Origin of the sequence: Streptomyces mutabilis, from assembly GCF_046628145.1 — a bacterium.
GTDB lineage: Bacteria > Actinomycetota > Actinomycetes > Streptomycetales > Streptomycetaceae > Streptomyces > Streptomyces mutabilis.
This window is the reverse complement of sequence record NZ_CP176874.1, coordinates 7,303,910-7,360,367: the sequence shown is the minus strand read 5'-3', so window position 1 is coordinate 7,360,367 and position 56,458 is coordinate 7,303,910. Positions and strand designations below refer to the sequence as shown.

At 72.8% G+C, this 56,458-nt stretch carries 51 protein-coding genes (2 of these 51 cut by a window edge); 18 read left to right on the top strand and 33 right to left on the bottom strand.

The window, feature by feature from the left end; translation table 11 throughout:
- The 9 genes from ACLIN4_RS33055 to ACLIN4_RS33015 all read left to right on the top strand — a co-directional run.
- Positions 1–379 carry the final stretch of a hypothetical protein gene (locus tag ACLIN4_RS33055; protein WP_411576505.1) on the top strand. Its footprint begins 1,760 nt before the window's first position, so 379 of the gene's 2,139 nt are visible here — the last part of the coding sequence; its start codon lies beyond the left edge, outside the window; it ends in the stop codon at positions 377–379.
- Positions 380–452: 73 nt separating this feature from the next.
- Positions 453–1,976 carry a GT4 family glycosyltransferase PelF gene (gene pelF / locus ACLIN4_RS33050; RefSeq protein WP_107480134.1) on the top strand — a complete coding sequence of 508 codons (1,524 nt, stop codon included), beginning with the start codon at positions 453–455 and terminating at the stop codon, positions 1,974–1,976.
- Positions 1,973–3,382 (top strand): hypothetical protein, encoded by a 1,410-nt coding sequence (locus ACLIN4_RS33045; protein WP_411576504.1) that lies wholly within the window; start codon positions 1,973–1,975, stop codon positions 3,380–3,382. The genes pelF and ACLIN4_RS33045 overlap by 4 nt, the downstream gene beginning before the upstream one ends.
- Positions 3,383–3,534: 152 nt before the next feature.
- Complete coding sequence (locus ACLIN4_RS33040; protein ID WP_107480133.1) at positions 3,535–4,536, top strand: GDP-mannose 4,6-dehydratase; 1,002 nt, start codon at positions 3,535–3,537, stop codon at positions 4,534–4,536.
- Between the two features lie 46 nt (positions 4,537–4,582).
- Positions 4,583–5,296 (top strand): nucleotidyltransferase family protein, encoded by a 714-nt coding sequence (locus ACLIN4_RS33035; protein WP_107480132.1) that lies wholly within the window; start codon positions 4,583–4,585, stop codon positions 5,294–5,296.
- A gap of 7 nt (positions 5,297–5,303) precedes the next feature.
- Entirely contained in the window at positions 5,304–6,230 is a 927-nt protein-coding gene (locus ACLIN4_RS33030; RefSeq protein WP_411576503.1) for an NAD-dependent epimerase/dehydratase family protein, read from the top strand.
- Positions 6,227–6,889 carry a spherulation-specific family 4 protein gene (locus tag ACLIN4_RS33025; protein WP_100047886.1) on the top strand — a complete coding sequence of 221 codons (663 nt, stop codon included), beginning with the start codon at positions 6,227–6,229 and terminating at the stop codon, positions 6,887–6,889. Before ACLIN4_RS33030 ends, ACLIN4_RS33025 begins: the two co-directional genes overlap by 4 nt.
- Before the next feature lie 92 nt (positions 6,890–6,981).
- Positions 6,982–7,734, top strand: a complete 753-nt coding sequence (locus tag ACLIN4_RS33020; RefSeq protein ID WP_411576799.1) for an endo alpha-1,4 polygalactosaminidase — start codon at positions 6,982–6,984, stop codon at positions 7,732–7,734.
- Positions 7,735–7,768: 34 nt separating this feature from the next.
- Positions 7,769–8,098 carry an antibiotic biosynthesis monooxygenase family protein gene (locus ACLIN4_RS33015; RefSeq protein ID WP_043383968.1) on the top strand — a complete coding sequence of 110 codons (330 nt, stop codon included), beginning with the start codon at positions 7,769–7,771 and terminating at the stop codon, positions 8,096–8,098.
- A gap of 44 nt (positions 8,099–8,142) precedes the next feature.
- Here ACLIN4_RS33015 and ACLIN4_RS33010 read toward each other — a convergent pair whose 3' ends face one another.
- Positions 8,143–11,523, bottom strand: a complete 3,381-nt coding sequence (locus tag ACLIN4_RS33010) for a pyruvate carboxylase (protein WP_290014042.1) — start codon at positions 11,521–11,523, stop codon at positions 8,143–8,145.
- A gap of 288 nt (positions 11,524–11,811) precedes the next feature.
- Here ACLIN4_RS33010 and ACLIN4_RS33005 point away from each other — a divergent pair, with 288 nt between their 5' ends.
- Positions 11,812–12,675, top strand: a complete 864-nt coding sequence (locus ACLIN4_RS33005; RefSeq protein ID WP_289909986.1) for a CAP domain-containing protein — start codon at positions 11,812–11,814, stop codon at positions 12,673–12,675.
- Between the two features lie 6 nt (positions 12,676–12,681).
- Here ACLIN4_RS33005 and ACLIN4_RS33000 read toward each other — a convergent pair whose 3' ends face one another.
- The 9 genes from ACLIN4_RS33000 to ACLIN4_RS32960 all read right to left on the bottom strand — a co-directional run bounded on the left by ACLIN4_RS33000 (position 12,682) and on the right by ACLIN4_RS32960 (position 25,616).
- Positions 12,682–14,010 (bottom strand): sensor histidine kinase, encoded by a 1,329-nt coding sequence (locus ACLIN4_RS33000; RefSeq protein ID WP_289909987.1) that lies wholly within the window; start codon positions 14,008–14,010, stop codon positions 12,682–12,684.
- Entirely contained in the window at positions 14,007–14,696 is a 690-nt protein-coding gene (locus tag ACLIN4_RS32995; protein ID WP_269956135.1) for a response regulator transcription factor, read from the bottom strand. Before ACLIN4_RS32995 ends, ACLIN4_RS33000 begins: the two co-directional genes overlap by 4 nt.
- Before the next feature lie 53 nt (positions 14,697–14,749).
- The gene (locus ACLIN4_RS32990) at positions 14,750–15,055 is read right to left on the bottom strand and encodes a hypothetical protein (protein WP_257101933.1); all 306 of its coding nucleotides are present in this window, start codon (positions 15,053–15,055) and stop codon (positions 14,750–14,752) included.
- 27 nt (positions 15,056–15,082) lie between these two features.
- Positions 15,083–15,325 (bottom strand): hypothetical protein, encoded by a 243-nt coding sequence (locus ACLIN4_RS32985; RefSeq protein ID WP_289909994.1) that lies wholly within the window; start codon positions 15,323–15,325, stop codon positions 15,083–15,085.
- Complete coding sequence (locus ACLIN4_RS32980) at positions 15,322–16,992, bottom strand: cellulase family glycosylhydrolase (protein ID WP_411576502.1); 1,671 nt, start codon at positions 16,990–16,992, stop codon at positions 15,322–15,324. The genes ACLIN4_RS32985 and ACLIN4_RS32980 overlap by 4 nt, the downstream gene beginning before the upstream one ends.
- Before the next feature lie 167 nt (positions 16,993–17,159).
- Positions 17,160–18,938, bottom strand: a complete 1,779-nt coding sequence (locus tag ACLIN4_RS32975; protein ID WP_307651659.1) for a ThuA domain-containing protein — start codon at positions 18,936–18,938, stop codon at positions 17,160–17,162.
- Positions 18,939–18,955: 17 nt separating this feature from the next.
- Entirely contained in the window at positions 18,956–21,808 is a 2,853-nt protein-coding gene (locus tag ACLIN4_RS32970; RefSeq protein ID WP_307651660.1) for a PQQ-dependent sugar dehydrogenase, read from the bottom strand.
- Between the two features lie 324 nt (positions 21,809–22,132).
- Positions 22,133–23,746 (bottom strand): sulfite oxidase, encoded by a 1,614-nt coding sequence (locus ACLIN4_RS32965; RefSeq protein WP_289910001.1) that lies wholly within the window; start codon positions 23,744–23,746, stop codon positions 22,133–22,135.
- 337 nt (positions 23,747–24,083) lie between these two features.
- Positions 24,084–25,616, bottom strand: a complete 1,533-nt coding sequence (locus tag ACLIN4_RS32960; protein ID WP_382022652.1) for an alpha/beta hydrolase — start codon at positions 25,614–25,616, stop codon at positions 24,084–24,086.
- Positions 25,617–25,702: 86 nt separating this feature from the next.
- On the opposite strand from ACLIN4_RS32960, the gene ACLIN4_RS32955 reads away from it, so the two are divergent.
- The gene (locus ACLIN4_RS32955) at positions 25,703–26,680 is read left to right on the top strand and encodes a MerR family transcriptional regulator (protein ID WP_107479223.1); all 978 of its coding nucleotides are present in this window, start codon (positions 25,703–25,705) and stop codon (positions 26,678–26,680) included.
- Between the two features lie 2 nt (positions 26,681–26,682).
- Here ACLIN4_RS32955 and ACLIN4_RS32950 read toward each other — a convergent pair whose 3' ends face one another.
- From ACLIN4_RS32950 to ACLIN4_RS32935, 4 genes are all read right to left on the bottom strand, one after another.
- Positions 26,683–26,949, bottom strand: a complete 267-nt coding sequence (locus tag ACLIN4_RS32950) for a hypothetical protein (RefSeq protein ID WP_269958148.1) — start codon at positions 26,947–26,949, stop codon at positions 26,683–26,685.
- 86 nt (positions 26,950–27,035) lie between these two features.
- Entirely contained in the window at positions 27,036–28,034 is a 999-nt protein-coding gene (locus ACLIN4_RS32945) for a phosphotransferase (RefSeq protein ID WP_289910009.1), read from the bottom strand.
- 155 nt (positions 28,035–28,189) lie between these two features.
- Entirely contained in the window at positions 28,190–30,412 is a 2,223-nt protein-coding gene (gene katG, locus ACLIN4_RS32940) for a catalase/peroxidase HPI (RefSeq protein ID WP_289910010.1), read from the bottom strand.
- Positions 30,413–30,436: 24 nt separating this feature from the next.
- Positions 30,437–30,883 (bottom strand): Fur family transcriptional regulator, encoded by a 447-nt coding sequence (locus ACLIN4_RS32935; RefSeq protein ID WP_100048594.1) that lies wholly within the window; start codon positions 30,881–30,883, stop codon positions 30,437–30,439.
- 218 nt (positions 30,884–31,101) lie between these two features.
- On the opposite strand from ACLIN4_RS32935, the gene ACLIN4_RS32930 reads away from it, so the two are divergent.
- Both ACLIN4_RS32930 and ACLIN4_RS32925 read left to right on the top strand, forming a co-directional pair.
- A complete protein-coding gene (locus ACLIN4_RS32930; protein WP_290014052.1) occupies positions 31,102–32,202 on the top strand; it encodes a DUF475 domain-containing protein in 1,101 nt (366 codons plus the stop codon).
- 128 nt (positions 32,203–32,330) lie between these two features.
- On the top strand, positions 32,331–32,753 hold the full coding sequence (locus ACLIN4_RS32925; protein ID WP_055421381.1) for a DUF350 domain-containing protein: 423 nt from the start codon (positions 32,331–32,333) through the stop codon (positions 32,751–32,753).
- A 22-nt stretch (positions 32,754–32,775) separates the two neighbouring features.
- On the opposite strand, the gene ACLIN4_RS32920 is transcribed toward ACLIN4_RS32925, so the two are convergent.
- From ACLIN4_RS32920 to ACLIN4_RS32885, 8 genes are all read right to left on the bottom strand, one after another.
- Positions 32,776–33,936 (bottom strand): oxygenase MpaB family protein, encoded by a 1,161-nt coding sequence (locus tag ACLIN4_RS32920; protein WP_107479219.1) that lies wholly within the window; start codon positions 33,934–33,936, stop codon positions 32,776–32,778.
- Positions 33,937–33,949: 13 nt separating this feature from the next.
- Positions 33,950–35,008, bottom strand: coding sequence for a polyprenyl synthetase family protein (locus tag ACLIN4_RS32915; protein WP_107479218.1), 1,059 nt, complete (start codon positions 35,006–35,008; stop codon positions 33,950–33,952).
- Complete coding sequence (locus ACLIN4_RS32910) at positions 35,001–35,285, bottom strand: polyprenyl synthetase (protein ID WP_107479217.1); 285 nt, start codon at positions 35,283–35,285, stop codon at positions 35,001–35,003. Before ACLIN4_RS32910 ends, ACLIN4_RS32915 begins: the two co-directional genes overlap by 8 nt.
- 196 nt (positions 35,286–35,481) lie before the next feature.
- A complete protein-coding gene (locus ACLIN4_RS32905) occupies positions 35,482–36,558 on the bottom strand; it encodes a polyprenyl synthetase family protein (RefSeq protein WP_381939386.1) in 1,077 nt (358 codons plus the stop codon).
- Between the two features lie 234 nt (positions 36,559–36,792).
- The gene (gene rpmG, locus ACLIN4_RS32900) at positions 36,793–36,957 is read right to left on the bottom strand and encodes a 50S ribosomal protein L33 (RefSeq protein WP_019330754.1); all 165 of its coding nucleotides are present in this window, start codon (positions 36,955–36,957) and stop codon (positions 36,793–36,795) included.
- 104 nt (positions 36,958–37,061) lie between these two features.
- A complete protein-coding gene (locus ACLIN4_RS32895) occupies positions 37,062–38,393 on the bottom strand; it encodes a M20/M25/M40 family metallo-hydrolase (RefSeq protein ID WP_107480094.1) in 1,332 nt (443 codons plus the stop codon).
- A complete protein-coding gene (locus ACLIN4_RS32890; RefSeq protein ID WP_107480093.1) occupies positions 38,390–39,784 on the bottom strand; it encodes a cytosine permease in 1,395 nt (464 codons plus the stop codon). Before ACLIN4_RS32890 ends, ACLIN4_RS32895 begins: the two co-directional genes overlap by 4 nt.
- Positions 39,785–39,786: 2 nt before the next feature.
- Positions 39,787–40,740 carry a DUF1177 domain-containing protein gene (locus ACLIN4_RS32885; protein WP_100048602.1) on the bottom strand — a complete coding sequence of 318 codons (954 nt, stop codon included), beginning with the start codon at positions 40,738–40,740 and terminating at the stop codon, positions 39,787–39,789.
- Between the two features lie 149 nt (positions 40,741–40,889).
- Between ACLIN4_RS32885 and ACLIN4_RS32880 the strand changes: the two genes are divergently transcribed.
- Positions 40,890–41,723, top strand: coding sequence for an IclR family transcriptional regulator (locus ACLIN4_RS32880; RefSeq protein ID WP_382023071.1), 834 nt, complete (start codon positions 40,890–40,892; stop codon positions 41,721–41,723).
- Between the two features lie 44 nt (positions 41,724–41,767).
- The gene (gene pepE / locus ACLIN4_RS32875) at positions 41,768–42,493 is read left to right on the top strand and encodes a dipeptidase PepE (RefSeq protein WP_382023068.1); all 726 of its coding nucleotides are present in this window, start codon (positions 41,768–41,770) and stop codon (positions 42,491–42,493) included.
- A 57-nt stretch (positions 42,494–42,550) separates the two neighbouring features.
- On the opposite strand, the gene ACLIN4_RS32870 is transcribed toward pepE, so the two are convergent.
- From ACLIN4_RS32870 to ACLIN4_RS32845, 6 genes are read right to left on the bottom strand one after another with little or no spacing between them, the layout of a single operon-like run.
- Complete coding sequence (locus tag ACLIN4_RS32870) at positions 42,551–43,426, bottom strand: phosphogluconate dehydrogenase C-terminal domain-containing protein (RefSeq protein ID WP_107480091.1); 876 nt, start codon at positions 43,424–43,426, stop codon at positions 42,551–42,553.
- The gene (locus ACLIN4_RS32865) at positions 43,426–44,226 is read right to left on the bottom strand and encodes a sugar phosphate isomerase/epimerase family protein (protein WP_107480090.1); all 801 of its coding nucleotides are present in this window, start codon (positions 44,224–44,226) and stop codon (positions 43,426–43,428) included. Before ACLIN4_RS32865 ends, ACLIN4_RS32870 begins: the two co-directional genes overlap by 1 nt.
- A complete protein-coding gene (locus ACLIN4_RS32860; protein ID WP_411576501.1) occupies positions 44,226–45,008 on the bottom strand; it encodes a triose-phosphate isomerase in 783 nt (260 codons plus the stop codon). Before ACLIN4_RS32860 ends, ACLIN4_RS32865 begins: the two co-directional genes overlap by 1 nt.
- Positions 45,008–45,490 (bottom strand): ribose-5-phosphate isomerase, encoded by a 483-nt coding sequence (locus tag ACLIN4_RS32855; RefSeq protein ID WP_100048607.1) that lies wholly within the window; start codon positions 45,488–45,490, stop codon positions 45,008–45,010. Before ACLIN4_RS32855 ends, ACLIN4_RS32860 begins: the two co-directional genes overlap by 1 nt.
- A gap of 11 nt (positions 45,491–45,501) precedes the next feature.
- Positions 45,502–47,289, bottom strand: a complete 1,788-nt coding sequence (locus tag ACLIN4_RS32850) for a dihydroxyacetone kinase family protein (protein WP_290014059.1) — start codon at positions 47,287–47,289, stop codon at positions 45,502–45,504.
- Entirely contained in the window at positions 47,286–48,653 is a 1,368-nt protein-coding gene (locus ACLIN4_RS32845; protein ID WP_289910043.1) for an MFS transporter, read from the bottom strand. The genes ACLIN4_RS32850 and ACLIN4_RS32845 overlap by 4 nt, the downstream gene beginning before the upstream one ends.
- A 239-nt stretch (positions 48,654–48,892) precedes the next feature.
- Here ACLIN4_RS32845 and ACLIN4_RS32840 point away from each other — a divergent pair, with 239 nt between their 5' ends.
- The 3 genes from ACLIN4_RS32840 (at position 48,893) to ACLIN4_RS32830 (ending at position 53,010) form a co-directional block, all read left to right on the top strand.
- Entirely contained in the window at positions 48,893–49,654 is a 762-nt protein-coding gene (locus ACLIN4_RS32840) for a FadR/GntR family transcriptional regulator (protein ID WP_100049267.1), read from the top strand.
- Between the two features lie 131 nt (positions 49,655–49,785).
- Positions 49,786–51,657 (top strand): LamG-like jellyroll fold domain-containing protein, encoded by a 1,872-nt coding sequence (locus tag ACLIN4_RS32835; protein ID WP_107480018.1) that lies wholly within the window; start codon positions 49,786–49,788, stop codon positions 51,655–51,657.
- Between the two features lie 126 nt (positions 51,658–51,783).
- Positions 51,784–53,010 carry a cytochrome P450 gene (locus ACLIN4_RS32830; RefSeq protein WP_107480019.1) on the top strand — a complete coding sequence of 409 codons (1,227 nt, stop codon included), beginning with the start codon at positions 51,784–51,786 and terminating at the stop codon, positions 53,008–53,010.
- An 18-nt stretch (positions 53,011–53,028) separates the two neighbouring features.
- On the opposite strand, the gene ACLIN4_RS32825 is transcribed toward ACLIN4_RS32830, so the two are convergent.
- The 5 genes from ACLIN4_RS32825 to ACLIN4_RS32805 form a co-directional block, all read right to left on the bottom strand.
- Positions 53,029–54,291, bottom strand: coding sequence for a cytochrome P450 (locus ACLIN4_RS32825; protein ID WP_289910048.1), 1,263 nt, complete (start codon positions 54,289–54,291; stop codon positions 53,029–53,031).
- On the bottom strand, positions 54,288–54,923 hold the full coding sequence (locus ACLIN4_RS32820; RefSeq protein WP_100049270.1) for a GTP-binding protein: 636 nt from the start codon (positions 54,921–54,923) through the stop codon (positions 54,288–54,290). Before ACLIN4_RS32820 ends, ACLIN4_RS32825 begins: the two co-directional genes overlap by 4 nt.
- Positions 54,904–55,260 (bottom strand): DUF742 domain-containing protein, encoded by a 357-nt coding sequence (locus ACLIN4_RS32815; RefSeq protein WP_179342745.1) that lies wholly within the window; start codon positions 55,258–55,260, stop codon positions 54,904–54,906. Before ACLIN4_RS32815 ends, ACLIN4_RS32820 begins: the two co-directional genes overlap by 20 nt.
- The gene (locus ACLIN4_RS32810; protein ID WP_257003382.1) at positions 55,257–55,676 is read right to left on the bottom strand and encodes a roadblock/LC7 domain-containing protein; all 420 of its coding nucleotides are present in this window, start codon (positions 55,674–55,676) and stop codon (positions 55,257–55,259) included. The genes ACLIN4_RS32815 and ACLIN4_RS32810 overlap by 4 nt, the downstream gene beginning before the upstream one ends.
- A 126-nt stretch (positions 55,677–55,802) precedes the next feature.
- A protein-coding gene (locus ACLIN4_RS32805; protein ID WP_381915180.1) for an ATP-binding protein crosses the window boundary here: on the bottom strand, positions 55,803–56,458 show its 3' end. The gene runs 1,054 nt beyond the window's last position; 656 of the gene's 1,710 nt are visible here — the last part of the coding sequence; its start codon lies beyond the right edge, outside the window — the gene reads right to left on this strand; its stop codon occupies positions 55,803–55,805.

Genomic DNA, 56,458 nt, shown 5'->3' with positions numbered 1-56,458 from the left:
CCTCCGCATGGCGGACATCGGCGCCGAGATGCAGCGCCGCGCCGCCTGGCGGGGCGCGGTCGACGCCGGCCGCGTCACCGCGTACCGCGTCGGTGACACCGTGACCGTGCGGGCGCCGGACGGCGTGGCCGTGACGGCGACGATGCCCGTCGGCACCCGCCAGGGCGACACGGACTTCGGCGACGCCTACGCCGGCACGCTCTCCGGCTGGACGCCCGCACCCGGCGGGACACTCGCCCTCACCCTGCCGTCCTCGGCCGCCGTTCCCGGCGCACCGGCCGGGCCCACGACCGGCACGGAACCCGTCGCGACCACCGCACCCCGCACCCGGGTACCGGCCGGCGTGAGCGAACCGGTGCCGTACGGCGCGGAACGCTGAGCGCCGCACCCCCCCTCAAGGCCAGCGCACCCACCCAAGGCCCGCACACCCACCTCGGCCGTGGAGCACATCCATGCACGTTCCCCACGGCGCCCGACGCTCCGGCGCGTCGCGCGTCACCCTGCTCACCGAAGGCACCTACCCGCACAGTCACGGCGGCGTGAGCGTCTGGTGCGACCAGCTCGTCACCGGCATGCCCGACCTCGACTTCGACGTCATCGCCGTCACCGGCACCGGCCGCGAACCACTGGTCTGGGACGTCCCCGCGCACGTCGGCCGGGTCGTCTCCGTCCCCATGTGGGGGCCCGCGCCGCAGGGAGCCGCGCCCCGCGGGCGGCGGCGCAACCGGCTCGCCGCCGACTACGAGCGATTCGTGACCGCGCTGCTCGATCCGCACGCGGAGGACGGCTTCGGCCCCGCGCTGTACCGGCTGGCGCGGGCCGCCGCGGACGGCGGGCTCGGTCCGTTCCTGCGCGGGGACCGGGCGATCGCCGTCCTCACCTCGGTATGGAACCGGCCGGGGCTGCCCGTGCGCGAGGCCCGGCCCACCCTGCACGACGCGGTGACCGCGACCGCGCTCCTGGAGCACGCCCTGCGACCGCTGGCCGCGCCGTACCCCGAACAGGGCGTGGCGCACGCGGTCAGCGGCGGCCTCGCCGTCCTGCCCGGCCTGGCCGCACTGGAGCGGCACGGGGTGCCCTTGCTGCTGACCGAGCACGGCGTCTACCTGCGCGAGCGCTACCTCGGCTACCGCACCGGCCCCTACCGCTGGCCCGTCAAGGCGCTGCTGCTCGGCTTCTTCCGGCTCCTGGCCGAGGAGACCTACCGCCGGGCGGCCCTGATCACCCCGGGCAACCGCTACAACCGCCTGTGGGAGGAGCGGGGCGGCGCCGCACCGGAGTCCATACGCACGGTCTACAACGGTGTCGACCCGGCCGCGTTCCCGCCCGCCGGCCCCGAGCCGGCGCAGCCGGTCCTCAGCTGGGCCGGACGGGTCGACCCGATCAAGGACCTGGAGACCCTGATCCGCGCCTTCGCCCTGGTGCGGGCCGAACTGCCCGATGCCCGGCTGCGGTTGTTCGGCGGCACGCCGCGCGGCGGCGAGGCCTACCGGGAGCGCTGTGAGGCGCTGGCGGCGGAACTCGGGCACGGGGACGCGGTCGCCTTCGAGGGCCGGGTCGAGGACATCAAGGACGCGTACGCCGCCGGGAACGTCGTGATGCTGTCCAGCATCAGCGAGGGATTCCCGTTCACGCTGATCGAGGCCATGTCGTGCGGGCGGGCGACCGTCTCCACGGACGTGGGCGGCGTCCGTGAGGCGGTCGGCGACACCGGGCTCGTGGTGCCGCCGCGCGATCCGGCCGCCATGGCCGCCGCGGCGCTGGAGCTGTTGCGCGACGCCGGGCGCCGCCGGGCGATGGGCGAGGCGGCCCGGCTCAGGGTGATCGAGCAGTTCACCCTCCGCCGGACCATCGACACCTTCCGGTCCATCTACCTGGAACTGTCGGCGTTCGGCGGCACCGCCCCGCGCACGGCGATCGCCGACGGACCGCTCGCGGCGGCGGCCGGGACACCGGTGAGGAGTGCGACCGGATGAGCGGTCCCATGGCCTTCGAACCGGGCGGCCCGGAACAGGACACGCTCGCCCTCCGGCTCGCCGACGAACGCGTCCCCGCCCCGCGCGGCTCCGACCGGCACACGCTCGCGCTCGTCCGTCCCGGCCACGACGTCCGGCGCGACGCGGTCGACCGGCTGGCCGCCGAGCTCGCCGACCGCGTCGCGCCCGCCGTCCACCCCTACGAGGTGGCCGCGCTGCTGGAGTCCGAGGGACTGACCGGGGAGGTGATCGCGGACCGGTACGGGCACCGCGACCTGTTCTCGCTCGCCACGGCCCTGTACGAGCGTGTGCCGCGCACCTTCCCGGACCCCCCGCGCCCCGCCGACCCCTGGCGGCCCGACCACGTGCGGTCCGCACTGCGGGGGGCGCTGTTCGCGCTGCCGGGCCTGGCCTACGCGCTCGCGGGTCGCCTGCTGCCCGCGGAGGGGACGGTGCGAGCACTGGTGGTGGCCGGCCTCCTCTCCTGGGCGTGGAACCAGGCGCTCGGCCACCGGACATACGCACGCCTGGCGACGGGGCGGCGGGAGGCCGGCCGCACCCTCGCGAAGGGAGCGCCCGTGGGTGCCGTCGCGGCGACCGCGGCCGGGCTGGCCCTCGCCGGGTCCGGGGCGTCGGCCCTGGCGGTGGCGGTCCAGTCGGGGTATCTCGCGGCGGCCGGTGTACTGCTGGTGCTGGGCCGGGAACGGCTCCTGCTGGCCGCGCTCGCACCGGTGATCGCCGGCGCGTCGGCGCTGCCGTGGTGGGAGCCCGGTGACGTCCTGCGGGCGGGGCTGCCCCTGCTGTCGCTCCTCGGCGCGGTGGCCGCGGCGGGGTGGGCGCTGCGCGGCGCCCTCGCGACCGCGCCGGCCGCGGACCCCGCCCGTCCGCACCCGCTGGATTCGCTGCCGTACGGCCTGTTCGGGCTGGCCGCCGGGTCGCTGGTGTTCCTGGCGGGGCGTCACCATCCGTGGGCGGTGGTGGTGCTGACGCTGAGCATGGGGCCGGCGGAGTGGCTGCTGTACCGGTACCGGGGCCTGTCGGTGGCGGCGCTGCGGGCCACGGCCACCCCGGCCGGCTTCCGGGTGCGGTCCGCCGCCGTCCTCGCCGGCTGCCTGCTGGCCTACCTCGGTCCGCTGCTGCCCGCCGCTCTGCTGGTGGACGCCGATCCCGTCACGCTGCTCCTGCTCGCGGCGGTGCTGTGGACCTCCCTGCTGCTCCAGGCCTTCGGCGTGGCCTGGACGCCGGCCCTCCTGTGTCTGGCGGCGGCCGCCGGCGCCGGCACGGTCGTCCTGGCCGGGCTCCCGCCGGGCCCGGCGACGGCCCTGGCCCTGTGCTGCGCAGTCGCCGCGCTCTGTCTCGCCGGGTGCGTGCTGCGGCTGCTGGGCCGGCCGGCGGCCCATGCGTGAGGCCTCGGCGGAACCGCCGTACCACCACCGCACCCGCGCGGGCGCCCCGACTCCCCTCGCCACCCACCGAACCCGCGCGAGCGACGTACCGCGCCTCGCCACCCACCGACCCACCGACCGACCCACCGACCCACCGACCGGAAGGACCCCGCGTGACCGCCACACCGCTCGCCGCCGTCACCGGAGCCGAGGGCTTCATCGGCTCCCACCTCACCGAGGCGCTCGTGGCCTCCGGGCACCGGGTGAGGGCCATGGCGCAGTACAACTCCTTCTCCTCCTACGGCTGGCTGGAGACCCTCTCCCCCGACGTCCTCGACCAGGTCGAGATCGTCCTCGGCGACGTACGCGACCCCGGCTCGGTCCGCGGTCTGGTCGAGGGCGCCGACTGCGTCTACCACCTGGCCGCCCTCATCGCGATCCCGTACTCCTACCAGGCACCGCACAGCTACGTGGACACCAACGTCACCGGCACCCTGAACGTGCTGGAGGCGGTGCGCGCCCAGGGCACGCCCCGGCTGGTGCACACCTCCACCAGCGAGACCTACGGCACCGCGCGGACCGTGCCGATCACCGAGGACCACCCGATCAACACCCAGTCGCCGTACGCCGCGTCCAAGGCGGGCGGGGACCGGCTGGCGGACAGCTACCACGCCAGTTTCGACACACCGGTGGTGACGCTGCGGCCGTTCAACACCTACGGGCCCCGGCAGTCCATGCGGGCGGTGATCCCGACCGTCATCGGCCAGGTGGCGGCCGGCGAGCGGACCATCACCCTCGGCGACCTGCGCCCCACCCGGGACTTCACCTTCGTCAAGGACACCGCGCAGGCGTTCCTCGCGGTCGGCACGGCGCCCGCCGAGCAGGTGGTGGGCCGCACCTTCAACGCCGGTACCGGCGGCGAGATCTCCGTCGGCGACCTGGTGGCGCTCATCGGCAAGGTGATGGACACCGCGCTCGACGTGCGCGAGGACGAGCGGCGACTGCGGCCCGCCAACTCCGAGGTGATGCGGCTGGTGGCGGACGCGACCCGGCTGCGGGCGGCGACCGGCTGGTCCCCGGCGCACGACCTGGTGCAGGGCCTCGCGCACACCGTGGAGTTCTTCCGCGACCCGGCCAACCTCGCCCGCTACAAGACCGGCATCTACAACATCTGACCGCGCCATCCGACTACGACCGGCACGTGACCCGAGGGGGAACCTCATGCACGCAGTGATCCTGGCCGGCGGCAAGGGCGTCCGGCTGCGCCCCTACACCACCGCGCTGCCCAAGCCGCTCGTGCCCATCGGCGACCAGCACGCCATCCTGGAGATAGTCCTGCGCCAGCTCGCCGGCGCCGGATTCACCGGCTGCACCATCGCCATAGGCCACCTCGGCGAGATCATCCGCGCCTACGTCGGCGACGGCTCGCAGTGGGGCCTGACCGTCGACTACTCCACCGAGGAGAGCCCGCTCGGGACGATGGGTCCGCTGCTCACCATGCGCGAGCGGCTGCCGGAGCACTTCCTGGTGATGAACGGCGACATCCTCACGGACCTCGACTACGCCGATGTCCTGCGCCGGCACCGTTCCTCGGACGCGCCGCTGACCATCGCCACGTACGCGAGGAAGGTGCACATCGACTTCGGCGTGCTGACCACCGACGCGAGCCGGGTCGTCGCCTTCACCGAGAAGCCGAGCATGGACTACCGCGTCTCCATGGGCGTGTACGGCCTGACCCGGTCGACCCTCGACGGCTACACCGCCGGACTGCCGCTGGGCTTCGACGAGTTGGTGCTGGACCTGCTCAAGGACGGCAACCCGCCGCATGCCTACGACTTCGACGGCTACTGGCTCGACATCGGCCGCCCCGACGACTACGACCGGGCCAACGCGGAGTTCACCAGCCGCAAGGCCCTGCTGCTCAAGGGAGCCTGAGCACCGCATGCGCATTCTCGTCCTGGGTTTCACCGGCTATCTGGGCGGCCACGTCGCCGAGCGACTGCGCGCCCTGCCCAGCGCGCGGGTCCTCGGCGGCGGCCGCTCCCCCGCCGCCGACGTGCCCGTCGACCTGGCCACCGACTCGGCCGAAGGGCTCGCGCGGGCGCTGGCCGAGGCGGACGTCGACACCGTCGTCAACTGCGCGGGCGCGACGGGCGGCGACCCCGTGGCGCTCGCCGAGCTCAACGCCCGCGGCCCCGCCGTGCTGTGCGCGGCACTGCGCCGGACGCGTCCCGCGGCCCGCCTGGTGCACCTGGGTTCCGCCGCCGAGTACGGGCCGAGCGCCGGACGGGTCGCCGTCGCGGAGTCGGCGCCCACCCGGCCCCTCACCGCGTACGGCGCCACCAAGCTGGCCGGCACCATCACCGTCGCCACCTCGGACCTGGACTCGGTGGTCCTGCGGGTCGGCAACCCGGTGGGCCCCGGCGCGCCCTCCACCGGCCTGCCGGGCCGGGTCACCGGACTGCTCCGTGCGGCCGGCCAGGACCCGGAGGCGGTGGTGCCGCTGGGCGACCTGTCGGCGTTCCGGGACTTCGTCGACGTACGCGACGTCGCGCGGGCGGCCGAGCGCGCCGTCACCGCGCCCGGCCCGCTGCCGCCCGTGCTCAACATCGGCGGCGGCGAGGCCGTGCCGGTGCGGCGGCTCGTGCGCACGCTCGCGGACATCGCCGGCTTCCGCGGCCGGATCGAGGAGCAGGGCGCCGGTTCCGCACGCTCGGAACCGGTCTCCTGGCAGTGCTCCGACATCACCGCCGCACGGGCCGCCCTCGACTGGTGGCCGTCGTACTCGCTGGACGAGTCGCTGGCCGCGCTGTGGTCGGCCGGCGCCCGGCCACCGTCCCGTGCCACGGAAGGCGACCGTCCGTCGTGAGCCTGCTGATCCCGCTGTACGTCCACCCGGCCGAGGACCCGGGCGCCTGGCACCGGCTCATCACGGCGGCCGACCGCACCTACGGCGTCGTCCTCAACCCCGCGAACGGGCCCGGCGACGCGCCCGATCCCGCCTTCGCCGCGGTGGCCGGCGCGCTGCGTACGGCGGGCGCCCGGCTGCTCGGCTACGTCGACACGGACTACGGTACGCGGGCGGCGGCCGAGGTCGCCGAGGACGCCCTGCGGCACCGCGAGTGGTACGGGGCCGACGGATGCTTTCTGGACCGGGTGAGTTCGGCGGCGACCGAACTCCCCGCGTACCGCGCCCTGGTGCGCGCGTTGCGCCGGCGGGGCTCGGCTCCCGTCGTCCTCAATCCGGGGGTTCACCCCGCACCGGGTTACGCCCGCATCGCCGATCTGGTCGTCACCTTCGAGGGCCCCTGGTCCGTCTACGTGTCCGCGTTCAGCCGGCCGGACTGGACGCTGCGGTACCGGCCGGAGCGGTTCTGCCACCTGGTGTACGGGGTCCCGGAGGCGCTGTCCCCGCTCGCCGTGCGCACCGCGCGGGAACGCGGGGCCGCGGTGTCGGGGCCGGTCACGGGCGGGCCGCCGAACCCGTGGGCGCGGCTGACACCCGTACTGACCGGGGTGGAGCCGTGAGGCACTGGGTCCGGGCGTGCGCCGCGCTGCTGCCTGAGCGGCACGGGGTACGGGCCTGCGCCGCGCTGCTGACCGCGCTGGCCGTGGCGGTGGTGGCCGGGTGTTCCGGTGCGGACGGCCCTCCGCCGCCGGGCCCCTCGGCGACCGGGGTGTGGCAGCCCCGGCCGGGCCTGGCCTGGCAGTGGCAGCTCGACGGGCGGGTGGACCCGTCCGCCGACGTCCCGGTCTACGACATCGACGGCTTCGAGAACGGTGCCGACGACGTGGCCCGGCTGCACCGGGCCGGCCGCAAGGTGATCTGCTACGTCAACGTGGGCGCCTGGGAGGACTTCCGTCCCGACCGGGACGCCTTCCCCCGCGAGGTGCTGGGCGAGCCCAACGGCTGGCGGGGCGAGCGCTGGCTGGACATCCGCCAGCTCTCCGTGCTGCGGCCGATCATGGAGCGGCGGTTCGACATGTGCCGGGACAAGGGCTTCGACGCGGTGGAGCCCGACCTGGTGGAGGGCTACGGCGACGAGACCGGCTTCCCGCTGACCGCGCGGGACCAGCTGGCGTACAACCGCATGATCGCCGCCATCGCCCACGAACGCGGCCTCGCGGTGGGCCTGAAGAACGATCTGCCGCAGATTCCGCAGCTCGTGGACGACTTCGACTTCGCCGTCAACGAGCAGTGCGCCCAGTACGGCGAGTGCGCGCGGCTCACCCCGTTCGTGGCGGCGGGCAAGGCCGTCTTCCACGTGGAGTACAGCGGGCCGACGCGGCGCTTCTGTCCCGAGTCGCGCAGGCTCGGGCTGTCCTCGATGCTGAAGCGGCCGGAGCTGGGGGTCTGGCGCGAGCCGTGCTGACGGTGGCGCGGGGGGCATGCGGCAGGATGGGGACATGAGCGTAGTCAAGATCAACGTACTGACCGTCCCGGCCGAGCAGCGCGAGACGCTGGAGAAGCGCTTCGCCTCGCGGGCGCACGCCGTCGAGAGCTCCGACGGCTTCGAGTGGTTCGAGCTGCTGCGGCCGGTGGAGGGCACCGACAACTACCTCGTCTACACCCGGTGGCGTGACGAGGCGTCGTTCCAGGCGTGGATGGAGGGCCCCATGAAGGCCGCCCACCAGGGCGGGGGCGCGGAGGGCGGCGAGCGGCCGAAGCCCGCGGCGAGCGGGTCCACGGTGTGGTCGTTCGAGGTGGTGCAGCAGGCGGCTCCGAAGGAGGCGTGAGGCGGCGGTGGCGGCCCCGGTCCGAGTCGGGGCCGCCACCGTGGTCAGCCGAGCTGCACCAGGAGGTCGCCGCCCTCGACCTGCTGGATGCGGTTGATGGCGAGCCTGCTCACCGTGCCGGACTTCGGGGCGGTGATGGTGGCCTCCATCTTCATCGCCTCGATGGTGGCGACGGTGGCGCCGGCCTCGACCTCGTCCCCCTCGGCGACCGCGAGGGTGACCACGCCCGCGAACGGCGCCGCGACGTGGCCGGGGTTCGACCGGTCGGCCTTCTCGGTGGCCGGCACGTCGGAGGCCGCCGACCGGTCGCGGACCTGGATCGGGCGGAGCTGCCCGTTGAGCGAGGACATCACGGTGCGCATTCCGCGCTCGTCGGCGTCACCGACCGCCTGGAGTTCGATGAGCAGCCGGACGCCCGGGTCGAGGTCGACCGTGTACTCCTTGCCGGGACGCAGCCCGTAGAAGAAGTCCTTGCTGTCCAGGACGCTGGTGTCGCCGTAGGAGGCACGGTGGGTGTCGAACTCGCGTGCCGGTCCGGGGAACAGCAGCCGGTTCAGGGTCGCCCGGCGCTCCTTGGCCAGCCCCGTGCGGTCGTCGGCGGACAGCTCCGGCACCGGCTTGGCGTCGGCACGGCCGCGCAGCGCCTTGGTGCGGAACGGCTCGGGCCAGCCGCCGGGCGGGGTGCCCAGCTCGCCGCGGAGGAAGCCGATGACGGAGTCGGGGATGTCGAACCGGTCCGGTTCCGCCTCGAAGTCCGCCGGGGAGACACCCGCGCCCACCAGGTGCAGGGCCAGGTCGCCGACCACCTTCGAGGAGGGCGTGACCTTCACCAGCCGGCCCAGCATCCGGTCGGCGGCGGCGTACATGGCCTCGATGTCCTCGAAGCGGTCGCCGAGACCGAGCGCGATGGCCTGGGTGCGCAGGTTGGAGAGCTGGCCGCCGGGGATCTCGTGGTGGTAGACGCGGCCGGTCGGTGCGGCGAGACCCGCCTCGAAGGGGGCGTAGACCTTGCGGACGCTCTCCCAGTACGGCTCCAGGTCGCCGACGGCCTGGAGGTCGAGGCCGGTGGGCCGCTCGGTGTGGTCGGTGGCGGCGACGATCGCCGACAGGGAGGGCTGCGAGGTGGTGCCCGCCATGGACGCCACGGCTCCGTCCACGGCGTCCGCGCCGGCCTGGATCGCGGCCAGGTAGGTGGCGAGCTGACCGCCGGTGGTGTCGTGGGTGTGCAGGTGCACCGGCAGGTCGAACTCCCGGCGCAGGGCGGACACGAGGGTCGCGGCGGCCGGCGCGCGCAGCAGCCCGGCCATGTCCTTGATCGCCAGGACGTGGGCCCCGGCGTCCACGATCCGCTCGGCGAGCCGCAGGTAGTAGTCGAGCGTGTACAGCCGCTCGTTCGGGTCGGACAGGTCGGCCGTGTAGCACAGGGCCACCTCGGCGACGGAGGTGCCGGTCCGGCGTACGGCGTCGATGGCGGGACGCATCTGGTCGACGTCGTTGAGGGCGTCGAAGATGCGGAAGACGTCGATGCCGGTGGCGGCGGCCTCCTCGACGAAGGCGTCCGTCACCTCGGTCGGGTAGGGGGTGTAGCCGACGGTGTTGCGGCCGCGCAGCAGCATCTGGAGGCAGATGTTGGGCACCGCCTCGCGCAGGGCGGCCAGCCGCTCCCACGGGTCCTCGGCGAGGAAGCGCAGCGCGACGTCGTAGGTGGCGCCGCCCCAGCACTCCAGGGACAGCAGCTGGGGCAGGGTGCGGGCGACGGCCGGGGCGACGGCGAGCATGTCCTTGGTGCGGACCCGGGTGGCGAGCAGCGACTGGTGGGCGTCGCGGAAGGTGGTGTCGGTGACGCCGATGGTGGGTGATTCGCGCAGCCACCGGGCGAAGCCCTCCGGACCGAGTTCGGCGAGCCGCTGCCGGGAGCCGGCCGGGGGTTCGCCCGCGTCGGCGGGCAGCGGCGGCAGCTTGGTCAGCGGGTCGGCGAGTTCGGGGCGTTCGCCGTGCGGCTTGTTGACCGTGACGTCGGCGAGGTAGGTGAGCAGCTTCGTGCCGCGGTCGGCGGAGTGGCGGGAGGTGAGCAGGTGCGGGCGCTGCTCGATGAAGGACGTGGTGACCCGACCGGCCTGGAAGTCCGGGTCGTCCAGCACCGCCTGGAGGAAGGGGATGTTGGTGGCGACACCGCGGATGCGGAACTCCGCCACGGCGCGCCGGGCGCGGTTGACCGCCGTCGTGAAGTCCCGGCCACGGCAGGAGAGCTTGACCAGCATCGAGTCGAAGTGGGCGCTGATCTCCGTGCCGGCGTGGGTGGTGCCGCCGTCGAGGCGGATGCCGGAGCCGCCGGGTGAGCGGTAGGCGCTGATCTGTCCCGTGTCCGGACGGAAGCCGTTGGCTGGGTCCTCGGTGGTGATGCGGCACTGGAGGGCGGCGCCGCGCAGGGTGATGTTCTCCTGGGCGAGGCCGAGGTCGGTCAGTGTCTCGCCGGCGGCGATGCGCAGCTGGGACTGGACGAGGTCGACGTCGGTGACCTCCTCGGTGACCGTGTGCTCGACCTGGATGCGCGGGTTCATCTCGATGAAGACGTGGTTGCCCTCGCGGTCGACGAGGAACTCCACGGTGCCGGCGTTGCGGTAGCCGATCTGCCGGGCGAAGTTCACGGCGTCGGCGCAGATCCGCTCGCGCAGCGCGGGGTCGAGGTTCGGGGCGGGCGCCAGCTCGATCACCTTCTGGTGGCGGCGCTGGACCGAGCAGTCCCGCTCGAAGAGGTGGATGACGTCGCCCTCGCCGTCGGCGAGGATCTGCACCTCGATGTGGCGGGGTTCGACGACCGCCTTCTCCAGGAAGACGGTGGAGTCGCCGAAGGCGGAGGCGGCCTCCCGGGACGCCGCCTCGATGGCCTCGCGCAGCTGGGCGGGCTCCTCGACGCGGCGCATGCCGCGCCCGCCGCCGCCCGCGACGGCCTTGACGAACACGGGGAAGCCGATGTCGTCGGCGGCCCGGACGAGTTCGTCCACGTCGGTGGAGGGAGCGGAGGAGCCGAGGACCGGTACCCCGGCCTCACGGGCGGCGGCCACGGCGCGGGCCTTGTTGCCGGTCAGTTCGAGGATCTGCGCGCTCGGACCGACGAAGGTGATGCCGGCCTCTTCGCAGGCGCGGGCGAGTTCGGGATTCTCGGACAGGAACCCGTAGCCCGGGTACACGGCGTCGGCTCCGGCGCGGCGGGCCGCGCGGACGATCTCCTCCACGGAGAGGTACGCGCGCACCGGGTGTCCCGGCTCCCCGATCTCGTAGGCCTCGTCGGCCTTCAGCCGGTGCAGCGAGTTGCGGTCCTCGTGCGGGAAGACGGCGACCGTGCGCGCGCCGAGCTCGTAGCCCGCACGGAACGCGCGGATCGCGATCTCCCCGCGGTTGGCGACCAGCACCTTGCGGAACATTCTTGATCCCTTCAGCCTGCCGGGTGACGAGACCATGGTGTCGGCGCCACCTCCGGTACGCCATGTGAGCCGGGCCACTCATGGCCCCGATCTCGCGCCGCTCGGCAGGGCCGGGACCTCAGCGGAGTTTGGCGGCTCTTTTAAGGCTTCTTGAAGATGACCTTCGAACGGCCTTCGGGCGCCGGACGCGTCCTAGGCTCTCGAACACCCCCCACAGTCCCGGTGGGCGCGGTCGCGTCCACCGGGCACGGGGCCGTGCCCGCCGATCGACAGACCGAGGTGTCCTGCATGGGTTCCCGCCGAGCCGCTCGCCCGTCCCGCTCCCACGCCCGTCCCCGCGGCGGGCTCAGGACACGCGGTGCCGCGCTGGCCCTGGGCGCCGTCACCGTGACGGCGGGCGTCGGCATCACCCTGGCCGTCGCGGACGGCGAGGACGGCAGGGCCGCGGACCGGGTGGCCGCGAACAGTGCCGGTCAGGCGCCGGGCGCCGAGGACGCGGCGGGCGGTGCGGCGCCGCTCGCCTCCGGCCCGGTGAGCCCGAGTGCCACGGCGAGCGGCTCGCCGAGCGCGAGCGCCCGGCCGAAGGAGAAGCCCACGAAGTCGGCCACCCCCTCCCACAGCCCGGAGAAGAAGGCCGAGCCCGCGTCGAAGGCTCCGGCGAGGACGACGGCGAAGAGCGTCGGCGACCGGCCGGCGGCCGGTGGCGGCGACACCGGGGCGGGCAGCACCGGGTCGGGTTCCGACGCGGGCTCCGGTTCCGGCGGGGCCGGCGGACCCGAGGCGCAGGTCCTCGCACTGGTCAACGAGGAGCGGGCCGCGGCGGGCTGCTCGCCGGTCACGGCGAACGACCGGCTCACCCGGGCCGCCGACGACTACAGCGACGTCATGGCGAGCAGCGGTGTGATGTCCCACACCGGCCCCGACGGCTCCACCATGACGACCCGGGTCGAGGCCGCCGGATACCAGTGGTCGACGCTGGGCGAGAACATAGCCCGGGGGCAGGCGGACGCCGCCTCGGTCATGGAGTCCTGGATGAACAGCCCCGGCCACCGCGCGAACATACTCAACTGCTCCTTCGAGGAGCTGGGCGTCGGCGTCCACTTCGGCGACGGCGGCCCCTGGTGGACGCAGAACTTCGGCGCCGCCCGCTGACGCCGGTCACCGGCCCCCTCCCCCGGCGCGGTCCGCGCCGGCCAGTACGAACGACACCCGCACCCGCGCGCCGCCCAGCGGAGCGCGGGTGATCGTCAGTTCGCCGTCCGCCGCGCGGGCCGCCCGCGCCACGATGTCCAGGCCCAGACCCGTGGAGCCGCCGACGCTGACCCCCCGGGTGAGCGCCGCCTCGGGGTCCGCCACGCCCGGCCCCGCGTCGTCGACCGTGAGGAACACGTGCCGGTCGGCCCGCTCCACACGTACGGCGAAGGCGGTGCCCTCGGGGGTGTGCCGGAAGACGTTGCCGATCAGGGCGTCGACGACGGCCGCGAGATCGTCCTCGGGGAAGGCGACGGGCGCCGGGCGCGGGGTGAGCGAACGCTCGTAGGGCCGGCCCTGCTGGGTGGCGAGGACCGACCAGAAGTCCAGGCGCATCGCGACCACCTCGGCGACGTCGCACGGTTTCGCCGCGCCCGCCCCCGCACCGGCCAGGTGCGCCGACGCCAGCGGGGTCCGGGCCGCGGCGATGATCGAGTCCAGCTCGCTCTCCAGCTGGCCGGCCGCCTCCGTGACCCGCCGGGCGCTGGGGGTCGCGCCCATGCGGTCGGCCTCCAGGTAGAGGGCGGTCAGCGGGGTGCGCAGCCGGTGCGAGAGGTCGGCGACCAGTTCGCGTTCGACGGCGAGCAGGTCGACGACCCGGTCGGCCATCGTGTTGAACGCCGCGCCGGCCTCCTGCAGCTCGGGCGGGCCGTCGGGTTCCACCCGGACGTCCAGGTCGCCGGAGCCGAGGGCCAGCGAGGCTCGCTTGAGGCTGCGGGAGGAGCGCACCACTCGGGCGCCGAGCCGGTCGGCGACCAGCACCGAGCCGCCGACCAGACCCAGCGCGAGGAGCGCCATGACACCCCAGGACGCCGCCACGCCCCGGGTGAGGTCGGCGGCGGGCACGAAGGCTTCCACGACCGCGACCCGGTCACCCCGCAGGACGACGGGCTGGAGGTAGACCCAGCCGTCCTCGGTGTCGACGGCCAGCGTCTCGCGCCCCCGCACGGCCCGGTCGAGCGCGTCCCGGGGTGCGTGCGGAGTGCCCACGAAGCCGCCGTCGGGCAGCCGTACGGCCAGCTGGTCGGCGGAGCCGAGTTCGGCGACGGCCTGCTGCACGTCGGCGCGCCGGGTGGTGAGGGCGAGGACCGGGGACAGGGCGGAGGCGCGCTGCTCGGCGGCGGTGGTGACCCGGTCCCGGGCCTGTTCGCGGACGAGGAGGGCGAGCGGAATGAGGAAGGACAACGCCACCATCGAGGTGACGGCCAGGGCGATCCCGGCGAGGGCACGTCTCATGGCGAGCTGACCAACTTGATGCCTATGCCGCGCACGGTGTGGAGATAGCGGGGCTTTCGCGCCTTCTCACCCATTTTGCGACGGAGTGCGGAGAGGTGGACGTCGACCGTCTGGTCCTCCACGTACGGCTGCTGCCACACCTCGGCGAGTATCCGCTGCCGGGAGATGACCTGGTCGGCGTTGGCGGCGAGGTAGGCGAGCAGGTCGAATTCGCGGCGGGTGAGCGGGAGCTCCCGGCCGGCGAGGTGGGCGGTGCGCGCGGTCGGGTCGATCCGCAGGTCGGCGACCTGGAGGACGGGCTGCCGCGCCGCCCGGACGTCGGCGGGCACGGACCGGCGCAGCACGGCGGCGAGCCTGGCCGCGAGCTGGCCGCCGGAGAACGGCTTGACCATGTAGTCGTCCGCCCCGGCGTTGAGCAGCCGGATGATCTCGCTCTCGTCGTCGCGGGCGGTGGCGACGAGGACGGGGACGCGGGAGATGCCCCGGATCATGCGCAGCACGTCGAGACCGTCGAGGTCGGGCAGGCCGAGGTCCAGCACCACGATGTCCGGCGGGCTCTGGGTGATCTCGCGCAGCGCCTCGAAACCCTGGTGGGCGGTCTTGACCGCGTAGCCGTGTCCGGTCAGGACCTCGATCAGCGCGGCCCGGATCACAGGGTCGTCCTCGACGACCAGTACGGAGGCCATGGGCAGGCACGTTAGCCGGTCCGTCACTATGGTGTCGTGTCCCGCCTCCTGCGCTACCTGATCATCTGGCTGTCCTGCACGGCGGCCAGTGTCACGGCTGTCATCATCACGATCCACTTCGTAGTGGGTTCGACGCGGCCGACCGCGCCGGTCGCGCAGTCGGCGCCGAGTGAGCCGCCGCAGTCCCCGCGGCCCAGCCCGTCGAGGACCGCGGAGCCCTCTCCCAGCCCGTCGGCGACCAGCCGCAGGCCGAGCCCCACGCCGTCCCGGAGCAGTGAGCAGCCGCCCGAGCCGAGCCCGACGCCGACGCCGACCGCCCGCACCGCTCCCCCGCCGACGCCGACCGGCGGGGGCGGCACGGGGTGCGAGGAGGGCGGCGCCGGTGTCTACACGGTGCCGTCCGAGGGCGGCAAGGCCACCGTGCGGTTCGGTGACGCCGGGGTGTGCCTGATCTCGGCGGTGCCGAACCGGGGGTTCACGGTGAGTACGGAGCAGAGCGGCCCGCAGACGCTGACGGTGACGTTCTCGGCGAGCCGCCACCGGTCGGAGATCACGGCCACGACCCGGCCGCAGAGCCGGGCCGATGTCCGCGAGGTGTCGTGGTGACGCCGCTCACAGGCATCCCTCACGCGCAGGCGGTCCCGTTGACGCTGAAGGATGCCGGGGCGGTGTTGGCGGCCCCCTTCGCCGCGGTGAACCCGAGCGTGACGGTGCCGCCGGCCGGGACGGTGGCGGTGTAGGAGGCCGGGGTGACGCTCACCGCGCCGCCGGTCTGCGTCGCGGTTCCGCCCCACATGTTGGTGACGGTCTGGCCGTCCGGGAAGGTGAAGGCGAGCGTCCACGGAGTCAGGGGCGCGGTCCCGGTGTTGCGGACGGCGATCTCCCCCTGGAAGCCGCCGGGCCACTCACCGACGACGCGGTACGTCACCGCGCACGTGGTGCCGGGGGTGCCGCCGCCGTCGCGAGTCGTGACGTCCACGGCGGCGGAGCGGGCCGAGCGGTTGCCTGCCGCGTCGCGGGCGTAGACGGCGAAGGTGTAGGCGGTGTCGGCGGTGAGGCCCGACACGGTGACGGATTCGGTGGTGGAAGTGGCGGCCGGGGTCTCGGCGCCGTCGCCTACCCGGACGACGTCGTACCCGGTGACTCGGGTGTTGTCGGTCGACGCGGCCCAGCCGAGGGTGACGGAGGTGTCCGTCACGGCGGTGACGGTCGGCTTCCCCGGAACGGTGGGTGCCTCGGTGTCGTCCGGGGCTCCGCCGCCGAAGACCGTCGCTTCCTTCGACGTCTGCGCGATGCCGTCGGCGCCGTGGAAGATGCGCTCGCCCCAGGAGCTGAGCCGGCTCGGGTCGAAGTCGAGGGCGAGGTCCAGGACCGGGTCGGTGTTGCCGCTCCAGGACCAGGCCAGGTAGCCGAGGTCGAGCTGTTCGGCGGTGGCCATCATGGTGTCCTCGTCGGGGTCGCCCCACTGGTCGGCGGGGCCGCCGAACTCGCCGATGAGGATGGGCAGTCCGGCGCCGACATAGGCGTTCAGGTAGTCGGTGATCTCCTGGGCGGTGTCGTAGACGCTGTACATGTGGATCGAGAAGATCAGGTTGCCGGTGGCGTCGGCGTCGAAGACGGTCCGGGCGTTGGCTCGCATGACGCCCTGCCAGTCCTGGCCCCAGTTGGGCGCGTCCACCATGATCGTGTGCTGGAACCCGGCGTCGCGCAGCTTCTTCACCGCCGCGACGGTCGGCTCGGTCCAGCCCGCGGGGTCGGTGTTGCCCCAGGGCTCGTTGCCGATGTTGACGATGACGTAGTCCTCTTCGCCCGCCAGGACGTCCTTGAGGCCGATCCAGTAGTCGGCGGCGTGGTCGAGCGTGCCGGCGGCGGCGTCCTCGCCGTAGCCGGTGGTGTCGTGCACCTCCAGGACGCAGATCAGCCGGTTCGCCTTGCACCGGTCGACGACGTTCGCGACGTCGGCGGGGCTGTTCTCGCTCCAGCGGTGACCGTCGGAGAGGACGACCCGGACGCTGTTGGCGCCCAGTGCCTTGATGTCCGCCAGCGACTGGGTCTCGCCGGGGTACCAGGTGTGGGCGTGGTTGACGCCGCGCATGACGAAGTCGTTGCCGTTGGCTTCCAGGAGCCGGCCGTCGCTGATGTGCAGGCCGGTGGCGGCCCGGGTGCCGGGCGACTGGGCCAGGGCGGCGGCCGGGCAGAGGGCGCCGAGGACGGCCAGACCTAACAGGGTGGCCAGCACGGTGAGCAGGCGGGTTGAGCCGCCCTGCCGGGTTCGGGAGGGTGGTGTCGTACGCACGGAGCCTCCAGTGGTGGGTGGGGAAGCGCTTACTACTGTGGGAGCGCTCCCATGAACCCATGGCGGCGCGTACACGTCAAGACGCGGGATCGAATACCGTCGGAAACGGGTGCGTCCCGCTCACCGGGTGAGCGGGACGCACCGGGTCTGCTGCCCCCGGGATTCGGTCAGGGCAGGGTCCACTTCTGGTTGGGTCCGGTGTGGCAGGTCCACAGGTGGACCGGCGTCCCGTCGTTCCACGTACCGCCCGACGCGTCCAGGCACTTGCCCGACTGCGGATTGCGCACCGTACCGTCCGGCTGCGCCGCCCACTTCTGCGCACCCGTCCCGTTGCACGTCCACAACTGGATCCGCGTACCGTCCGCACTCGCGCCACCGGACACGTCCAGACACTTCCCCAGCGCCTTCAACGTCCCGTCACCGGCCACCGTCCACGCCTGCGCCGACGACTGGTTGCACGACCAGAGCTGCACCTGAGTACCGTCCGCCGTCCCCGCGTTGTCCACGTCCAGGCACTTGCCGTTCACCCCCCGCACCGGACCCGTGCGCGGACCGGGTCCCGGGGTACCGGCGTGCTTGACGCGGATGTCGCGGAAGGCCACCTCGTCGCCGTCACCGTGGTTCTGGAGGCCGATGTGTCCCTGCCGCAGGCTCCGCGCCGGATCGGTGTTGGTGAAGTCGTTGATCTTCACGCCGTTGAGGAAGACCTCCAGTCGCTCACCGGTGACACGAATCTCGTACGTGTTCCACTCCCCCGGCGGGTTCAGCGCGGCGTCGCGTGCGGGCAGGTCCGCCGACCTGAAGCCGTAGACGGCGCCCGTGGTGCGGTCGGCCGCGTCCGTGGCGTCGATCTGGATCTCGTAGCCGTTGTCCACCGCCGACCAGGGGTCGGAGGAGGCCGGGAAGCCCACGAAGACACCGGAGTTGTCGTCCCCGGCCGCCTTCCAGTCCAGCTTGAGGGAGTAGTCCCCGGTGAACTCCTCGGCGGCGTACCAGAGCATGCCCAGTCCGCCGTGCGAGGTGAGGGTGCCGTCGGCGAGGGTGAACCCGCCGGGTCCGGCCTGCTGCCAGCCGGTGGTGGCGGAGCCGTCGAAGAGGGAGGTGTAGCCGCTCTCCGGGCGGCAGTCGGCGTTGGTCATGCCGGCCGCCCAGCGGATGCCGCCGAGGAGGTGACGGCGGAAGGCGGGGTCGGCGTAGGACTCGTCGGTGTGGCCGCCGCCGGTGTAGAAGGCCCGGCCGCCCTCGTAGTCCTTGCACCAGGCGATCGGGTGGTCGCCGTTCATGTTGCCGCCCGAGTAGCTGGACTCGTCGAGCGAGGCCAGGACATGGGCACTGGTGCGCGGGTTGGTGCGGTAGTTGTACCACTCGTCGGTCCGCTGCCAGGTGCCGCCGAGGTGCGCGGTGGCGTCGTGCGCCCGGTCCTCGACCTCCACGGTGGCGGGCTGGATGGCGGGGTGGGAGTGGAAGAGGGCGCCCGCCAGCCCCTCGTAGAAGGGCCAGTCGTACTCGGTGTCGGCGGCGGCGTGGATGCCGACGTATCCGCCGCCGGCGTTGACGTAGCCCTCGAACGCCGTCTGCTGGGCGTCACCGAGCACGTCGCCCGTCGTCGACAGGAAGACGACCGCCTCGTACCGGGCGAGGTTGCCGGCGGTGAAGGCCCCCGGGTCCTCGGTGGCGTCCACGGTGAAGTTGTTCGCCGCGCCGAGATCCCGCAGGGCCGCGATGCCGTCGTCGATCGAGGAGTGGCGGAAGCCGGCGGTGCGGGAGAAGACGAGCACGTCGTACGGGGGGTCGGCCGCGAGCTGTGCCGCGGCGCCCGGGGCCGCCTCGGCGGCGGTGCGGGCGTCGGCGGCGGCGGTGACGCCGGGCAGGGCGCCGGCCTGCGGTGCCGCGCACAGCAGGGCGCCGGCGAACAGGGCCAGGGCTGCTTTCGGGTACTTGCGCATGGGAGGTCGCCTCCTTTCTACGGCAGGGTCCACTTCTGGTTGGGTCCGGTGTGGCAGGTCCACAGGTGGACCGGCGTCCCGTCGTTCCACGTACCGCCCGACGCGTCCAGGCACTTGCCCGACTGCGGATTGCGCACCGTACCGTCCGACTGCGCCGCCCACTTCTGCGCACCCGTCCCGTTGCACGTCCACAACTGGATCCGCGTACCGTCCGCACTGCCGCCGCCCGAGACGTCCAGACACTTCCCCAGCGCCTTCAACGTCCCGTCACCACCCACCGACCACATCTGCGCCGACGACTGGTTGCACGACCACAGCTGCACCTGAGTACCGTCCGCCGTCCCCGCGTTGTCCACGTCCAGGCACTTGCCGTTCACACCCCGCACCGGACCCGTACGCGCGCCGCCTTGGCCCGTGGTGAAGGAGAACTCGTCCACGTCGAAGAGGGAGCCCGCGCCGCCCTTGAAGACGAGGTGGAGCGTGGTGGTGCCGGACGGCTGGCCGCTCAGGGCGGCCGTCACGTCCTGGAAGGTCTCCCAACCGCCGGTCACCGGTACCGTCGCGGTGCCGAGCAGCGTGCCGGCCGGGGAGCCGGCGCGTACCTCGATGGTCCCGCCGGTCCCGGCCGAGGAGACCCGGGCGGTGAAGGCGGTGGCGTTGTCGAGGGCGTACGGCCGGAAGGAGATCCAGTCGCCGTTCTCGATGTGGCCGACGGTCCTGCCGCCGTGCGCGGGCGCGTGCTCGACGACCTGGACGCCCGAGGAGTCACCGTAGTGCTCGGCCTGGCGGTGGCTGGGCTGGGTGATGTGCTGGTCGTGGGTGGTGAGGGCGGGCTGGCCGCCTGCGCCGTTGTCGGTGTACTCGGCGTCGATGACGCCGAAGATGTTGGCGTTCGGGTCGTGTTCGCCGTCCGCCAGGGTCTGGAGGGTGCCGGTGCAGCCCGTGGCGGAGGTCTGCGGGTGGCCGTGGCTGTCGTGGCCGATGATGAAGGTGACCTTCACCTTGGCGCAGTCGATCGCGCCGTCCTCGGGGTCGGTCACCGTCACCTTGAAGGGGATGGCGGCGCCGAAGTCGTAGACGCGTCCGTCGGTGGGCAGGTCGATGCGCACGCTGGGCGCGGTGTTGCCGACGGTGATGTGGACGGAGGCCGTGGCGGACTTGCCCGTCGAGTCGGTGACCTTCAGCGTGGCCGTGTACTGGCCGTCGGCCGTGTAGGTGTGGGTGGGGTCGGCCGCGGTGGAGGTGGCGCCGTCGCCGAAGTCCCAGGCGTGGGTGAGGGCGTCCCCGTCGGCGTCGGAGCTGCCGGCGGAGGAGAAGGTCACCGCGAGGGGCGCCTTGCCGGAGGTGGTGTTCGCGGTGGCCTGGGCGACGGGGGCGTGGCCGCCGGTGACGTGCTCGATGCGGTAGAGGGCGGAGTTGGCGTCGCCGTTGAAGTAGCCGGTGCCGTAGTCGAGGACGTAGAGGGCGCCGTCCGGGCCGAAGGCCATGTCCATCACCTGGGTGCCGCTCCAGGGGAAGGCGTTGATGGACTGCACGGTGCCGTCGCCGCCGGCCTCGACGCGCTTGATCCAGCGGCGGCCGAACTCCCCGGCGAAGAAGTCTCCGTCGTACGCCTCGGGGAACTTCACGTCGGAGGCGGAGTCCGGGTCGTAGCGGTAGACGGGTCCGCCCATCGGTGACTCGGAGCCATTCCCGAACTCCGGTACGGAGCCGCCGTCGTAGGGGATCCAGGCGGGCTGGGCGGGCGGCAGGTCGGTGAGGCCGGTGTTGCGCGGCGAGGTGTTCTTCGGAGCCGCGCAATCGAAGGCGGCGCCTGCGCCGCCGGTGGCGAAGTCGTGGTCGACGTAGGCGTCGTTGTCGCCGGTGCAGTAGGGCCAGCCGAAGTTGCCGGCCCTGGTGACGCGGTTGAACTCCACCTGTCCGGCGGGGCCGCGGGAGGCGTTGGCGGTGCCCGCGTCCGGGCCGTAGTCGCCCACGTAGACGGTGCCCGTGGCCTTGTCGACGCTCATCCGGAACGGGTTGCGGAAGCCCATGGCGTAGATCTCGGGGCGCGTCCTGGCGGTGCCGGGCGGGAAGAGGTTGCCGGACGGGACGCTGTAGGAGCCGTCGGCGTTCACCTTGATGCGCAGGATCTTGCCGCGCAGGTCGTTGGTGTTGCCGGACGAGCGCTGGGCGTCGTAGGCGGGGTTGCGTGAGGCGCGCTCGTCGATGGGGGTGTAGCCGTCGGAGGCGAAGGGGTTGGTGTCGTCGCCCGTCGAGAGGTAGAGGTTGCCGGCCGCGTCGAAGTCGATGTCGCCGCCGACGTGGCAGCACAGGCCGCGGGAGGCGGGAACGTCGAGGATCTTCTTCTCGCTGCCCGCGTCCAGGGTGCCGTCGGTGCGCAGCACGAAGCGGGAGAGCCGGTTGACGCCGTCGAAGGGGGCGAAGTCGGAGGCCGAGCCGTCCGCCGGCGCGTCACCGGCCGGTGTGTCGAGCCGGGGCGCGTAGTAGAGGTAGACGAACCGGTTGGTGGCGAAGCCCGGGTCCACGGCGACTCCCTGCAGGCCCTCCTCGTCGTGGCTGTAGACGTCGAGCTTGCCGGCCACGGCGGTGTTCCCCGCCGCGTCGGTCAGCCGGAGCGTGCCGTCGCGCGAGGTGTGCAGTACCGAACGGTCCGGCAGGACCGCCAGGGTCATGGGTTCGCCGGTCTCGGCCACCCCTTTGGCGAGGGTGACCTGCTGGAACTCCTCGGCCGCGGCGGTCTCGGCCCCGCCGCCGGGGTCCGCCGGGGCGGCTGCCGCCGGGCCCGTCGGCAGCGACAGGCCGATGACGCACGCCAGGGCCGGCAGTAAGAAGCGGACACGTCTGTGTCCGAGCGGTCTCGTGCGCACAGGGTTCTCCCGAAGGTGTGGGGTGGCGGCAGGCACGAGGGCCTGCCGTGAGGGAGTACGGGCGCGCGCCGTCGCGCCGTCGAGGCCGGCCGCAGGAGCTCTACTGTGACCGGCTCATGCCAAGGAAGTTAGCGGCGTTGGTCCGAACCTGTAACCCCTTTCACGCAAGATCTCGTCTCTTCTTCCGCAGGCGGGACAAAGTCCCGGCGGGCGAGTCCCGCGCCGGCGACGGCGGCCTCGGTCCGGACGCGCGAAGCGGGCGGCGGTCACCCGGCCGTCACGGCGGTCACTCGGCCGTCACGGCGGTCTCGGCCGTCACGGCGGTCACTCGACCGTCACCACGACGGAATGCCATCCGCTCGCGCCGTCCGGAACGGTCCGGGTGCGCTTCTCGGTCTGCACCTCGCCGGTACGGTCGGTCGCCCGGACGGTGAGGGTGTGGCCGCCCTTGGTGGCCTGCCAGGCGTAGGACCACTGGCGCCAGGTGTCGCGCGAGTCCTCGGCCGCGAGGGTGGCGTCCTGCCAGGGCCCGTCGTCCACGCGGACCTCGACCTTGTCGATGCCGCGGTGCTGGGCCCAGGCGACGCCGGCCACCATCACCGTGCCCGCGTTCGGCCGGGCGAAGGGCTTCGGGGTGTCGATCCGGGACTGGGTCTTGATGGGCGCCTCGCGCGCCCAGTCGCGCTTGACCCAGTAGGAGTCGTACGCGTCGAACGTGGTCAGCTCGATGTCCTCGATCCACTTGCAGGCGGACACGTAGCCGTACAGGCCGGGGACGAGCATGCGGACGGGGAAACCGTGGTCGAACGGCAGGGGCTCGCCGTTCATGCCGACCGCGAGCATCGCGTCGCGGCCGTCCATCACGTCCTCGACCGGGCTGCCGATGGCCATGCCGTCCACGGAGCGGGCCACCAGCTGGTCGGCGGGTCCGCCCGCCGACGGCGACCGGACGCCGCACTCCCGCAGCAGGTCGGCGAGCCGGACGCCGATCCAGCGGGCGTTGCCGACGTAGGGGCCGCCGACCTCGTTGGACACGCAGGTGAGGGTGATGTCCCGCTCGATCAGCTCCCGGCGCAGCAGGTCGTCGAAGGTCAGGGTCCTCTCCCGAGTGACCCCCTCGCCGTGGATGCGCAGCCGCCAGGCCGTGGCGTCCACCTTGGGGACCACCAGGGCGGTGTCCACCCGGTAGAAGTCGTCGCTCGGCGTGAAGAACGGGCTGACGCCGGCCACCCTGAGCTGTGTGCCCCGGGGCACCGCGGGGGCGGGCGAGGCGGGCGGCGGAAGGTCGGTGTCCTTACGCGAGGCGACGGCGTCCTGGCCGCTGGAGCCGTTCAGGGCCCGGCCCAGTACGCCCGCACCGGCCGAGGCGGCGGCCGCCGCGGTCGCCACCTTCACGAATCCGCGCCGGTCCCAGCCCTCGTCCGTCCCTCCCGCGCCCTCGCCCTCCCTCTCCGGCACGCCCCGGCGCGACGCCCGGAGGCGGCCGGCCAGGACGTACAGCAGCCCCGCGCCGATGACCGCCCCCACGACGGACGGGAGGGCGTCGGCGGCACTCGTGGAGTCGGGCCGGCCGGTGGCCGCCGCCGCTCCCACAGCCCCGAACACCAGGACCCCCGCGGCTCCGGTCCGCCGGTGACGGAGGGCGAGGACACCGAGCGCCAGGGCGAACAGTGCCAGGACGGTGAGGATGCCGAGCTGGAGGACCAGCTTGTCGTCGGTGCCGAAGGTGCGGATCGCCCAGTCCTTCACGGCGATCGGCGTACGGTCGATGGCGGCCCCGCCCACCGCGACGACCGGCCCGGCCTGCGGACGGACCGCCGCCGCCACCAGCTCGGCGACGGCGAGCGCGGCGAACCCCGCCAGGAGACCGCTCAGCAGGGCCGCTGCGAACCGTGTCCGTTCCCCGGGGCTGTGCGGTCTCTTCTCTTCTTCGCTCATGTCGGTGATCCGGGGCCGGACGGCGCAGGGATTGGTGCCGCGCAGCCGGCCCATGGGGGCCGGACGTGGACGCTTCCTTCCGCGTTCGGCCGCCCGGCCGCCAGGGCGCCAGGGCGCCGGCGCGATTCCGGCGGGGCACGGCCCGGGTGTGCTCCGCGGCAGGCCGAGGGGACCTGCGGCCCGCCCGGCCGCTGCGGCGCCGGGCCCGGGTCCCGACGCCCGGTCCAGGCCGCGCGGCACCCGCCCCGGGGGCCCCGAGCCCGGTACGACTGCCCCGGCGTCCTCCCGAGTGGCGCGGGTCGGTGACCGGGCTCGGTCGTGCCCGGCTGCCGCGTGGTCACGCCTTGTCGGGCCGGCCCACGCGGTCCAGTACGGAACGCATCGCGCGGCGCACGGCGGCGCGGGACTCGTCGGTCGGGTCGACGGTCTCGAAGCTGTGGTGGCCGTGCGGCACGTCGACCACCTCGACGTCCGCCCCGCACTTCTCGGCCGCGGCCAGGAACTCCTCGACGGTGGCGGCGATCTCGGGCACCTCCCGTCCCACGCGGGTGAGGACGACGGGGAGCGTGCCCGCCTTCGCCACCGCACGCGCCGGGTGGAAGCGGGTGCCGGACAGTCCCCAGTTGGGCAGGGGCGCGAGAATCGGGTAGGTGGCCGCCAGACAACGCAGCCAGGCCGGGGGCGCGTCCAGCCAGTCGGCCGTGATCGGGCCGCCGCCGGAGAAGAACCACAGCGCGACGCGGTCCGCGTCCACGCGTGGGTCGGCCCGGACGAGTTCCACGGCGGCGGCCACGTCGGCGGCGGCCCGCTCGTAGTCGGCCAGATCGTGCAGGCGGTGGTCGACGACCGCGCCCACGGCCCCGCCGTCGGCCGCCATCCGGGCGTACCCGGTCAGGGTCGGCCAGTCCCTCGGGGTGGGGCGGGCGTCGGCGGGAACCGGGCCGCCGTGCACGAACAGCACCGCGGGACGCGGTTCCTCGGCGTCGGGCAGGTACAGGTCGACGTTCCCGTGCCGCTCCCGGGGCGCTTCGGGGACGTCCAGCGGGAACGGCCGCAGGTGCGGGGGCGGTTCCGCCGCGTCGACGGGCGCCAGCCGGTGCCCCTCGCCGGCCGCGGCCCGCAGGAGTACGTCCGTCAGTTCGGCGGGACAGGACAGCATCGGCCAGTGTCCGGTGGCCAGTTCGAAGAAGGTCACGCGGGGGTCGACCAGGGCCCGCAGCGCGGGGTCGCCGAAGCCCACCAGCAGCTGCACCATCTCGATGCTCGTGCCGTTGCCGGTGCACAGCACGCCCGTGGTGGGCACCGAGTGCACGGCGCCGGTCAGCGTGAGGGGCTGGAGCAAGGTGCCCAGCGGTTGCGGCGCGGCGAGTGCGGTGAGCCGGTCCAGGGCCGGGGCGGGCACGCCCGCGGTGCTGCCCCATCGGCCCCACTCGTCGTGAGCAGGCGGCGGCAGCGCTCCGCCGTCCCCCGCGTCCCCGGCCTCGTCGGCCAGCCGCTCGCGCAGGGACTGGTCCGGCACGGCGGCCAGGGGCGGCACGCCGTCCCGCGGCATGGCCGAGTCCAGGTAGACGATCCTCTCGACGCGGTCCGCCCGCCGGTCGGCGGCGCCGAGGGCCGGGTGGATTCCGTAGTCGTGGCCGACCAGGACGATCTTCCGGTCGGTGGTCGCGGTGACCGAGTCGATCACCGCGAGTACGTCCGCGATGTGCGTCTCCAGGTCGATGCCGGGCCCCGTCGCGGTGGGCGGTCCGTCGAGCCCGGTGAGGGCCACCGGGTGCGCCTCGGCTCCGGCGGCGGTCAGGCGCGCGGCGGTGTCCTGCCAGACGTGTGTGCCGGTGAACATGCCGGACACCAGGACGAAAGCGGTCATGGTCTCTCCTCCGTGCCTCGGCGGACCGGCCGATCACCGGCCCGCGCTCGCCGGTACGGTAGGAACTCCCCCTGAGGGAGGTTCAAGTGCTCACGTCGTACGACGGTCTGTGCGGTATCGGGGAACTGGCCGAGCGGGCGGGCGTCACCGTGAAGACCGTCCGCTTCTACTCCGACCGCGGCCTGCTGCCGGAAGACTCGCGCAGCGCCGGAGGGCACCGGCGCTACGGCCCCGAGGCGCTCGGCCGGCTGCGGCTGATCCGCTCCCTGCGCGCACTCGGACTGTCGGTTCCCGAGGTGCGCCGGGTCCTCGACGAGGAGGACGCCGCGGGCGGCGAGGGCGGGGCGGAGGGCGGCGCCCTGGAGGACGCGGTCGCCGGGCGGCTGCGCGAACTCGGCACCGAGATGAGGGCGTTGCGCTGGCGGGAGGCGGCGCTGCGTCTGGTGCAGGAGTCCGCCCCCGAGGAGCGGGCCGACCGGCTGCGGGTGATCGGTGCCGTCACCGTCCCGCCCAGCACGGCCCCGCTGGTCCGGTTCTGGCGCGGCTGGCTGCCGCCGCGGATGCCGGCCCGGTCCGTCCGCGCCTTCCTGGAGGTCGCGGTGCCGCAGCCGCCCGATGACCCGGCCCCGGCGCAGGTCCTCGCCTTCGCCCGCCTCAACGCCCTCACGCTCGCCCCGTGCCCGGGCACCGCACAGCCCCAGCCCGCGGCGCACCGGGCCGCCGGGGCCCAGGGGTCAGCCGTGCTGTACGCCGGGCTGGCGGAGGCGTACGAGCTGGCCGGTGTCCATATGCGGCGGGGCCGACAGCCGCGTCCCGGCGAGGCGCTGGACGGCTTCGTCGGCGCGTACACCAGCGCGTACGGAGTCCGGGACAGCCCTGAGTTCCGCCGTCGGCTCGCCGGGCAGCTCGCGGCCGACCCGCGGCTCGACCACTACTGGGACCTGGTGGCCGAGGTGATCACGGCGCCGGGCGGGCGACCGGAACCGACGCCCGGCTCCGCACACGACTGGCTGCTCGCGGCCCTGTTCGCGCAGACGGAGGCGCCGCCGCTCGTGGCGGTGTGACCTCAGAGCGTGTCGCCGCGCCAGTCGAAACGGCGGGGTTCGTCCGGCCTCGGTGCGTACGAGGAGCGGCCGCCGGGGCCGTAGCGGCCTATCTCGGTCGGCAGGGACACTCCGCGTACGCGCTCCTGCTCCGTCAGGTCCGTGATGTCCAGCAGCAGGCCGTCCAGCGGGCCGCCCACCAGCTGTGCGTAGACGCGTCCGGCCCTCGGTCCGGGATCGTCGTGTTCGGCGCCGTAGACCCGGCCCCGCATGAACTCCACCTCATCCATGCCCCGCAGCCTCGCATCCGCCACTGACAACGGCGCCGGCCCGGGCGGCGCGCGCCGGGAGCGACGAGGGTCTTCAAGGAGTGCGCCTAGAGGGGCGGGGCCTCGCACAGCTCCAGCAGGCAGCGGGACCCGTCCGCGGCCACCGCGGCACCGGCGGCGCCGGACCCGGGGAAGACCCTGCCGTACGCGCCGGCCCGGGTCAGGGCGCTCAGCCGCCAGGCGAGGCTCACCGCACGCCGCAGCTCCCGGGTGGTGCGGCCGGCTCCCGTCCACGGTTCCAGGTAGGCGTCCCGCAGACGGGGCAGTACCTGCGGACCGTGCCGCTCGCAGGCCCTGCGGGCGGGGACCGTCAGGCTGCGGAAGGGGTGGGAGACGACGGCGTCGCCCCAGTCGAAGACCGTGAAGGCGCCCGGCCCCGGGTGGAAGAGCTGGCCGTCGTGCAGGTCCGCGTGGTCGAGGGAGTCCGGGATGCCCACGGCGTCGAGTTCCGCGCACCAGTCGGCGAGGCGGGGACGGAGGCTGCGCAGTGCGCGCCGTTCCTCCGGCTCCAGCGGCGTGTCGTCGAGCCGGTCGAGGGCGCCGGGCAGGGCGGTGACGGGCTCGCCGGGGACACCGAGCCCTTCGATCTCCCGTGCGCGCGGCGTCAGGGCGTGCTGCAGTGCCGCGTACCGGCGCAGCAGTTGCTCCCACGCTTCGGGGCCGGCCGCCCGGCGGTCGAGTACGTCCCTGAAGAGCGGTCCCCCGTCGGGCAGCAGCGACCAGCCTCGGTCGGCGTCCACCGCCAGCGGCTCCAGGGTGTGACCGGGCGCCCAGCGGGCCAGCGCCGCGGTGAGCGCGCCCTCGAAGGCACTGGCGGGTGGATTCGCCTTGAACCAGACCGCGTCGCGCCCCTCGACGGACAGCCGCGCCAGGACGGACCACGGCCGCAGCCGCAGCCGCCACTCCCCCGTCGGCCGCAGACCGCACGCGCCCAGGCCGTCCGCCACCCAGTCGAGGGCCGCGGCCCGCCAGTCCTCGTCGTCCCAGGGCGTCACCGCGTCCTGGAACCGTCCCCGGTCCACGACCACTGAGGTACCACCGCACATCACGCCATCTCAGCATCGTGCCTCGCGGGCGTCCACCGTGTTCCGGACCGGCCGGGGCGCCGGCGTACCGGGCGGCCCGGGTACGCCGGCCGGTGAGGGCGAGGAGGGCCGCGGCGTCCGGGCCGGCGGTCTCGGCCGGCCCGGACGCCTGCGGATCAGGCCAGGTCGAACCGGTCGAGGTTCATGACCTTGACCCAGGCGGCGACGAAGTCGTGGACGAACTTCTCCTTCGCGTCGTCGCTCGCGTAGACCTCGGCGAGCGCCCGCAGCTCCGAGTTGGAGCCGAAGACCAGGTCGGCACGGGAGCCGGCCCACTTGACCTCGCCGGTGGCGGCGTCGCGGCCCTCGAACGTGGTCTGGTCCTCGGTCGTCGACTTCCAGGTGATGCCCAGGTCGAGCAGGTTGACGAAGAAGTCGTTGGTCAGCGAGCCGGGCGTCCGGGTGAACGCGCCGAGCTGGGACTGCTGGTAGTTGGCGCCCAGTACGCGCAGGCCACCGACCAGGACGGTCATCTCGGGGGCGCTCAGGGTGAGCAGGTTCGCCCGGTCGAGGAGCAGGAACTCGGCGGGCAGGCGGTTGCCCTTGCCGTGGTAGTTGCGGAACCCGTCGGCGGTCGGCTCGAGGGCCTCGAAGGACTCGGCGTCGGTGTGCTCCTCCGTCGCGTCCACGCGGCCCGCGGCGAAGGGGACCTCCACCTGGAACCCGGCTTCCTTGGCGGCCTTCTCGACGGCGGCGGATCCACCGAGGACGATCAGGTCGGCCAGCGACACCTTCTTGGCGCCGGCGCCGGAGTTGAACTCCTGCTGGACGCCCTCCAGGACGCGCAGCACCTGGGCCAGCTCGTCGGGCTCGTTGACCTCCCAGCCGCGCTGCGGCTGCAGGCGGATGCGGGCCCCGTTGGCACCGCCGCGCTTGTCGCTGCCGCGGAAGGTGGACGCGGAGGCCCATGCGGTGGACACCAGCTGCGAGACGGACAGACCGGACTCGAGGAGCTTGGTCTTGAGGACCGCGATGTCCTCGGCGTCGATGGTCTCGCCCTCGGGCTCCGGCAGCGGGTCCTGCCACAGCAGGGTCTCCTCCGGGACCTCCGGGCCGAGGTACAGGGACTTGGGCCCCATGTCACGGTGTGTCAGCTTGTACCAGGCGCGGGCGAAGGCGTCCGCGAACTCCTCCGGGTTCTCGTAGAACCGGCGGGAGATCGGCTCGTAGATCGGGTCGTAGCGCAGCGACAGGTCGGTGGTGAGCATCTTCGGGCGGTGCTTCTTCGACGGGTCGTGCGCGTCCGGGATGATCTCCGGGGCGTCCTTGGCGACCCACTGGTGGGCGCCGGCCGGGCTCTGCTCGAGCTCGTACTCGAACTCGAAGAGGTTCTTGAAGAACCCGTTGCTCCACCGGGTCGGGGTGCTGGTCCAGGTGACCTCCAGGCCGGAGGTGATGGCGTCCCCGCCCTTGCCGGTGCCGTAGGTGCTCCTCCAGCCCAGGCCCATCTCCTCCATGGAGGCGGCCTCGGGGTCGTCGCCGACGTGGTCGGCCGGGCCGGCGCCGTGGGTCTTGCCGAAGGTGTGGCCACCGGCGATCAGGGCGACGGTCTCCTCGTCGTTCATGGCCATGCGGCGGAACGTCTCGCGGATGTCGCGGGCGGCGGCGATCGGGTCCGGGTTGCCGTTGGGGCCCTCCGGGTTGACGTAGATCAGGCCCATCTGGACGGCGCCGAGCGGGTTCTCCAGCTCGCGGTCGCCGGTGTAGCGCCGGTCGTCGAGCCAGGTGGTCTCGGGGCCCCAGTAGACGTCCTCCTCGGCCTCCCACACGTCGGCGCGGCCGCCGGCGAAGCCGAAGGTCTCGAAGCCCATCGTCTCCAGGGCGACGTTGCCGGTGAGGATCAGCAGGTCGGCCCAGGACAGGCGCTGGCCGTACTTCTTCTTGACCGGCCACAGCAGGCGGCGGGCCTTGTCGAGGTTGCCGTTGTCCGGCCAGCTGTTGAGGGGGGCGAAGCGCTGCTGGCCGGCGCCCGCGCCGCCGCGGCCGTCGCTGATGCGGTAGGTGCCCGCGCTGTGCCAGGCCATACGGATCATCAGGGGGCCGTAGTTGCCGAAGTCGGCGGGCCACCAGTCCTGGGAGGTGGTCAGCACCTCGGCGATGTCGCGTTTGACGGCCTGGAGGTCGAGCGATTCGAACGCCGCCGCGTAGTCGAACTCGTCGCCCAGCGGGTTGGCCACGGCGGGGTTCTTGGCGAGGATCTTCAGGTTGAGCCGCTCCGGCCACCACTGACGGTTACCGCCACCCTGTGTGGGGTGCGGGGCACGTCCATGGGCGACCGGGCAGCCGCCCGTCTCCTCCGTCTTCGCGTCGGTGACGATGGCGTCGTGGTTCTCGGACATGGGAATCCTTCCGAACGGGGCGGATCAAGGTGCTGGGGAACTGCCGGTGGTGGAGCAGTCGGGGCACAGGCCCCGGTAGATGACCTCGGCCTCGTCTATCGAGAAGCCGTGGTCGTCCGAGGCGGTCAGGCAGGGCGCGTCGCCGACGGCGCAGTCGACGTCGGCCAGCGCACCGCAGGACCGGCACAGGACGTGGTGGTGGTTGTCGCCCACCCGTCCTTCGAACCGCGCCGGGCTGCCGGGCGGCTGGATGCGGCGCACGAGCCCCGCCGCGGTGAGCGCGTGCAGCGCCTCGTACACGGCCTGGAGGGATATGTGGCCCACGCGCCGGCGCACCCCGGTGGCGATCGTCTCCGCGTCGAGGTGATCGCCCCGCCGGACGGTCTCGAGCAACGCGACGCGGGCTGCGGTCACTCGCAGGCCGGCCCCGCGCAGTTCCGAGGCGACGGCCGGATCCCGGGATGCGGTCATGGCGGTGAACCTACTCCCGCAAACACGAACCACTCAAGGAAACGAACCGATCCATTTTGGTGACCGTCGGGTGCCGGGGCCGTCGCCGTGCCCCGCCTGCCCCGGTGACGGCGAACGATCGTGGTAGACAACGTGGGTGGTGGGCACTGGCAAGGAACGCCGCATTCCGGCGCGGCTCGACAACGCGCAGCCCGACAACAGGAGTGAGTGATCAGCCCGTGCTATTGAAGACGTTCCGCTGGGCCTTCGCCGTCACCGCCCTCGGTCTGGTCTTGGGAGTGCTGTACGACGGGTGGACCGCCTTCGGCCTCGTGGCCATCCTCGCCGTGCTGGAGATCTCGCTGTCCTTCGACAATGCGGTGATCAACGCCGGGATCCTGAAGAAGATGAGTGCCTTCTGGCAGAAGATCTTCCTCACCGTCGGCATCCTGATCGCCGTCTTCGGCATGCGCCTGGTCTTCCCGGTGGTGATCGTCGCGGTCAGCGCCCGGTTGAGTCCGTGGTCCGCGGTCCATCTGGCGCTCACGGACAAGCAGCGCTATCAGGAGCTGGTGACGGACGCCCATCCGTCGATCGCCGCCTTCGGCGGCATGTTCCTCCTGATGATCTTCCTCGACTTCGTCTTCGAGGACCGGGAGATCAAGTGGCTGGGCCGGCTGGAGCGTCCACTGGCCAAGCTCGGCAGGGTCGACATGCTGTCGGTCTGCGTCGCCCTGATCGTGCTGCTCGTCTCGGCGATCACCTTCGGCGCCCACGCCCACCAGCACGGCGGCATCCACGCCGACAAGGCGGAGACGGTGCTGCTCGCCGGTATCGGCGGTCTGATCACCTACATGGTCGTCGGCGGTCTCTCCGGCTTCTTCGAGGAGCGGCTCGAACGGGAGGAGGAGCGCGAGCACGCGGCCGAGGAGGAGGCCGCACGCGGCGGCGGACCCCGTTCGGCCGTGGCCCTCACCGGCAAGGCGGCGTTCTTCATGTTCCTCTACCTGGAGGTCCTGGACGCGTCGTTCTCCTTCGACGGCGTCATCGGCGCCTTCGCCATCACCAACGACATCGTCCTGATGGCCCTCGGCCTCGGCATCGGCGCCATGTACGTCCGGTCCCTGACCGTCTACCTGGTCCGTCAGGGCACCCTCGACGACTACGTCTACCTGGAGCACGGCGCCCACTACGCCATCGGCGCCCTCTCCGTCATCCTCCTGGTGACCATCCAGTACGAGATCAACGAGATCGTCACGGGCCTCATCGGCGTCGTCCTGATCGGCTCGTCGTTCTGGTCGTCCGTACGCCGCAACCGGACGCTGGCCGCGGCTTCCTGACGCGGGGTCCGGCCTGATCGTCGGATTGCCCCACCGCAGGGGTCGAGTGGCCGAACGGGTGCGCTACATTTTGCAGCGCCTTGACCACGATCACTCACGATCTCTCACACCACGGAGCCGGCAATCCCATGAGCGACATCGTCAACGGACTCGGCCGCGCCACCGCCTACGGCGGTCTGGGTCTGGTCCTCCTGGTGCTCGGCATCGTCCTGGTCGACGTGCTGACGCCCGGAAAGCTCGGCCGGCAGATCTGGGAGCAGCGCAACCGCAACGCGGCCATGGTGCTCAGCTCCGCGCTGCTCGGCATCGGCGGCATCGTGTTCACCTCGATCTGGACGACGTACGAGGACTTCGGCAAGGGCCTGGTGTCGACGGCGGCGTTCGGGCTGCTGGGTCTCGTGATGATGGCCGTGGCCTTCCTCGTGGTCGACCTGATCACGCCGGGCCGGCTGGGCGCGACGCTGGTCGAGCCGGAGCCCCACCCCGCGGTGTGGGTGACGGCCTCCTGCAACCTCGCCGTCTCGGCCGTCATCTCGGCGTCCATCGCCTGACGCCCCGCCGCGTGCCCGGTGTTCAGGAGACGGTGGCGGGCGGCGGCGTCCAGCGGCTGGTGCGGGAGGCCGCACCCGCGACGCCGTACTCCTTCTTCAACTGTTCCGGGATCGCGTAGTGCATGACGCGTCCGCGGGTGAGGGTGGACAGTTCCAGGACCGTGGTGAGGTGACCGAGCCGGTCCAGTGCCCACGCGCCGAAGGGTGAGCGGTCCTCGATCGTCTCCAGCACGCCGAGGAGGTGCGGCGCGGCCTTCACGACGGTGTCCCAGGCGGTACGGGGAACCTCCAGCCAGTCGGCGCACGTGTCGCCGACGAGGTAGCGGATCAGCGCGGACACCACCGGGTCGAGGAGGGTGCCCGGGACGACCTCCTCGTACAGGTCGATCAGCTGTCGCGTGAGGTGGGCGCCCTCCTTCGAGGGGCCCATGTGGCGCAGCATGTAAAGGTCGAGGAACTGGCGTCCCTCGTCGAGTGTCGTGGGGACGGCCGCCTGGTCGACGCCGAGGATGGCGCCGACCACGCGCCAGGCGTAGAAGTACGCGTCCGCGCCTTCGGCGGACATGTGGATGCCGAGGCGGTGCAGGCTGTCCAGGACGAGCAGGGAGAAGAACATCTGCCCGCCGATCATGTCCTCCTGGCAGATGGGGGTGCCGAGGGCCTCGGTGTCCCAGCGGTCCTCCCGCTTCAGGTGGTGACGGATGGCGGCGTGCAGCAGGCGCACCTTCTGGGCCGCCGGAATGAATCGGCCACCGGCCTCGAAGGCGTCGGGCTGCATGAGGTAGACGGTGAACTGCCCGGTCTCCGCCATACGTTTGGAGGGGTAGCTCAGCCCGTGGGTGGCCGACAGCAGCTTGGCCACGTGCGGGACGACGTAGCAGGCGGGCATGGACGCGAACGACAGCGCCGTGGAGATGTGCACGTTGTTGTCGATGAAGAAGAGGCGGGCCTTCTCCATCTCGGCCCAGTCCACCCAGTCGGGCGGGGCGGCGGTCGTGCGCAGGTACTCGCGGGCCACGCCGGGGAGGCCGTCGGGCAGTTCCTGGCCGGCGGTGGACACGTAGCGCATCAGCGAGTTGAACTTGCCGACCTCGCCACGCTCGAACAGGGTGGCGACGACGGCGTCGGCCAGTTCGTCGCCGCCGTGGCGCAGGGCGTCCATCGACGTCTCGGTGTAGGTCATCACGGTCTCCTGGTCAGTGGACGCGGTCGGTGGCCTGCCGGGCGAGGTCGCACAGCGCCCGGCGGGCGTGCGGTGGTGCGCCGGCGGTGTCCAGGGCGCGGGTGGCCTGCTCAACGCGGGCGTGGATCATCCGCTCGACCCGCTGCGGCGCGCCCAGTTCCCGCATGAGGTCGCGTACCTCGCCGAGGTGCGTGTCGTCGAGGTCGTCGCGGCCCAGCACGCCGCGCAACCGCTCCCGCTGCCGGGCGTCGGCCGCCCGCCATGCCTCGGCCAGCAGCGCGGTGGGGCGGTGGGCGCGGACATCGTCCAGGCCCTCCTTGCCGGTGCGCCGCGGGTCGCCGAAGAGGCCGAGCAGGTCGTCGCGCAGCTGGAACGCCTCGCCGAGGGGCAGGCCGTAGGCGGAGTAGGCGTCCCGCAACGCGGGGCCCGCGCCGGCGAGCAGGCCGCCGATGAGCAGGGGGTGCTCGACGGTGTACTTGGCGGTCTTGTACCGGACCACCTTCAGTGAGGTGCCGGTGTCCGGTGGTCCGCCGGTGTGCAGGATCTCCAGGCATTCCCCAGCGACGAGTTCACGGGCGAGCGCGGCCCACACGGGCCTGGCCCGGGAGAGGTAGGCGGCGGGCAGGCCGCTGCTGGCGAACAACTCGCCGGCCAGGGCCATCAGGTGATCGCCCACCAGCATGGCCAGGGACCGGGCGGCCGGGCGGACCCCTCGGCGGCCTCCCCGGGCCAGCACGGTCTCCAGGGCCACGTGGGCGGTGGGCAGGCCGTGGCGCAGGGCGCTGTCGTCGATGAGGTCGTCGTGGACGACCGCGGCGGCGTGCACCAGTTCCATGGAGGCCGCCGCCCGCAGCAGGGCGTCGCTGTCGGGCTGTCCGGCCGCCCGCCAGCCCCAGTAGCAGAAAGCCGCGCGCAGCCGCTTGCCGTGCTCCGCCGCGTTCTGGAGCTGTTCGGCCACGGGTGCGAGAGTGTCGTCGATGGCCAGGAGGTGGCGGGACTCCTCGTCCAGGAAGCCGTGCAGCACGCCGTCGACGCGCGCTCTGAAGGCGGCCGGGTCCCAGCGGTCAGTCATCGCCGGCGTCGGCTGCCCGGCGCGCCTTCACGTGCCGCGCGAGCACCTCCAGGTGGGCGGGCGGCACGTGCGTGTACCGGTCCAGTGCCAGCCTGCCCCTGGACTGCAGGTCCTGTTCAGCTTCCCGGACAAGGTCGGCGGTGTCCGAGCGGCGCAGGAGTCCGCGTACCGCGCCGACCGCCGTTCCGAGTGTGCTCACCGCCAGGTCGGCGAGTCCGGCCGCCAGCAGCACGGCCCGGTCGTCCGCTCCCGCGCCCCGTTGAGCCGAGTGCGTCATGCTTCTCCCCCAGGTCCCCTGTCGCGATCGATGCGTCTGGTCGGCGGCGCATCCGGTCAGAGCATGACCCGACCGCCAGGGCGGAAGATCCGGTTTTCCCTTTTGAGTGACATGGGGAACAGGCGTCGGACGGGGCACCCGGGCCGACGCAGGACGCAAACGTTCCTCGCCGCGACGGGTCGGGCCCGGGCACGGGTCATTCGTTCCGGTCGACACTCCACCCGGGCAGCTGCTCGAAGAACGCGACCGCTTCCTCGCGCCACCGCGGGCGCCAGTCGGCCGCCACCTGTGCGGCCTGCTCGGCGTGGCGCCGCATGTCCGCCCGCAGGTGGGCGGCCACGCCGTGGCGTTCGCCGATCTCACGGACCGCGGCGACGGTGTCCTCGGTACAGTCCCGGTCCCCGAGGGCCCGCTCCAGGAGTGCGCGATCGGAACCGTTCACGGTGGCCAGCAGGCGGGCGACCGTGTAGCTGCGTCTTCCTTCGCGGAGGTCGGTGCCCGTCGGCTTGCCCATGACGGCGGCGTCGCCGAACAGGTCGAGGTAGTCGTCGCGCATCTGGCCGCAAATGCCGACCAGCCGTGCGTAGCGGCGCAGTTCGGCCTCATGGGGGCCTGGTTGTTCACCGGCCGCGAGGAGGCCCAGGCGCAGGGGCGCGAGGACCGAGTACCGGGCCGACTTGTGGTCGGCGACGTCGTTGAGGACTTCGTCGTCAGGAGCCCCGGGGGCGAAGTCGCGTTCCAGGTCGGTGATCTGGCCGACGACGGTGTCGGCCGCGGCCCGCGCCTGGACCTCGGTCATCGCCTGCCGTAGCTCGACCGGGAGCCCGGCGTCGAGGAGCACCCGCAGGGAGAGGGCGAGCGCCAGGTCGCCGGCGAGGACGGTGAGTCCGAGTGCGGCCCGCGGGTGGCCCGGGAATCTGTCGAGGTAGGCGTGGTAGGTGGTGGGCCCGCCCCTGCGGGTGGCGCTGTCGTCGATGAGGTCGTCGTGCACGAGACCGTGTGTCTGCAGCAGCTCGATGCTCAGCGCCGCGGCGTCCAGCGCCTTCGCCGGCGCGTCGTCACGCACCAGGCGCGCCGCCTCGTGCAGCAGGGCGACCCGCATCCGTTTGCCTCCCCGCAGGGACAGGTCACGCAGCAGCGCGAGGCAGTCCGGGGTGAAGCGGCTGAACGCCGGGGCGTCCAGCGTCGTGCCCAGGGTGTCGAAGTACTCCGCGAAGACCCGGTCGAAGCGGCGCCCGTACCGGGCGACGCGATCGCGGGGTTGCTCGATCATGGCGAAGTCCTCCTGAAGGCCTGGCGGGTGCACCCCGACAGTCTCCCAGGAGGTACCGGGCGGGCCGGTGCGGCTGCTGCGACGGCCCGACCGATCAGACGGCGTGGACCTCGCGATGCCGGCCCTGGCGGGGGACTACGGCGTCGACGTCGGCGGCTGACCGCACGCCGACGCGCCACGGTCCGGCCCCGGCGGGCCGGACCGTGGCGCGCGGTTCCGCGGGCACGGACCCAGTCAGCGTTCCTCGCGGAACGGCACGTGCTCCCCCGCCACCGGGTCGTACTTGCGCAGGACGAGCCGGTCGGGGTCGTTGAGGCGGTTCTTGCGGGTGACGTAGGTGACGCCGGTCCCGGCGGTCGACTTCAGCCTGACGACCGGGCGTGCGGTGCTGCGTGCCATGGTGCTCCTTCCGACCTCCGCGCGGGCTGCCGTTCTGTCCCGCGCATGTCAGTCACGGTTCACAACACCGGCGCCCGCCGGGGCATTCCCCTCGGTCCGGCCGGTCAGCACTCCTGCCAGAGCCGGGTCATCACCCGTACGCCGAAGCGCAGTCCCTCCAGCGGCACGCGTTCGTCGACGCCGTGGAAGAGGCGGCCGTAGTCGAGGTCGTGCGGGAGCTTGAGGCCCTTGAAGCCGAAGCAGCGGATGTCGAGCTTGGTGAACGCCTTCGCGTCGGTGCCGCCCGGGTTGCAGTACGGCACCGGGTGGCCGTCGGGGTCCTCGGCGCGCACGGCCGCGCACATGGCGTCGACCAGCGGGCCGTCGAAGCCGGTCTCCATCGCGATGTCGTGGTTGACCCACTCGCGGGTCACCGAGGGCAGCAGCAGCGCGTCGATCGTGTCGATCAGCTCCTGCTCGTGACCGGGCAGGAAGCGGCCGTCGACGCGGGCCGTGGCCTTCCCCGGGATGACATTGGTCTGGTAGCCGGCCGTGAACATGGTGGGGTTGGCCGAGTTGCGGAGCACGACCTGCATGAAGTCGGCGACGTGACCGAGCTTGGCCAGTTCGGCGTCCAGGTCCTCGGCGTCGAGGTCGAGGTCGACGCCCTGGAGGCGGGCGGCCTCGGTGAGCAGGGCGCGCACCGGCTCGATCAGGCGGACGGGGAAGGTGTGGCGGCCGATGCGGGTGAGGGATTCGGCGAGGTCGGTGACGGCGTTCTCGTCGTTCGGGGAGGAGCCGTGCCCGGCGCGGCCGGACGCCGTCAGCTCCATCCAGGCCATGCCGCGCTGGGCGTTCTCGATCGGGTAGAGGCGCCGGGTGTCGTCCAGGGCGTAGCTGAAGCCGCCGCCCTCGCCGATCGCCTCGGTGACGCCGGCGAACAGCTCGGGCCGGTGCTCGACCAGCCAGTGGGCGCCGTACTTGCCGCCGGCCTCCTCGTCGGCGAGGAAGGCGAGGACGATGTCGCGGGCGGGCCGGGTGCCGGTGCGGGCGAAGTGCCGGGCGGTGGCCAGCATGACGGCCACCGTGTCCTTCATGTCGATGGCGCCCCGGCCCCACAGGTAGCCGTCGCGGATCTCGCCGGAGAACGGCGGCACCTGCCACTCGGCCGCGTCGGCCGGTACGACGTCCAGGTGGCCGTGGACCAGCAGCGCGCCCCGGGTGGGGTCGGCGCCGGGGACGCGGGCGACGACGTTGGCGCGGCCGGGGGCGCTCTCCACCAGCTCCGAGGCGATGCCCACCTCGGCGAGCCGGGCCACGACCCAGTCGGCGCAGGCGCGCTCGTCGCTGGTGGGGTTGGAGGTGTCGAAGCGGATCAGCTCCGCGCACAGGTCGACAACCTCGCGCTGTGCCTCCTGGGAAGCGGGGGCGGGGACAGGAACGGGGGTGGTGCTCATGGTGCTCCTACGGGGGCGGTGCCGGACGCGGCCGGGGTGCGGTCGGCGGCCTCGCCGTCGTCGAGGGTGGTGGTGCCGTACGTCCTGATCCAGCCGGCCAGGCCGAGGACGCTGTAGAGGACGAAGGCGGTCAGCAGGGAGTTCAGGGCCGGGATGCCGCCGTCGTAGAACTTGCCGACGCAGAAGGCGGCGGCCCAGATGACCAGGGACATCGGCACCCAGGTCGGCGAGGTGGCGGGCAGGGTCTCGGACTCGCGGGTGGCGTCCAGGGGTGCGCGCATGCGGCGGACGACCCAGTACTCGGCGACGATGATGCCGCCCACCGGCGGGATGGCGACGCCCAGCACGGACAGGAAGTCGGTGAAGTGGGTCATGATGCCGACGGCGGACAGCAGGGTGCCCGCGATGCCGAGGACGATGGTGACCGCGCCGCGGTGCACGCGCTTCTTGAAGACGACCTGGAAGAAGTTGACGACGCCGAGCGAGGAACCGTACAGGTTCCAGTCGTTGATCTTCGCGGTGGACATCAGGACGACGAGCACGCCGAAGACGCCGGAGGTGGAGAGCACGATCTGGGAGACCTGGCCGCTGCCGACCATGTGGCCGAGGAGGACGCCGGTCATGCCGACGATGTACTCGGACAGGATCATCGACGAGGCGCTCTGCAGGAAGACGTGGCTGCCCTTGCGGTTGTAGCGGGTCATCTCCGGGGAGACGATCGCGCCGGTCATGAAGCCGCCCGCGATGGCGGTCGCGGCGACCGCGAGGGGGATGGTCTCGCCGGGGGCCGGGGAGTTGATCAGCTCGGTCAGCGAGTGGTCGCTCAGCGCGTCGGTGACCGACCAGGCGACCATCGCGAAGAACAGCGGCGTGACGATCTTCGCGAAGACCGCCATGTACCGGAAGCCGAAGATCACCAGGACGGTGATGCCGAGGCCCGCGGCCATGCACCACAGCCAGGAGGGGCCGCCGACGAGCGCGGACACGCTGTCACCGAAGATCGTGTTCTGTACGCCGAACCAGCCGACGAGGCTGACCGAGATGACCAGGCTGACCAGCGCCGAGCCGTTGCGGCCGAAGCCGGCCCAGCGGGTGAGCAGCGGGGTCGCCAGGCCCTCGCGCATGCCGGCCAGGCCGATCGCGAAGATGACGACCTCGAGGATCACCGCGCCGAGGGTGAACGCGAGGAACGCGTCACCGAAGGACATGCCGACGCCGATGGTGGCGCCGAGGGTGAACTGGGAGATGGAGCCCGACTGGGCGAGCCACTGGAGCAGCATCGTCCAGAAGCCGAGCCGCTTGTCGCGCGGGACCCGGGACAGGGCGTAGTCGTCGCTGCCCACGGCCTTGGTGCCGCCCGCCTCGGGGGCGGTGCTGTCGTTCGCGGCCATGATCACGACTCCCCGGGTTCGCGGCCGAAGGTCTGCAGGTGGGTCAGGGAGCCGTAGCGGGACACGAGCGCGTCGAACTCCTGGTCGTCGTGGAAGTCGAGGCGTCCGCCGCCGTAGGCCTTCGCGGTCTCGACGGCGAACCGGGCCGCCGCCGCGATGTCGGTCTCGTGGCTGGCGCCCGTCTGACAGCCGGGCACCGCCGCCGCGGAGGTGACGGCGAGGCCGACGACCGGGGCGGCCGTCGCCGTGGCCGGCTGCAGGATCGAATTGATGTGGTGTACACCGTTACCGTACGGGGTGATGTCCTGGGTGGTCACCGGGTACGTGACCAACGGCTCACCGGTCACCACCGCCAGCAGCTCCCCCAGCTGCTCGCTCACCTTGAGCACCCAGCCCTCCTTGACGGTGGGCGACAGGGCGAGGCCCTTGTGGTTGATGATCCGGTTGCCCTTGGTGGTGTCGATCGAGAGCACGGCCTCCATCTCGCCGGTGACCTCGTGCCGGTTCATGGTCGCGATGTCGACCGGCGAGTCCATGAACGGCACCGGGTCGTGCGGCGCGGTCGGGGCGTTCGGGCAGATGTGGGTGGCGACGATCACGTCGCCGTCGAGCACGTCCCCGCGCCGGCGCATGTCCAGCAGCTTGGCGGCGGTGGCGAGCGCGGCGACGGCTCCGTCGGCGTCGGAGACCAGACCGGTCATCTCCGGGCGGGCCCCGATGCCGCCGAGGCGTCCGACCACGCCGAGCGTGCGGGCCGGGCCGCCGGCGGTACGCCCACTGCGGCCCGGGACGCGGACGAGCACGAAGTCCGTCGAGCCGCGCTCGCCGGTGACCGTGGTGACCTGGGCGCCCGACCCCTCCGGCCCCGCTGTGGAGTCGAGGTGGGCGGCGACGCGCTTGCCGTCGACGTCGGGATCGTCCAGCAGATCCACGAGGTCCAGGACGTACTTCAACATGGGCAGTTCTCCTGATCCGCACCTGGGGCGGTGCTGACAGCAGGTTCGGGATCGATTAACGTTCTCCGCAACTGTTTCCCGCTATCTGCAATTCAGGTCTGAATGGTGAGATACGCGGGACGGCTGCCGCACCAGTGAGGAGAGCCGCCATGGCCGATCCGTCCGCTCAGCCCGTGGATCGAAAAACCCCGGCCGGAGCACTGCAGACCGTCGACCGCGCCCTCCTGGTGCTGCTGGCGTTCGAGCGCAACCGGCCCGACTGGGGCGTGACGGAGATCGCCGGCGAGTTCGGCTGGGACACCTCGGTCGCCCAGCGGCTGCTGTCCACGCTCGCGGGCCGCGGCTTCCTGGTCTCCGACCCGGCCACGCGCCGCTACCGCATCGGCCCGGCCGCCCTGCGCCTGGGCCGCCTGTGGGAGCGCTCGGGCTCCCTGGAACTGCTCGCCGAACCGGTCCTCCAGGACCTGCGCGCGGCGACCGGCGACACCGTCCTGTTCTGCCTGCCCGACAGCTTCCACATGCGCTGCGTGGCGGCCGTCGAGGGCGAGGAGGGGCCGCTGCGCTACTACCCGCTGGTCGGCGAGCTGTACCCGGCGCACGCGGGCGCCACCAGCAAGTCGTACTACGCCTTCCTGCCCGACGACCAGCGCCACCGGCTCTTCCGCGGGCGCCCCATGGCCCGCTTCACCGAGCGCACGGTCACCGACCCCGACCAGCTGGAGCAGGAGTTCCGCCGGGTGCGCGCCCAGGGCTACGCCTGGACCGTCGGCGAGTACGACGCCGGCATCGGCACGGTCGCCGTGCCGGTGTTCCTCGGCTCCGAGCCGTACGGCAGCCTCAGCCTCGGTGCCGCCAAGGAGCGCTTCCCCGAGGGGCCCGAGGACCGCCTGGAGGTGCTGCGCCGCGCCGCCCGGCTGCTGGAGCGGCGCCTGATGCACCCGCCGCAGCACCAGCGCCGTCCGCGCTCGCCGCGTACCCCTTGACCCGACCCGAGACCGAACCACCCCCGTCGACGAGGACAACCCCCGTGAATCTGCTGCTCCTGTCCAACTCCACCCAGTACGGCCGCGGCTACCTGGAACACGCACTCGACACCGTGACCGGCTTCCTGCCCGACGGTGCGCGGCTGGCGTTCGTGCCGTACGCCCTCGCCGACCACGACGCCTACACCGCCAAGGTGCGCGCCGCGCTCGCCGGCGCGGGCATCGACGTGCGGGGCGTGCACGAGGGCGGGGACCCGCCGGCCCGGCTCGGCGAGGCGGACGCCGTGTTCGTCGGCGGCGGCAACTCCTTCCGGCTGCTGAGCGCCCTGTACCGCACGGGTCTGCGGGAGGCGCTGATCGAGGCGGCCGGCGGCGGGCTGCCCTACATGGGGGCCAGCGCCGGTACGAACATGGCGGCGCCCTCGCTGCGCACCACGAACGACATGCCGATCGTCGAGCCCCCGTCCTTCGAGGCGCTGGGGCTGGTCCCCTTCCAGATCAACCCGCACTACCTCGACCCGGACCCCGCCTCGACGCACAAGGGCGAGACCCGCGAGGAACGGCTGACGGAGTTCCTGGAGGAGAACGACGTGCCCGTGCTCGGGCTGCGGGAAGGCTCCTGGCTCCGGGTGGACGGCGACCGCGCCGTGATCGGGGGCGAGCGGGACGCCCGGCTGTTCCGGCGGGGCGCTCAGCCCCGCGAGATCGCCGTCGGTTCGGACGTGTCCGAACTGCTGCGGGTGACGGCCGCGTTCGACACACGGGTGTAGGCACGCCGACGCCGGAGGACCGCTCGGCGGCCTCCGGCGTCGCACCCGTCGGGTGCGTCAGCGCTTGATCTCCTTGATCTTCAGCATGCGCGTGATGACCTTGTCCAGCTCCTCGTCGTCGAAGACCTTCTTCCAGTCCTCGCGCACGATCGACTCACGGCCGTAGTCCATGGCGATCAGGCAGGCGTCCGAGAACGGGTTGGAGCCCTTGAGGGTGTTGGCCAGGGCGACCTGGGTGTGGCCCAGCAGCATCGCGCGGGCGGCCTTCTCGGGGACGCCGACGGTGTGGACCGTCTCGTGCAGGGCCTCGGTCAGCAGGGCGCCGACCATGCAGGCGATGGTCTCGACGAGGGTGGGCTCCAGGACGGCGAGCTGCTTGACGGTGACCCAGTGGACATCGACGACGGGCGCGTACATCACGCGGATGACGGACTCGGCCAGCTCCCGCTTGGCGTCGTCCCCGCCCTCGTAGGCCGCGACGACCTCCTGCGGGGCGGCGATGCCGCCGAAGGTGTCCTGCCACTCCTCCTTGGTGGTGCGCTCCAGGAACACCGAGGGGTGGCAGGGGTGGGCGCAGGCGTAGTGGATGTCCTCGCGGGCGAAGAGGAGGCCGGCGTACGCGGCGGCCGGGTCGAGGGTGAGGACGATCGTGCCGGGCTTCATCAGCGGCACGAGTTCCTCGGAGACCTTGCCGAGGACGACGTCCGGCACGGCGAGGATGACGACGTCGGCCTCGGCGGCGGCGTCCTTCGACTCGGTCAGTTCGCGGCCGAGGCCGCGGATCAGCTCCTGGCCCTTGGGCGACGCCTCGCTGAAGAGGACCCGGAAGTCGCTGTCGACCAGGTTGTTGGAGACGCGCTGGCCCATCTTGCCGGCGGCCCCGATGACGGCGACGGTCTTGACGTCGACCTGGGTCTGGATCTCGGTGGCCATTACTTGCTCCTCAGGAGGGTGTTGATGCTGTGCTGCGTCCACTGGTGTTCGAGCCGGGCGGTGGCGTCGTAGCCCTCGTCCTGCCACGGGAGCCAGTGCTCCACGATCTGGTTGATGCCGCGCTCGGCGGGACGGACGGCGGCGATCATGCCGTCGTGGTCGAGGAGGCCCTCGCCGAGCGGGCAGCCGGCGTAGGTGAAGCCGACCCAGCCGTCGCGGCGGGTGAAGGCGAAGTCCTTGACGTGGATGTTGACCACGTACGGCGCGGTGGCGGCCACCACGTCCACGGGGCGCTCCAGCCGGGCGACGCTGTTGCCCGGGTCCAGGACGATGCCGAGGTGCGGGTCGTCGACGGCGCGCACGACGCTCACCAGGTCGTCGGTGGCGACCTGCTCGTAGGTCTCCAGGCCGAGGGTGACGCCGGCGTCCGCGTAGCGCGGCACCGCCTCCTCGAGCAGGGCGACCGCCTCGGCGGTGTCGGGCCGGTGGTCGGCCGTGTTGAGCATGGAGCGGACCAGGGTGACGCCCAGTTCGCCCGCCATGTCGAGGTACTTCAGCAGGTGCTCGGGGCGGATGCCGCGGGTGCCCAGCTCCAGGGTGAGGCCGAGGTCGTCGGCGGTGGCGCGGACGTCGGCGAGCCGTGCGCGGTCGTAGGACTCGATCGGTGCGTAGTCGCAGATCTGGAAGACCTCGCCGCCGAGCGCGGCCGTGTCCCGGAGCATCGCGGGCAGGGTCATCGGCTCGGGAGCCCGGTCGGAGATCCGCCAGAAGTACGCGTAGGTACTGATGCCGTACGCCATCACGCCACCGCCGCCGGGGCCGGGGAGCGGATCTCGTCGAGGATGGCCTCGACGCCCGCCGGGTCGTGGGCGAACCGGCCGAGGAACAGCCCTTCGGCGGTTCCGTTCAGGCGGGTGAGAAGGCCGGGGCCCGCGCTGCCGCCGTAGATGACGGTGGAGCCGGCGTGCCGCGGGCGGGTGTCCAGCCAGTCGCGCAGGGCGGTGCACACGGTCGCGATGTGGTCGGCGGAGGCGGGCTCGGGGGCGCCGATGGCCCACTGGGGTTCGTAGGCGAGGACGACGGCGCCGTCCAGGCCGTGCAGCAGGCGTTCGGCCTCCGCGACCGTGCGGGTGGCGGCCTCGGCGGCATCGGCCCGGTCGCGTTCGCCGACGCACAGGACCGGGGTGAGGCCGTTGTGCAGGGCGGCGGCGGTCTTGGCCGCGACGACGGTGTCGCCCTCGCCGTACAGGCGGCGGCGCTCGGCGTGGCCGACCTCGGCGTAGCGGCAGCCGATCTCCTTGAGGAGGGGGCCGCCGACCTCGCCGGTGTAGGGGCCGGTGTCCTCCGTGGCGATGTCCTGGGCGCCGAGGGCGACGCCGTACGGGGCGAGGATGCCGGCGGCCGGGACCAGGGTCGGGAAGGCCGGGAGGACGAACAGGCGGGCGGCGCCGGAGGTGACGGCGGGGTGGCGGTCGGCCAGGGCGGCGATCCTGCGGGCCCAGTTGAGGGTCTGGTGGTGGCCGAAGTACATCTTCAGGCTCACCCCCAGCAGGACGGGTGACGAGGGTGCCGGGGTGGACATCAGGCGGCTGCCCCGTCGCCCGCGGCGGACTCGTAGTCGCACATCAGCTGGACCTTGGCCGCCGACGCCGAACTCTCGTCGAAGCGGTAGGTGAGCCATTCGGCGGCCAGGCGACGGGCCAGTTCGAGGCCGACGACGCGCTGGCCGAAGGTGAGGATCTGCGCGTTGTTGGAGAGGATCGCCCGCTCCACGGAGAAGGAGTCGTGGGCGGTGACCGCGCGGATGCCCTTGACCTTGTTGGCGGCGATGGCCACGCCCAGCCCGGTGCCGCACACCAGCAGGGCGCGGTCGGCCTCGCCGCGGGCGACCATCTCGGCGGCGGCGATGGCGACCTTCGGGTAGGCGGTGTGCCCGTCGGCGTCGACGCCGACGTCGGTGACCTCGGCGACCAGGGCGCTGTTCGCCAGGTCCTGCTTGAGGGCTTCCTTGTACTGGTAACCGGCGTCGTCGGACCCGACGACGATGCGGAGCTTGTCGGTCATCTCGGCTTTCCTCAGTGGTGGTCGTGGAGGTGGTCTTCGTGCGGGCGGTCGTCGTGGGGGCGCTCGTCGTGGGGGCGCTCGATCAGGACGCCGTGGACCGCGCGGGTGATCAGGGCGAGGGAGTGGGCGCCCGCGTCGGGGGTGCCGAGGGACTTCTCGGCGTGCGGGCGGGCCCGGCCCTTGCGGGGCAGCAGCCCGGCCGTGGCGGCGGCCGCCTCGGTGGCGGCGGTGGCGGCACGGTCCCAGGCCTCGGTGAGGGCCAGCCCGTCGGCCACGGCGTCGGCCAGCGTGTCGGCGAAGGGCACGAGGACGTCGACCATGGTCTTGTCGCCGACCTCGGCCCCGCCGAGCCGGCGTACCGCGGCGGAGGCCTCCGTCACCCCGGCGGCCACACGGGACGCGTCCGGCGCGTCCTGGTCGCCGAGGGCGGTGCCGAGGGAGCGCAGGACGGTGCCCCACAGGGCGCCCGAGGTGCCGCCGGCCCGGTCGGCCCAGGCGTCGGCGGCGTGGGCCAGGACGGTGCCGGCGCCCGCGCCGAGCGCCTGGGCCCGGCCGGCGGCCGTGCGGGCGGCGGTGGAGCCCCGCTGCATGCCGATGCCGTGGTCACCGTCGCCGGCCACGGCGTCGATGCGGCCCAGCTCGTCGACGTGCGTGTCGACGGTCGCGGCCACCGCCTCCAGGGCGGCCAGGACGGTGACGGCGGCGTGCCGGGAGGGCTCGGAGGCGGCGGGCACGGCGGTGTCCGCGGCCTGATCGTCCAGGGGCTCCCGGGCATCCGGAACGGGTGCGTCGAGGGCGCCCTTGCGGAAGGCGGGCGTGTCGGCCGGGGCGCGCCACAGCTCCTCCAGGTCCTCGTCCAGCCAGGTGAGGGTGAGGGAGACCCCGGCCATGTCGAAGCTGGTGACGAGTTCGCCGACCTCCGGGTCGACGATCTCCACGCCTGCCTCGCCGAGGAGGGCGGCGACCTTGCGGTAGACGACGAAGAGTTCCTCGTACTTGACCGAGCCGAGGCCGTTGAGGATGACGGCGGCGCGCTGCCCCGCCGGTCCGTGGACGTCCCCGGGCAGTTCCTTCAGCAGCGTCTCGACCAGCAGCCGGGCCGCCCCGTCGGCGGTCGGCAGGGGCTCCTCGCCGATGCCGGGCTCCCCGTGGATGCCGAGGCCGACGGCCATGCGGGCCTCGGGGACCGTGAACAGGGGGTGGTCGGCGCCGGGCAGGGTGCAGCCGGAGAAGGCGATGCCGAAGGAGCGGGTGCGGGCGCCCGCCCGTTCGGCGACGCGCAGTACGTCGTCCAGGGCGAGGCCCCGCTCGGCCGCGGCGGCCGCCGCCTTGAAGACGGGGAGGTCACCGGCGATGCCGCGCCGCTCGGCGGACTCGTCGGGGGCGGCGCTGGAGATGTCGTCGGCGACGGCGAAGGTCCGGGCCTCGATCCCGTCGGCGGCGAGCCGCTCGGCGGCCTGGCCGAAGTGCAGGACGTCTCCGGCGTAGTTGCCGTACATCAGCAGCACCCCGGCACCGCCGTGGGCGGCCCTGGCGACCGAGCGGATCTGCTGGGCGGAGGGCGAGGCGAAGACGTTGCCCACCGCGGCCCCGTGCGCCAGGCCCCGGCCGACCAGTCCGGAGAAGGCCGGGTAGTGCCCCGAGCCGCCACCGATCACCACGGCGACCTGCCCGGCCGGGGTGGCCGTCGCCCGCACCACGCCGCCCGTGACGGGCCGTACCCAGCGCCGGTGTGCGGCGGCGAAACCTTCCAGCGCCTCGTCGGCGAAGGCGGCGGGATCGTTGAACAGGCGGGTCATCGAAGGGCCTCCATGGCCTGGTGCTCGGGGTCGGGAGCCGGTGCGTCGGTGCGGTTGCGCGCGGCGAGCCAGATCATCAGGGCGGCGGACAGCAGCATGAAGAAGCCGACGAGGTAGAGCGGTACGTAGTAGCCGCCCGTCCAGTCCTTGAGCCAGCCGGTGATGTAGCTGGAGGCGAATCCGGCGATGTTCCCGGCGGTGTTGATCAGGGCGATGCCCGCCGCGGCGGCGGCTCCGGTCAGGAACCGGGAGGGCACGGACCAGAAGACCGGCAGGGCGGCGAAGATGGCGCACGCGGTCACGGTGATCACGGCGACCGTGGCGGTGGGCGAGCCCATGTAGAGGGCGAGGGGGATGGACACACCGCCGACCACGGCCGGGCCGGCGACGTGCCAGGTGCGCGTGCCGTGGCGGGTCGCGTGCCGGCTCCAGAAGAAGAGGACGACGGCGGCGGGCAGGTACGGGATGGCCGTGATCCAGGCCTTGTCCATCACGCTGAACGTGGTGTCGTACTGCTCCTGGAAGCCGTTGATGATGGTCGGCAGGAAGAAGGCGAGGGCGTACAGGCCGTAGACGAACCCGAAGTAGACCGCGGCGAGGGTCCACACCCGGCCGCTGCCGAAGGCCTTCTTCAGGTCGCCCTTGGCGTGCTTGCTCTCGTGGCCGGTCTTCCGGGCGTTCTCGGCGGCGAGTTCCGTGGTCAGCCAGTCGCGTTCGGCCGGGGTGAGCCACTTGGCGTCGGCGGGCTTGTCGATCAGGTAGAACCAGGCGACGACGCCCAGGATGATCGCGGGCAGCGAGACGAACAGGAACATCACGCGCCAGCCCTCGAGGCCGAACAGGCCGTGGCGGCCGATCAGCCAGCCCGCCAGCGGGGCGCCGAACACGGTGGTCAGCGGCTGGGCGAGGTAGAACAGGCCGAGGATCTTGGTGCGGTGGCGGGAGGGCACCCACTGGCTGAGGAACAGGATCGCGCCGGGGAAGAAGCCGGCCTCCGCGACGCCGAGCAGGAAGCGCAGGGTGTAGAGCTGGCCGCTGCTGCTGACCCACGTGAACAGCAGGGAGACGATGCCCCAGGTCACCATGATCCGGGCCAGCCAGCGGCGGGCCCCGAAGCGGTGCAGGGCCATGTTGCTGGGGACCTCGAGCACGATGTAGCCGAGGAAGAAGATCCCGGACGCGAAGCCGAACTGGGCGGCGGTGAGGGCGAGGTCCTGGCCCATGCCGTTCGGTTCGGCGAACGAGACGGCCGTGCGGTCCAGGTAGTTCACGAAGAACATCAGCGCCACGAACGGAACGAGGCGGACTGAGACCTTCTTGATGGCAGTTCTCTCGACTGCCGCGGATGGCGCTTGGGCACCCATGGGCGACTCCTCGGCTCGCCCGGACAGCTCTGTCCGGGGTGGGTCGTGCCCGGCGTTCCGCCACAAAGGGGGCGGCCGGCCGGTTCGCCTTCACGCTATGCCCCCGATCCAAATTGGTCACCAATTTACCAGTGTGGTGACGGTCATAGATTTCCCGACGGCCGAACTCTTGACAAACCACGGCCGAGCCATGGGTGAACTGCCTGGTCAGCCAGGCGAGTACGGCATCTGGTTGACTGGTGACCGTGACCAGTCAGCCTGATCAGCAGAGCTCCGCCGCAGCGCCCGACCTCGCGCAGCTGCTGCGCCCCGTGGTGCGTGAGTCGTCCGTCAGCGAGGTCGCCAAGCGGCTTCTCGACCACCTCTCGGCCGGCGACATCCGGCCCGGCACGCGACTGCCCGCCGAGCGGCAGCTGGCCGAGGCGCTGGGCGTCGCACGCTCCAGTGTGCGCGGCGCGCTCTCCGCGCTGGACGTCCTGGGCATCATCGAGATCCGGCCGGGCTCCGGCTCCTACGTGCGCGAGGGCACCTCGGAGTTCCTGCCCCGGGCGATCAACTGGGGGCTGATGCTGGGCCAGCGGCGTACCCAGGACCTCGTCGAGGTACGCACGTACATGGAGGGGGTCTCGGCCCGGCTCGCGGCTGAGCGGGCGACCGACCAGGACGTGCTGCGGCTGGAGGAGCACCTCCAGCACATGCGCGACGCGGGCGGTGACGTCCCGGCCTTCATCGACGCCGACATCGCCTTCCACCTGGAGACGGCCCGCATCGCGGGCAACAGCGTCCTCAGCGACATCCTGCACAGCATCCGGGCTTTGCTCCAGGTGTGGATGGAGCGCGTGAGCGACATCGAGGGCACCGTCAGCGGCACGCTGTGCGAGCACGACGCGGTGCTCCAGGCGATCCGCGCGCGCGACCCGGAGGCCGCGGACCGCGCGATGGCCGAGCACATGCGGATGGCCAGCGCCCGGCTGCGCGCCTCCGTGGACGGCGACGCCTGACCCGTCCGCCCCACCGGCCCCTCCAGTGGCCCGCCGCCCACCATGCGGCGTTCAGCTCACCGTCAGCACACGGTCAACGCCCGTGAGCACCGTGAGCCGCGCACGGTGGACTTCCCGCTCCTGGAGGGCAGATGAGCACGACGGAACAGCACGAGAACCCGGGCAGACGCACGGTGCTGAGAGCGGCCGTGGCCGGCTCGGTGGCCGCGGCGGCGACCGGGACCGTGGCAGCGGTACCCGCGCAGGCCGCGGAGGCGTCCGGCCAACGGCGCTTCGACACCGACAGCCCGCGCTTCACGCTGGCCGTCCTGCCGGACACGCAGTACCTGTTCGACGCGGACAGCACCGACCCCGCTCCCCTGCGGGAGACCTTCCGCTACCTGGTGGCCGACCGGTCCGAGGCCAACATCGCCTTCATGACCCACCTCGGCGACGTCACCGAGCACGGCACCGAGGACGAGATCCGCCGGGCCGCCCAGACCTTCCGCACGCTGCACGGCAAGGTGCCCTACAGCGTGCTGGCGGGCAACCACGACATCGCGTCGTCGACGGACGACCAGCGCGGCGACTCCGCCTACCTGCGGGAGTTCGGACCCGGGCGCTACGCCTCGATGCCGACCTTCAAGGGTGCCTCGCCCGACGGCTACAACAGCTACCACGTGGTGCGTGCCGCGGGCCGCGACTGGCTGGTCCTCGCCCTGGACTGGAGGATCAGCGACAAGGGCACGGTCTGGGCGCAGAGCGTGCTCGACGCCCACCCGACCCTGCCCGCCGTGCTCACCACGCACGACCTCGCCTACGCGGACGACGAGGGATCGGCCCGGCTCTCCGGCAACGGACAGCGGCTGTGGGACGGTCTGATCCGCGGCAACGACCAGATCTTCCTGGCGCTCGGCGGACACTACTGGCCGCCCGGCCGTACGGTCCTGCGCAACGACGCCGACAACGATGTCCACATCCACATCACCAACTACCAGGACCGCTACTACGGCGGCGCCGGCATGATCCGCACCTACGGGTTCGACGTCGTGCGCGGGGTGATCGACGTGGAGACGTTCGCACCCTGGTTCCTGGCCCGCGATCCCGCCCGGCGGACCCCGCTCGAGGCCGAGACGGTCGAACTGACCGGCCCCGCGGACCGGTTCAGCCTGAGCATCGACTTCGACGAGCGTTTCCGCGGCTTCTCCCCCGTCTTGCCGCCGAAGCCTCGGCCCGCCCCAGCCGTGATGCCGCGCGGCACCGTCGCCTACTGGCGGTTCGACGCCTCGGGCATGACGACCGCCCCGGACGGCGGCCCGGTCGCGGACGGTTCCGTCGTGCGCGACCTCTCCGGCCACGGCAACGACCTCACCGTCGGCCGTCTGCACTCCAGCGGCCCCGAAGCCCTCACCTGGTCGCCGGACCACCATCCCGGCCAGCCCGCGCACGCCAGCCTCCGGTTCGACGGCGGCAAGGGTCCGGATCGGGGTGCCGTCCTGCGTACCGGCATGCGAGCCCCGCTGAACAGCGAGAAGTTCCCGCGCGGCTACACCATCGAGACCTTCGTGCGGCTCCCCGAGCCGTTCGAGGGCGATCACAGCTGGATGGGCATCCTCAGCTGGGAGGGGCGCAACGGGGACGCGGGCAAGACCACCGGCTGGTCCCCGCTGGAGCCGACGTGCAGTCTCAACCTGTCCCCGGAGAGGTTCCTCCAGTTCGTCGTCTACCCGCACCGCCAGGACGCGGACCCCACGTCCTGGAGCCACGCCGTGCCGGTGGGCCGCTGGATGCACGTCGCCGTCGTGAACGACGGCCGCCGCACCGTCGTGTACGTGGACGGCTCGAAGATCGCCCGCAATCCGACGGCGCCCTCGACCGGCATCGCCACCCTCGGCAAGCCCTTCGTCCTGGGCGCCACCCAGTTCGACGGGAAGTTCGGACAGGGCTTCTACGGCTGGATCGGCGACACCCGCATCGTCGACCGCCCGCTGCGGACCCGGGACTTCCTCACCCCGTTCGACTGACACCGGCGCCCAGGGGCGGGAGACGACTCGACCGCGCGGGACGCACGAGCGGCCCGCGCGGCCTGTCGGGCCCGGCGGGTCGCCAATAGCCTGGGGCGGTAAGGCAGTTGTCGACCGAGGAGCCCCATGTCCACCGCCCAGCAGGTCCCCGACATCCTCTCCCCCGAGTTCGCGGCGAATCCCTACCCGGCCTACCGGGTGATGCGCGAGAGCGCGCCGCTCATCCGGCACGAGGCCACCCAGAGCTGGATCGTGTCGCGCTACGAAGACGTGGAGCGCGTCTTCAAGGACCGCGCCGGGCAGTTCACCACGGAGAACTACGACTGGCAGATCGAGCCGGTGCACGGCAGGACGATCCTCCAGCTGAGCGGACGCGAGCACGCGGTCCGTCGGGCACTGGTCGCCCCGGCCTTCCGCGGCGCCGAACTGCAGGAGAAGTTCCTGCCGGTCATCGAGCGCAATTCCCGTGAACTCATAGACACCTTCCGGCACACCGGCCGCGCCGACCTGGTCACCGACTACGCGACCCGGTTCCCCGTCAACGTCATCGCGGACATGCTGGGTCTGGACAAGGCCGACCACGACCGCTTCCACGGCTGGTACACGACGGTCATCGCCTTCCTCGGCAACCTCTCCGGCGACCCCGAGGTGGCGGCGGCGGGGGCGCGCACCCGGGTGGAGTTCGCCGAGTACATGTTCCCGATCATCCGGGAGCGCCGGGAGAACCCCGGTGACGACCTGCTGTCCGCCCTGTGCGCCGCCGAGGTCGACGGCGTGCGGATGAGCGACGAGGACATCAAAGCGTTCTGCAGTCTGCTGCTCGCGGCGGGCGGCGAGACCACCGACAAGGCCATAGCGAGCATCTTCGCCAACCTGCTGGCGCACCCGGAGCAGTTGGCGGCCGTGCGCGAGGACCGGAGCCTGATCCCCCGTGCCTTCGCCGAGACGCTGCGCTACACGCCGCCCGTCCACATGATCATGCGGCAGACGGCGACCGAGGTGGAGCTGAGCGGCGGGACCATACCGGCGGGCGCCACCGTCACCTGTCTCATAGGCGCGGCCAACCGGGACGAGAACCGCTACCGCGATCCGGACCGTTTCGACATCCTCCGCGACGACCTGACCACGACGACCGCGTTCTCGGCCGCCGCCGACCACCTCGCGTTCGCCCTCGGGCGGCACTTCTGCGTGGGGGCACTGCTGGCGAAGGCCGAGGTCGAGACCGGCGTCGGTCAGTTGCTGGACGCCATGCCCGACCTGCGGCCGGCCGACGGGTTCGACGTGGTGGAGCGGGGGGTCTTCACCCGGGGTCCGCAGTCGCTGCCGGTGCGGTTCACGCCCGTCACGGCCTGAGCCGGCGTCGCCCGCCCGTCAGGGGACCACGGGCGTGAAGAGCACCGGCAGGGAGGTCAGTCCGCGCATCCAGATGGAGGGCCGCCAGGTCAACTCGTCGGGGTCGACCGCGAGTACCAGGTCGGGGAGGCGTTCCAGCAGGGTCTCGACCGCTGTGCGGGCCATGACGTCGGCGAGCAGCGGTGCCGGGTACGGGCACCGGTGCTCGCCGTTGCTGAAGGACAGGTGCGCGGAGTTCTCGGCGCCGACGTGCGCCTCGGGCCACAGCTGCGGGTCGGTGTTGGCCGCGGCCAGGCCGAGGACGAGGCAGTCGCCGGCCCGGATCTGCCGGCCGCCGAGCTGGGTGTCGTTCACGGCCCAACGGCCGATGAAGTTCTGCGTGGGCGTGTCCAGCCACAGCACCTCGTTCAGCGCCTCGCCGACGCTGAGCCGGCCGCCCGAGACGTTGAGCGCGAAGCGTTCGTCGGTGAGCAGCAGCCTGAGGGTGTTGCCGATCCAGTTGGCGGTGGGCTGCTGGGCGGCGGCGATCACGGAGATCAGGTCCTGGACGATCTCCTCGTCGGTCAGCCCCGCCGGGTGGGTCAGCATCCGCGAGGTGACGTCGGGTCCGGGCCGCTCCCGCTTCCGGCGCACCAGCCGGTGGATGCGCTCACCCACCCGCGCGTAGGCCGCGACCGGGTCGTCACCCTCCGCCGCGTCGAGGGAGACACGCAGGTCCTCGACGAGCTGCCGGGTGTCGTCGCCGCCGTGCGGCATGCCGCACATGCGCACGGCTGCGCGCATCGGCAGGGCGTGGGCGTAGTCCGCCATCAGCTCGGCCCGGCCGCTGCCGGCGAAGGCGGCGATGAGCCCGTCGGCCAGCTGACGGCAGTCCCGGGCCAGTTCGAACTGGTCGACGCCCGCGAGTGCCTGCGAGATCACGCCGGCCCGCCGCCGGTGTTCCTCGCCCTCGGTGAACAGAACCGACGGCTGGTACCCGACGTAGGGCAGCAGCGGCCAGTCGGGCGGGATGGCGTCCCACTGGTTCCAGCGGCGCGAGTCCCGGGCGAACAGCTCGTCGTGGCTGGTGACATAGCTGACCTCGGCGTAGCCGAGGACCAGCCAGGCCGGGACGGAGCCGTCCAGGAGCACCGGTGCGACGGCTCCGTGCTCCGCCCTGAGGCCGCGGTACAGCTCCGACGGGGTCTGCTGGTACTCCAGCCCGGCGAGCGCCACGGCCTTGTCGTGTGCGGGGCACGCGGGTGGGGCGGTGCGGTCGGGAGCGGGGTCGATGTCGGTCACGATGCGCTCTCCTGGGCCAGGGCCAGTCGGTAGAGGTGGTCCACGAGGGTGACCAGTACGTTCTTGCCCGACTTCCGCACGCGTGCGTCGCAGTCGATCAGCGGTACGTCGTCGGGCAGGGCGAGGGCCTGCCGGATCTCGTCCAGGGAGTGCCGGGCCCGGTCGTCGTCGAAGCGGTTGACGGCGACCACGAAGGGGGTGCGGTGGTGTTCGAGCCGGTCTATCGCGTACCAGGAGTCGTCCATCCGGCGGGTGTCGACGAGGACGACGGCGCCGAGGGTGCCGGAGAAGAGCCGGTCCCAGAGGAACCAGAAGCGTTCCTGGCCCGGGGCCCCGAACAGGTACAGCACCATGCGGTCGTTGAGGCTGATCCGGCCGAAGTCGAAGGCCACGGTCGTGGTGGTCTTGCTCGTCACCTCGCCGGTCTCGTCGACGCCGACGCCGGCCTGGGTCATCACCTCCTCGGTGTTGAGGGGGCGGATCTCGCTGACCGAGCGGACGAGGGTGGTCTTGCCGACGCCGAAGCCGCCGACGACGACGATCTTCAGGCCGGTCTCCGCGGCATCGGTCAGGGGCGTGCGGCCCGTGGCCGTGGGGGTCGGAGCGGGTGGATCAGAGGTTGCGGAGCCCATGGAGCACCTCCTGGAGAAGGGCGGTATCGGGGTGCGACGCGGCGGCCTGCCCCAGGCGCGGATGACGGGCGGTGATCCTCCCGGTGGCGAGCAGGTCGCCGAGCAGGATGCGGACCACGGTGATCGGCAGTGCCAGCTCCGCGGCGACCTCGACCACGGCCGTCGGGTGCCGGCACAGGTCGAGGATGCGGACGTGTTCCGACTGCATGCCGGCCGACGGTTCGCATTCGCTGACCACGAGCGTGACGAGGTCGAAGGAGTCGTCGGCGCGGCTGCGTCCTCCGGTGACCGTGTAGAGCCGGTCGGGTTCGCCGGTGTCCACGGGCCTGCGCGTCACGGCGTACTGCTCCCGGGGGCGGCGTGGCGCGGTTCGGCCCGCAGGTGCTCACCGATCTGTTCGACCATCTCGGTCATCTGGTGGCCGACCACCCCCGGGTCGGCGTCCTCCACCGCGACGACGGCCAGGTGCGCGCCCTCGCCGGCCTCCACGATGAACAGCAGCCCCCCGTGGAACTCGGTCATGGAGTGCCGGACACCGCCGGTTCCGTCGCCGAACTCGACGGAGGCGCCCTGGGCGAGGGCCTGGATGCCGGAGCAGATCGCGGCGAGCTGGTCGGCCCGGTCCAGGGTGAGGTGTTCGGTCCAGCACAGTTTGAGGCCGTCGCGGGAGAGGACGAGGGCGTGCCGGGTGCCGGGGGTGCGGTCGAGGAGGTTCTGCAGGAGCCAGGTGAGGCTGTTGTCGGTGGTCTGCATGGTGGGTGGGGGGACGGTGGTTCCTGGTTCTGCGGTCACCGGCCCGTTCCTCCAATCTCACGAGCTCGAAGGGCGAGGGGCGCCGACGCGCGCCGTGCGGGTTCGGCGGGGCGGGTGCGGCGCGGGCTACCCCGGAGCGGGCGGTTCGGTCTCCGGCGCCCCGCCGGCCGCGCCGGTCCGGCGACCGCGGTGGAAGGCGCCGAAGCTGGCGCCGGCGTCCCGGGGCGCCGGCGCCGCCCGGTCCGGGGCCCGTCGGTGCTGCTGCTCCCGGCGTTCGCGTTCGGCCGCGGCCATCGTGCGGCCCGGGGAGCGCACGGGCAGCCCTCCCGCCGTGGCGGGCGCGGGGCGGGGCCGCTCCGGCTGCTCGGGGAGGCCGGGGCGGACGTCCGGGACGCGCCGCCTGTCCACCGGGGCCTCGGCTGCCGGAGCGGGGCCGGGGACGGCGGGGACACCGGCCGTGCGGCCGAAGGACGCGGAGGGCCCCGGGTCCCGCTGCTGGGCGAGCAGTTGCGGCGGGACCAGGACGACGACGCCCGTGCCGCCGCGCGAGGAGGGCCGGTAGCTGACACCGATGCGGTACTTGGCGGCCAGCCGTCCGACCACGGCGAGGCCGAGCCGTGTGCCCTGGAGCAGGGCCAGGTCGTTCATGCGGCCCGACACCGCCTCTTCGGCGTGGCGCATGGCCGCGTCGGCCATCTTCAGTCCGCTGTCCTCGATGGTGACGACGATTCCGGCGGTGCGTTCCTCCACGTAGACGTGGACCTCGTCGATGGGCGGTGAGA

Bases quoted from the DNA above. Each gene is read 5' to 3' on its own strand.
- ACLIN4_RS32960 (WP_382022652.1), bottom strand. From the start codon at position 25,616: ATGACCGCTTTCGTCCTGGTGTCCGGCATGTTCACCGGCACACACGTC.
- ACLIN4_RS32925 (WP_055421381.1), top strand. From the start codon at position 32,331: ATGAGCGACATCGTCAACGGACTCGGCCGCGCCACCGCCTACGGCGGT.
- ACLIN4_RS32995 (WP_269956135.1), bottom strand. From the start codon at position 14,696: ATGGCCTCCGTACTGGTCGTCGAGGACGACCCTGTGATCCGGGCCGCG.
- ACLIN4_RS32830 (WP_107480019.1), top strand. From the start codon at position 51,784: ATGTCCACCGCCCAGCAGGTCCCCGACATCCTCTCCCCCGAGTTCGCG.
- ACLIN4_RS33015 (WP_043383968.1), top strand. From the start codon at position 7,769: ATGAGCGTAGTCAAGATCAACGTACTGACCGTCCCGGCCGAGCAGCGC.
- ACLIN4_RS32850 (WP_290014059.1), bottom strand. From the start codon at position 47,289: ATGACCCGCCTGTTCAACGATCCCGCCGCCTTCGCCGACGAGGCGCTG.
- ACLIN4_RS32880 (WP_382023071.1), top strand. From the start codon at position 40,890: ATGGCCGATCCGTCCGCTCAGCCCGTGGATCGAAAAACCCCGGCCGGA.
- ACLIN4_RS32915 (WP_107479218.1), bottom strand. From the start codon at position 35,008: ATGACTGACCGCTGGGACCCGGCCGCCTTCAGAGCGCGCGTCGACGGC.
- ACLIN4_RS32885 (WP_100048602.1), bottom strand. From the start codon at position 40,740: ATGTTGAAGTACGTCCTGGACCTCGTGGATCTGCTGGACGATCCCGAC.
- ACLIN4_RS32935 (WP_100048594.1), bottom strand. From the start codon at position 30,883: ATGACCGCATCCCGGGATCCGGCCGTCGCCTCGGAACTGCGCGGGGCC.
- ACLIN4_RS32945 (WP_289910009.1), bottom strand. From the start codon at position 28,034: ATGTGCGGTGGTACCTCAGTGGTCGTGGACCGGGGACGGTTCCAGGAC.
- ACLIN4_RS32835 (WP_107480018.1), top strand. From the start codon at position 49,786: ATGAGCACGACGGAACAGCACGAGAACCCGGGCAGACGCACGGTGCTG.
- ACLIN4_RS32950 (WP_269958148.1), bottom strand. From the start codon at position 26,949: ATGGATGAGGTGGAGTTCATGCGGGGCCGGGTCTACGGCGCCGAACAC.
- ACLIN4_RS33005 (WP_289909986.1), top strand. From the start codon at position 11,812: ATGGGTTCCCGCCGAGCCGCTCGCCCGTCCCGCTCCCACGCCCGTCCC.
- ACLIN4_RS33000 (WP_289909987.1), bottom strand. From the start codon at position 14,010: ATGAGACGTGCCCTCGCCGGGATCGCCCTGGCCGTCACCTCGATGGTG.
- ACLIN4_RS32845 (WP_289910043.1), bottom strand. From the start codon at position 48,653: ATGGGTGCCCAAGCGCCATCCGCGGCAGTCGAGAGAACTGCCATCAAG.
- ACLIN4_RS32895 (WP_107480094.1), bottom strand. From the start codon at position 38,393: ATGAGCACCACCCCCGTTCCTGTCCCCGCCCCCGCTTCCCAGGAGGCA.
- ACLIN4_RS32855 (WP_100048607.1), bottom strand. From the start codon at position 45,490: ATGACCGACAAGCTCCGCATCGTCGTCGGGTCCGACGACGCCGGTTAC.
- ACLIN4_RS32965 (WP_289910001.1), bottom strand. From the start codon at position 23,746: ATGAGCGAAGAAGAGAAGAGACCGCACAGCCCCGGGGAACGGACACGG.
- ACLIN4_RS32820 (WP_100049270.1), bottom strand. From the start codon at position 54,923: ATGGGCTCCGCAACCTCTGATCCACCCGCTCCGACCCCCACGGCCACG.
- ACLIN4_RS32890 (WP_107480093.1), bottom strand. From the start codon at position 39,784: ATGGCCGCGAACGACAGCACCGCCCCCGAGGCGGGCGGCACCAAGGCC.
- katG (WP_289910010.1), bottom strand. From the start codon at position 30,412: ATGTCCGAGAACCACGACGCCATCGTCACCGACGCGAAGACGGAGGAG.
- ACLIN4_RS32870 (WP_107480091.1), bottom strand. From the start codon at position 43,426: ATGGCCACCGAGATCCAGACCCAGGTCGACGTCAAGACCGTCGCCGTC.
- rpmG (WP_019330754.1), bottom strand. From the start codon at position 36,957: ATGGCACGCAGCACCGCACGCCCGGTCGTCAGGCTGAAGTCGACCGCC.
- ACLIN4_RS33045 (WP_411576504.1), top strand. From the start codon at position 1,973: ATGAGCGGTCCCATGGCCTTCGAACCGGGCGGCCCGGAACAGGACACG.
- pelF (WP_107480134.1), top strand. From the start codon at position 453: ATGCACGTTCCCCACGGCGCCCGACGCTCCGGCGCGTCGCGCGTCACC.
- ACLIN4_RS33010 (WP_290014042.1), bottom strand. From the start codon at position 11,523: ATGTTCCGCAAGGTGCTGGTCGCCAACCGCGGGGAGATCGCGATCCGC.
- ACLIN4_RS32910 (WP_107479217.1), bottom strand. From the start codon at position 35,285: ATGACGCACTCGGCTCAACGGGGCGCGGGAGCGGACGACCGGGCCGTG.
- ACLIN4_RS32860 (WP_411576501.1), bottom strand. From the start codon at position 45,008: ATGTCCACCCCGGCACCCTCGTCACCCGTCCTGCTGGGGGTGAGCCTG.
- ACLIN4_RS32905 (WP_381939386.1), bottom strand. From the start codon at position 36,558: ATGATCGAGCAACCCCGCGATCGCGTCGCCCGGTACGGGCGCCGCTTC.
- ACLIN4_RS32865 (WP_107480090.1), bottom strand. From the start codon at position 44,226: ATGGCGTACGGCATCAGTACCTACGCGTACTTCTGGCGGATCTCCGAC.
- ACLIN4_RS33030 (WP_411576503.1), top strand. From the start codon at position 5,304: ATGCGCATTCTCGTCCTGGGTTTCACCGGCTATCTGGGCGGCCACGTC.
- ACLIN4_RS32975 (WP_307651659.1), bottom strand. From the start codon at position 18,938: ATGCGCAAGTACCCGAAAGCAGCCCTGGCCCTGTTCGCCGGCGCCCTG.
- ACLIN4_RS32920 (WP_107479219.1), bottom strand. From the start codon at position 33,936: ATGACCTACACCGAGACGTCGATGGACGCCCTGCGCCACGGCGGCGAC.
- ACLIN4_RS32810 (WP_257003382.1), bottom strand. From the start codon at position 55,676: ATGCAGACCACCGACAACAGCCTCACCTGGCTCCTGCAGAACCTCCTC.
- ACLIN4_RS33035 (WP_107480132.1), top strand. From the start codon at position 4,583: ATGCACGCAGTGATCCTGGCCGGCGGCAAGGGCGTCCGGCTGCGCCCC.